This window comes from Croceivirga thetidis (genome assembly GCF_012272815.1).
Classification (GTDB): domain Bacteria; phylum Bacteroidota; class Bacteroidia; order Flavobacteriales; family Flavobacteriaceae; genus Croceivirga; species Croceivirga thetidis.
Genome location: NZ_JAAWWL010000001.1, coordinates 452929 through 510599, shown reverse-complemented (window position 1 = coordinate 510599; position 57671 = coordinate 452929). Strand labels below are relative to the sequence as shown.

The following is a 57671-nucleotide window of genomic DNA, read 5'->3' as shown; positions in this document are numbered from 1 at the left end:
AGAGTAATCGTTCGAAGTCTCAAAAACGAACCATCTTTCACATAAAAATCGGAAACCTCACCAAGTGTGGCACTTTCATTGACATTGCCAAGAACATTGATAATGCCATTGTTTAAGTAGGAAGCAGGTCTATTAGAAAATGCAAAGTCATTTCTAACCGTTGCGTCAAAGATGTCGTTTCCTTGCGATCCATAGAAGAACGTACTGAAATCGAAACCTTTGTAGTTGGCCCCAAAATTAAATCCATATGTAAAGTCGGGTAGTGGATTACCAATGATTTGGCGATCGTCAGCATTAATGGTTCCGTCACCGTTGAGATCCTCAAAAATTAACTCGCCATCTGAATCAACTCCGTTTGATTTAAATCCAAAAAAGCTAGCTATCGACTCTCCTTCAGATGTTGCTGAGACAGGGCTTGCAAAGACCAAGGTAGTTCCAGAAGTTAAAGCACTTAACCCACCCAAATCTTTTACTTCATTGTCATTGAATGCAATGTTGAAATTTGCATTCCAGCCGAATCCGCTGCCGTACTTTTTGCGGTAAGAAATCAAAGCTTCAAAACCAGAGTTTTTTACCTCACCCACATTTTGGGCGGCTAGGGGAATACCAATTGCTGTCGACCCTCCAACATTTAGCAAAATGTCATTTGTGGTGTTGGTATAATAATCAAGGGTTATACCCAGGGAGTTGTTCAAAAGGTTTGCGTCCAAACCAATATTGGCCTGGGTAGTTTCTTCCCATTTAATGTCTTGATTTGGAAGCACATTTTGGTTAAGGCCAACAATGAACTGGTTGCTGATGACACTACCGGAATTGGCAGAAAAAGTGGCCCTATATTGGTCATCAGCAATATTATCGACACCACTAATACCCCAACTTCCCCTAATCTTGAATAAATCGAATAGGTTATTTCCGAACCAATCTTCTTCAGATAAAACCCAACCAGCAGACAACGAAGGAAAATATCCTGTGCGATTACCTGGACCAAATTTGCTTGATGCATCTGCCCTGAGTGAAGCAGAAAAAAGATATTTTTCTTTGTAATTGTATAATGCTCTTCCGAAATAAGCAATCAACCTTTCTTTGGTGCTGAAATCTGGAAAAGGCGTGATGATGTTAGTTTGGTCACCAACTTGTGCGAAGTTGGCGTCACCGAAATTGTTGACCAATAGCCCTTGCGCTTGTCGAGAAAAAGTTTCGAATTTTCTTTCGTAAAAAGATGTGCCAACAATCATCTCTAAATTGTGGGCATCTGGCAAACCATCGAATTTATGGGTAAGGGTCGCATCAATTTGAGACCAACGACTATTTGATTGGGTTTCGTCTAACTGATTTGTCCCAGTTCCTAAAGAAGCAACGCCATTAGGAACTGTATCTCCTCTAAAATCAAATGCCTCTTGAAAACTCTTGGTATTTGTCAAGTTTTCAAAATAACTGGCCCCAAGATTAAACGTTAGGTCGCTCATGATGTTCCATGAGGCTCCAATATTGAAAAGTTTAATATCTGAAATATCCTCTATTGTTGAATATTCAATCGGGATTATGGGATTAAATGGGCCATTAATTTTTGGTATTGCAATACCATTCACATCAGCTGGTCCATTTTGAGCACTGACATCAAATGGATTACCGGCATCATCAAGAACCGGAAAAAGCGGTAACAGTGATGCAAGTTGGTTGAATGGATTACCGGCTCCCACAGTATCATCATTCTCTCCTGGCAACCTTTGTCTTGTATTCCTGATTAAGTTCGCCCCGATATTTAGATTGACATTTTTGACAACTTCCGTACCGAAGTTTAGGTTTAGTGTTTTTCGTTCAAATCCGGATTTGCCAGCATCACCCCCAATAAGACCTTGTTGGTCGAAAATACTTCCGGATACCAAAAAGTTGGATTTTTCCCCACCGCCTTGAACGGAAGCATTTAAGAATGATTTTGGTGAACTGTTATCGTACAGCACATCATACCAATTGGTGTTTGGTAACCTTGGAATGTCAGCTGCTGCTATTGTATTTCCCCCAACTCGGGTTTGGTATTGGTTGTAATACTCAACATATTGCGAGGTATTCATTAAATCGGGGGTATTCACGCGATCTTGAAAACCTGTATAACCATCAATTGATACCGTTATTTTATCAGTATTTCTTCTTCCTTTTTTAGTTTCCACCAAAACAACTCCATTGGCAGCTCTTGCTCCGTAAATGGCTGAAGCAGCAGCATCTTTAAGTGTTGATATGGATTGAATATCCGATGGATTTACAAAATCAATATTGGGTACCTGAATTCCGTCAACTAGAAATAGCGGTTGTGAATTTCCCGGTGTGGCGGTTCCTCTTAATCGAATAGTCAAAGGAGAGCCTGGGGCCCCTGAATTTTGAACAACGACAATACCTGGTGCGGTTCCTTGTAGCGCGGATTCTGGCCTTGCCACTGGTAAGGCTGCAATCCGATTAGATGAAATTGTATTGACCGCCTGTGAAACGGTTCTTTTGTTTTGGGTTTGACCATAACCAATGATCACAACTTCATCAAGGCTTTGTGAATCAGTCTCCAGAATTATATTGAATTGCGTATTACCGTTAAGTGTAATTTCTTGAGAAGAATAACCAATGTAGCTAACCACTAGGGTAGCATTGGAATTAGATAGGTCCAATACAAAATTTCCGTCAAAATCGGTTTGAGTTCCATTCGTAGTGCCTTTTTCAACAATACTAGCACCAGGTAAGGGTCCAGTATCATCTGAAACCTTACCTGAAATCGTTTGAGCGACTGAATTAGCGGATATGAAAAACGCTAGAATCACCCCACATCTTTTAAGAAAATGTGACATCATAAGATTAGTTTTTACAGTTAATTTTTTAAGTTCAGTTGTGTGCTAAATCGTACGTTAAAAGCTGTTTAAAGGTATTTTCGTAATTCAGTGAAAAACCAATTTTTAACAGTGGATAGGAGGAAGATTCAAAGAATGACTTTAACGTAAAAGTATTAGTTAATAAATTTTTAAGTAATTGATATACAGTTAAATAATAATAAATTGTACTTTATTTAAAGGTTTCCCGAAAACGTTTTCGTAAAAAGTTTCGTAAAACAGTAAAGTAATGGGGTCCTGTTGTGTTTTTTTGACTATTTCTTTATGGTTCTGAAGAAACTATTACCCCAAAAAAAATCCCTTTTTCAAGGGTTCATAAAAGTGTATCTTTAATAAAACATAAGACTTTTCGTATGGATTTAGTAGTCGGCATTGATATAGGAGGTACCAAGACTAAAATTGGTTTGGTCGACGGCCATGGAAACTGTTTGGACCAGACTTTTTTCAGAACTCGTGAATATCCTGATTTAGGTGAATATCAGGATCAAATTAAAACCAATGTAGATGAATTGTTGTCAAAATTGGATTTTACTCCAACTATCCTTGGTTGCGGTATTGGTGCCCCCAACGCCTCTAGTAAAAGAGGGACGATAGAAAACGCCGCTAATCTTGCTTGGAAAGGTACTGTTCCTTTTTTAGAAAAGTTTAAAGAAAAATGGAATGTTCCAATGCGCATAATGAACGATGCCAGCGCTGCGGCCTTAGGGGAATTATTATTTGGGCGTGGTAAGGAAATGACGGACTTTATTGCAATTACCCTAGGTACCGGGTTTGGAGCGGGTATTGTTGCCAATGGTCATTTGATTGACGGTTACGACGGTTTTGCCGGAGAACTGGGGCATGTAGATATGACGATTGGAGATGGACGATTAACCGGACTTGGAATAGCAGGTGGCTTGGAGGCTTATGTATCTGCAACAGGCTTGAAGAGAACAATTTTATACATGCAGAGCCAATATTTAGATGAGAGTCGTTTTCGCTCAATTGCCTACAATGATCTACATGGTGAAGAAATTACCCAAGCTGCGGAAGAAGGAGATGAAATAGCAATTAAGGCCTTTGACTATACGGCAAAGATTATGGCGCAAGCCCTGGCAAATTTTACCGCTTTCACCCAGCCCGAAGCTTTTATTCTAATGGGAGGACTTGTAAATAGTGGCAAGTGGATTTTGGATCCCCTTGAAAGATATCTAAATCAATTCTTACTTAAGGTCTATCGCGGAAAAGTAAAAATTTTAGAGTCAGGGATGGAAGGAAAAACAGCGGCCATTTGTGGAGCAGCTGCCCTAATTTGGGAAGAACATCGTTGAATATAATTCTTTATTTATCTTTGCAACGTTGTGTTGGATTCCGAAAATGTTCGGAATCGTGTTACACCGAAAGGTGATAACCAATGAAAGGCTTTCCAATATGGGAGGCTTTTTTTCATTTAGGGCATTATGCGATGGATAATGTGATGAACCAATGAAGCAGCCAACTTTGCAGTTTGATGGTCACTATCGTAAACAGGATTCATTTCGGCAATATCCACACTGATTAACTTTTCTGAACTTATAATGGTATCCAAGCACTCCAAAACGATATCAGGAGCAAAACCCATTGGAGATGCGGCGCTGCTGCCTGGAGCATAAGCAGAAGAAAAGCCGTCCATATCAATGGTGACATACACATGATTAACCTTTTTCAAGAAAGCTTTTATCCAAGTTTTGATTTCATTCATGAACTCTATTCGAAAGGTGTTTTGCATAACATAAGTTACATCTAATGATGCTGCGGTTTCAAATAGCTTTTTATCGTTTGCATCCTTTCGAATGCCCAGGCAGAGGTAATGAAATGGTTCATTTTCATTGGCTATTTGATAAAATGGTGTGCCGGAATTACTTCCGAAACTGTCATCCCTTAAATCAAAGTGTGCATCAAAATTTATAATGCCAATACTTGGTAATTTATTTGAAGATAGCAGGTGTTGCTTTATTCCATTGTAGTGCCCGTATGCTACATCATGGCCTCCTCCCAAAACAATAGGGAAAGTGCCTTTGTCCAGTAAACTACCTATTGTTTTTGAGAGAAGCTCTTGGCAAGCTTCCATATTACCATCGTCACATTGAATGTCGCCAAAATCATAAACCTTTTGTGATTCAGACAGATGATTTGGCATTTTGCCCAGCATTTTTCTTATGCTATTAGGACCATTTGCGGCCCCGACCCGTCCTTGATTTCTGCGCACACCCTCATCACAGGCGTAACCCAGAATTGAAAAATGCCTTCCTGCTGGAGTTTGTTCAGGAGTTAAAAGCTCAATTTTTTCATGAAGGTACAATTGGTCTCCCGATGTCCTTCCAATCCAATTCTCAGATGTTGCTTTTAGGTAGTTTGCCATTGATTAATTAATATGCTGCAAGATGGAATCTTGAACAATGTTGGGTAGGGTTACACGAAGGTTAGGACTTCTTTTCATTTCCCTTTTGATTGCAAAGATGGCTTCTTCGTTGCGGGCCCAACCTCTTCGGGCAATGCCATTGTTAACATCATAAAACAACATGTTTTCCAATTTCTTCGAAGCTTCATCCGAACCGTCCAATACCATTCCAAAACCACCATTGATGACTTCCCCCCATCCTACGCCACCGCCGTTATGAATGGAAACCCAAGTGGCACCTCTAAAACTATCACCAATAACATTTTGAATAGCCATGTCTGACGTAAACTTACTTCCGTCATAAATATTGCTCGTTTCTCGATAAGGTGAATCAGTTCCGCTGACATCGTGATGATCACGACCTAAAACTATCGGGGCGCTTAGCACTCCTCTTGCAATTGCTTTATTGAACTCCTGGGCGATTTTTATTCGGCCTTCGGAATCTGCATAGAGAATTCTTGCTTGTGAGCCTACGACTAAATTGTTGTTATCTGCCTCTTCAATCCAAGTAATATTATCTTGCATTTGTTGCTGAATTTCGGCAGGTGCATTTGCTTTTATTTCTTTCAGAACTTTTAAAGCGATGGCATCTGTTTTTTGTAAATCCTCTTTTTTGCCAGAGGTGCAGACCCAACGAAATGGGCCAAAACCGTAATCAAAACACATCGGCCCCAATATGTCTTGAACATATGAGGGATACTTAAAGTCAATTTTATTTTCGGCCATGACATTCGCGCCGGCCCTCGAAGATTCCAATAAGAAGGCGTTCCCGTAATCGAAAAAATAGGTTCCCTTAGAAGTATGCTTATTGATTGCGTTTATTTGACGGCGTAATGATTCTTCTACTTTTGATTTAAACAAATCCGGATTTTGAACCATCATTTCATTGGACTCATCATAACTTAAACCAACGGGATAATACCCACCGGCCCATGGATTGTGCAGTGAAGTCTGATCCGATCCCAAATGCACAAAAATGTTTTCTTCTAAAAAGCGTTCCCAGACTTCAACGATATTTCCCAAATAAGCAATTGAAACGACCTCTTTGTTGGTTACAGCGGTTCCTACCCGAACGACAAGACCATCTAACTCTTCGATTAACTCATCTACCCAGCCCTGTTCATGGCGTTTTCTGGCGGCACTTGGATTTACCTCGGCACACACGGTAATACATTTGGCAATATTTCCTGCTTTTGGTTGGGCTCCGCTCATTCCCCCGAGTCCTGCCGTCAAGAAGATTTTTCCATGTGTCGACTCATGGGGTTTTAAGACCTTTCTAAAGGCATTCATTACAGTGATGGTAGTACCGTGAACAATGCCTTGAGGTCCTATGTACATGTAGGAGCCGGCAGTCATTTGACCATATTGGGTTACCCCTAAGGCATTGAACCTCTCCCAATCGTCTGGTTTGGAATAATTGGGAATCATCATCCCATTGGTAACAACTACCCTAGGCGCTTCTATTGTCGAAGGGAATAATCCCATTGGATGCCCTGAATATAAGTGCAATGTCTGTTCTTCAGACATTTCTGAAAGGTATTTCATGGTCAACAGGTACTGGGCCCAATTTTGAAAAACGGCCCCGTTACCGCCATATGTAATTAGCTCATTAGGATGTTGTGCAACGGCGGGATCGAGGTTGTTTTGTATCATCAGCATGATTGCCGCAGCTGCTTTGGTCTTGGCGGGATATTCGGAAATAGGTCTGGCATACATTCTATATTCCGGTTTAAATCGATACATGTAGATGCGTCCGAATTCATTAAGCTCCTGATAAAATTCCTCAGCTAATATTCCATGCCAATCTGAAGGAAAATAGCGCAACGCATTTCTTAAAGCCAATTTTTTTTCTTCCAAGGTTAAAATGTCCTTCCGCTTTGGAGCTGGATTTCCGCTTCGATGAAAGGACTTTGGCTCAGGTAGATTGGCAGGAATACCCTGAGTAATTTGCAGTTTAAAATCCATAGATGTAGCTATTGACATATCAAAATACTTTTTTACCGTTTTTGTAAACCATACTGGGCAATAGTTGCCCTTGGTGATAGGTGATTTCTTGGTAGTTGTTCGTTGGGAAAAGACAGAAATCGGCGAGTTTCCGTTTCGATAATTCACCGCGGTCATTCATATTAAGGGCTTTGGCAGCACGTGCGGTAATTCCAGCTAAAACTTCAGCGTTGCTCAACTTTTGGAATGTTCCTAAAAGTGAAGCTTGCGTAATTAAATTTCCCATTGGAGCTGAACCTGGATTATGATCACTGGCAATAGCCAAACAAGCACCAGAATCCAATAACTTTCTAGCAGGGCTAAACTCACAGCCCAAACCAATAGAAGCTCCAGGAAGCGCCACTGCCACCGTATTGCTTTTCGCAAGAAGTTCAATTTCCAAATCTCCACTTGCTTCGAGATGGTCGGCACTGACCGCGCCAAAATCTACAGCAACTTGACTTCCTCCTGTAGAAAACTGATCTGCGTGAACTGTTATGTCTAGACCCAAGGCTTTGCCCGCTTTAAAATAAGGCTCGATTTGATATGCTGTAAAGGCACTTTCTTCAATAAAGGCATCAATCCGGTTCGTCAATTTCTCGGAAAGGAGAATGGGAAAAAGGTTTTCGGTGATTTCACTTAAGTACTCTTGTGGTTTGCCAGACCAGTCTTTTGGTATCATATGTGCTGCCAAGCATGTTGCAATTAGATCTTGTGGGGTGGTGTTATTGGCCTTTTTTATGGCCCGCAACATTTTGAGTTCTTCAGCTACAGTTAAACCATAACCACTTTTTACTTCAATCGTCGTTGTTCCCTGACTTAAATGGGTCTTGGCCCTTTCAACAATCCCATCAACTAAAGAATTATCCGTTTCCTTGCGTGTTTTGGTTACGGTATCCCATATTCCACCGCCGGCTTTGGCAATATCTAAATAGGATTTTCCGGCATTGCGCATGGCATAATCATTGGCTCTTGAGCCTCCAAAACAAATATGGGTATGTGCATCGATAAAGCCAGGTAGACAAACAGTTTCTTCTTCAACCCTTTCTATCCTATATGCCACTTTTTTAAGTTCTGAAAATTTTCCAATTTCAGAAATGCGTCCATTTGAAATGAGAAGCCCCCCTTGTTCGATTACTAGCAATTTTTCATCGGATATTGCTCCTTTCAGAGGTAATCCAGACAAAGGTAAAAGTTGGGTAAATGGACCAATGAGAAGTTTTTCTTCCATATTAAAGGGTATCAAATTCGTTGCGAAAAGGTGTACTCCAAGCTATGTTTTTTTCTTGCATAACACCATCAATTAATTGAGGAATAGTACCCGACCTGATAATCCCAATAGCGATTTCAATATCGTCTGCAAAAACTCGGTCAGATTCGGCAAATGTGACTTTTGTTCTCAGGTATTTATGTACTTCATCCAATAAAACCCCAGACTTTAAAGGCCTTCTGAACTCGAAAGCCTGGGCAGCGGTCAATAGTTCAATGGCCAAAATCTTTTCTAGATTCCCAACTATTTGCAATGCCTTTCGTCCGCTGATTGATCCCATGCTCACATGGTCTTCCTGGCCCATCGAAGTTGGTATACTGTCAGCACTAGCAGGAAAACACAAGCTCTTATTTTCACTGGCCAGCGCGGCAGATGTATATTGTAGAATCATGTAACCTGAGTTTATACCAGTGTCTTGCATTAAGAGTTGAGGTAAACCATGACCGCCTTCAAGAGCAAGATAAATTCTACGATCTGAAATATTGCCCAATTCTGATGTAGCTAAAGCGGCGTAGTCTAGTGCCATGGCCAGAGGCTGACCATGAAAATTACCGCCACTAATGGCGTTGTTTTCATCTAAAATAATGGGATTGTCAGTAACCGAATTCAGTTCTATTTCAACAAGTTCCTTAAGATGCAACCAAGTGTTTCTAGAGGCTCCATGTACTTGTGGAATACATCGTAACGAATACGGGTCTTGAACCCTGTCACAATCAATATGGTCCTCTAAAATCTCTGACCCCTTCAATAAGGTTCGAATGCGTCCTGCAACGTGCTGGTTTCCCTTGAACGGACGTAAGAGATGTAGTTTTTCATGAAATGGACTCAATGATCCCTGTAGTCCTTCAAGCATCATTGCCCCAATAATATCCGCTTGTTTCAAGCAGTTTTGTAGTCTGTCCAATACCAAAATACTGTGAGCCAAAATAAACTGTGTGCCGTTGATAAGTGCCAGCCCTTCTTTAGGCCCTAAGTCAAGAGAACGTACTCCTAGCTCTTGAAACAGTTCGCTTGTAGCAACTATTTTTCCTTTAAACTGAACTTTACCGAGTCCTATTAATGGCAAAAAGAGGTGTGACAGCGGCGCCAAATCACCAGAGGCCCCGACGGAACCCTGGGAGGGTACTACCGGAATAATGTCTTGGTTGATATGCCAGATTATTCGTTCCAAAGTTTCAATTCTCACTCCGGAATGCCCCTTGGCCAGCGCATGAACTTTGGTAATCAACATTAGCTTGGCAATTTGGGTATTGATGGGTTCGCCAACTCCAACACTATGACTTTGTAAAATGTTCCGCTGTAGTATTTTGGTTTCGTCAGCAGAAATTGAAGTAGTGCAGAGTGGACCAAAGCCCGTATTAATGCCGTATACCGGTTCGCCGCGTTCGACCATTCGGTGAACATGGGTTGCACTCTCCTTTACTTTATCTATTGTTTTTTTTGAAAGTTTGGCCTTAAGCGTCTTGTTTGAAATTGCAAGAGCCTTTGCAGCAGTCAATGTTTCTTCTCCGTATAAAAAATCGTTCATGACCAGGATTTATCCTATTCATAAAATTATGAGGTACATTTGATAGTTGCCAATACTTATTTATTAAGATATGATAAGTCAAGATTATCAAATTGAATTACGGCATTATCGTTATTTTCTTGCTGTAGCCGAAGAACTTCACTTTAGAAAGGCTGCTGAAAAATTATTTATTTCACAACCTGGCTTAAGTACCCAGATTAAACAAATGGAAGAACTTTTGGGTGTTGAACTTTTTACTCGGAACAAAAAGAAAGTTCAGCTTACAGCAGCTGGAGAATATTTAAAAGAGGAAGCTGAGTTCATTTTAAATCACTTGCAACAGACCCGAAAACAGACTATGTTAATCGGTTCTGGCGCCCTTGGAGAAATTCGTATAGGTTTTTTGGGATCTGCCATGCAAAATGTGGTTCCTGATTTGTTGGTTCGATTGCAGCAAAAGTACCCTGACATTCATACTAGTTTGGAAGAATTGTCAAATCAGGCACAGTTAAATTTATTACTAAAAGATAAGTTGGATTTGGCATTTGTAAGGGTTGGAAGAATGCCTACTGGCTTGGAAAGAAGAACAGTGGTTGAAGACACATTCTCCCTTGTTTTACCTGAAGACTATCCTTTGGAAGCCCAAAATTTCAAAAGAATGTCCCGGGTACAAGATGAAAATTTCATTCTATTTTCTAAAGAATACAGTCCAGAATACTTTAATACCGTAATGGGTATCTGTGAAGATGCAGGATTTACTCCAAAAGTGAACCATAAATCTGTTCATGCGCTGACCATTTTCAGATTGGTTGAAAAGGGGATGGGTTTGGCCATAATACCAACTTCCTTGACACACGGATTTGATATGAAGGTAAAGTTCATTGAACTTAAAAAAATTGAACAACGAGCTTTACTTTCAGTAGCTTGGAAAAAAGATAATAGAAATCCAGTTTTACAACATTGTTTAAATCTTCTTTTGAAGGAATAAATTTTTGAGTTCAATTTATCTTTGAAAAAAAGTTAGTTATGGTTTTTGAATTAATCGAAAAACGAAGAAGCATTTTTCCCGCTCAGTATATCAATAAGCCAATCGAAAAAGAAGTTCTGGAGAAGATTCTTGAGGCTGCTAATTGGGCTCCAAACCATAAAAAGACAGAGCCATGGCGGTTCAAAGTATTGCAAGGAAATTCAAAAGAAGCCTTAGGTACTTTTCTTGCAACCAAGTATCAAGAGGTTGAGGAGCGACCAAAAAAAATTAAGATTAAAAAGTTGTTGGAAAACCCTTCGCGAGCAGGGGCTATTATAGCCATATGCATGCAACGTGATTTACAGGAAAGTTTACCAGAATGGGAAGAGTTGGCAGCAACGGCAATGGCAGTTCAAAATATGTGGTTGGCCTGTACCGAACTAAATATTGGATGTTATTGGAGTTCACCTGGATTAATCAAATACATGGATGAATTTTTTGATTTTGCAGAAGGGGAAAAGTGTCTGGGCTTTTTCTATATGGGGTATTATGAAGGTGAAGTTGTAGAAGGAAATCGAACGCCCATCGAAGACAAAGTTATTTGGATGGACTAGGAAAAAGTAAAAATCTCCCCACTATACTCAATCGCCTTCCAAAGAAAAAGACCAAAATAAATTAGTGCGATAAGGAACTTTAAGAACGTGCCGGTCAAAAAACCAATAAAGGACCCAAACGCGGCTTTCCAAGCTCGTTTTTGGTCTTGATTTTGAGAAAGTTCACCTACTAAAGCACCCACAAAGGGCCAGATAATAATACCAAAAGGGCCAAGAACGGGAAAGAAAATGGCAACTAAAAGCCCAATAATACTGCCCCACATTCCTGCTTTACTTCCTCCAAATTTTTTGGTTCCAGCAGCTGGTATAACATAGTCCAAAACTGTTGCCGTCAGCGCAATAACCAAAGTTATACCTAAGAACCACCAATCTTCAGGTACTGCTTTTGTCAAGTAGAGGAGTAAAAGTCCAACCCAACTTAGTGGAGGGCCGGGTAAAACAGGTAGAAAACTACCTATAATGCCAACTAGCGTAAATAAAAATCCAATGATGACCAGTGCTATATCCACAGCATTTAATTTTAACTGTTAGACAAATTTAGGCCGATTTTGTTACATCTGTTTAAATCATGGAGTACCGTTCAATCAATTTTTAACTAAGAAATTAGTTTAAACTAAAAAATTAGTTATATTTGTTTGTATTTCAACTAAACATTTAGTTAAATGAAACAACTAACAAAAGCTGAAGAAGAGGTAATGCAATTACTTTGGAAAGTAGGCAAAGCAAACGTAGCTGCCCTACTTGAGGAATTAGCCGAGCCTAAACCAGCATACAATACGGTTTCGACAATTATTAGAATTTTAGAGGACAAGGGTTTTGTAGATCATGAAAAAGTGGGCAAGGGCCATGTTTATTTTCCAATTGTGAAAAAATCAGATTACAGTAACCAAAGTCTGAACAAGTTGGTCGACGGGTACTTTCAAGGTTCATTTCAAAGTATGGTGTCCTTTTTTGTCAAGAAAAACGACATCAGTTTAAATGAACTGGAATCCATATTGGATAAAATCAAAGAAGAGGGGGAATCTTAAAAATATTCAGATGTTACAATATCTTTTAGAAACATTAGCATTTCAACTGGCGTTTTTGTTAATCTATGACCTTTTCCTAAAAAAGGAGACTTTTTTTCAATTGAACCGTGCGTATTTGTTGCTAACATTTTTGCTTTCCTTGGTGTTGCCAAAGGTTCATTTTGAGGCCTTGGAATCAACGGTTTCCGTAGATGCTGTTTACTATCCTGAGTTTTTGATTGGTATTGATGCGGTCGAGCTAGCACCTGCAGAAGTGGAACCGGGTTTTATTGAGGTGCTTACGATTTACGAATGGATTTTTCTATTAGGTGCTGTTGCTATGACTATTATGTTGCTAGTTAAACTTTATCGAATTCAAAAATTAAGGCAACAAGGTGTCATTACGTTCTACCCCAAATTCACAAAAATAACCCTACCAAAAAGTAATCTCGCATTTTCTTTTTTTAAGCAAGTTTTTCTTGGTGATGCCATACCCACTGAAAAAGAACCACAAATTTTAGCCCATGAATTGGTTCATATCAAACAGTGGCATTCTTTGGACTTGCTATTTTTTGAACTTGTGCGAATAGGTTTATGGTTTAACCCCTTGGTGTATGTCTATCAAAGTAGACTCGCCGAGCTCCATGAGTTCATTGCAGATGCCAAAGTCGCCAAGCAGAATAAAAAAGAGCAGTACCAATTACTCCTATCTGAAGCTTTTCAGACCCAAAATTTAAGTTTTGTCAATCAATTTTTTAGAAAATCATTAATCAAAAAACGAATCGTCATGTTAACTAAAAAGAAATCAAAGACCATTTTACAGTTAAAATATTTAGTACTGTTACCCTTGGTCATGGGGATGTTATTTTATTCCTCTTGCGAGCAAGAGTATGAGAATGAAGAGGTCAATCAATCTGTTGAAAATAGTTCAGAAAGTGATGCAGCCTTAATAGATCAAATTCAAAGGGAAATTGACGCATTGGATGGAGAACTATCAATATTCGAAAAGAGTCGTGAACTAATGGAAAAGTCCCGTTCTTCCGATGCTATTCTTGACAAAGAAGATTTCTTTAGGATGGACCTTTATATGCGTGTTTTATTTACAAAAATGAAGCAAGACAACCCTGCTTCACCAATATCATATGACTTCATTTTATCCAAACCTTTGCCAAGTTCTGAAGGTTATGTTGATTATGTAAATAGAAAAAAGGTTTTCCAAATTTTAGATTCGGATTTAATGACCTTGACTTCAAATTTTTCCTATAAGATTCGGCAGGTGGTTAAGAATGATAAAAATTTAGGACCTGGTGAGTTCATTACGATTAAGGATGTCGCTGATTTATCTGAAGGTGAAATTCAACGCGTTTTGGATGCAATGAACTTTGTTTCTGAAACACAAAAATTTGTTCATTTAGGTGACGGAAACCATGGTTTTTTGATTACTGCTGTAGATTCCAAACCTTCATTCGGTTTTGAAACCAAATGGAATGCTTCAATTGAAACCCAAACCCAAAGCGTGCCTTTTGCTGTTATAGATAGGGTGCCAGTATTTCCTGGCTGTGAAAATGTTCTGGATTCCAAAGCTTGCTTTCAAGAGAAAATACAAGAGCATATCCGCAAGCACTTCAATTATCCTAAAATCGCTCAAGAATTGAATATTCAAGGTCGTGTTAGTGTAATGTTTACAATTGCCCAAAATGGAACCATCGAAAATATTAGAAAACGTGGCCCCCATAAACTTTTGGAAGATGAAGTAGAACGAATAATAAAACGCCTACCAAAAATGAAACCCGGTATTCACAAAGGTCAGTTGGTAAAAGTTCCATTTTCGATTCCTGTAACTTTTAAACTAAGTGATGACATTAATGGTTTCGGTTTGATAACGTCTGATGTTTTTGATAAGCAGAGTGGTGAAGTTCAAAAGACCGTTGCGCGCTACAATAAATTGGTTACCGAGCGCAGTAGATTGCTTAGGCATGCAAATGAGAATAATCCCGTAATTGAAAATCTCGATAAACAACTAACTTTAATGAAAGCTGAACTTCAAAAAAAGCTTAACGTTTTATCCAGTTAATATTGAAAAGTTTTGTTCTCGTTCTTATTTTAATTCCATTTGCAAGTAGCATAGCGCAAAACAATTCTTCGGTGCTTGCTGACAACTATTTTGCCCTAGGTAATTACTCAAAGGCCATTAATGAATATTCTAAACTTGGAGACCTTAAATCCCTTCATCAAATTGCTCGGTCATACGAAGCCATAGGCAACCATGAAAAAGCAATTCTTCAGTACCAGGCTGTTGTCAAAAAAGACAGCACAAATATTTTGGCCCAATTTGAGCTAGGGAAGATTTTCGATAAGACCAAAAAGTATGAAGACGCTGAAAACTTGTTCGGAATATTGATTTTAAAAAGTCCTGATAATCCCGAATTTCAATATTTCTTAGGCAAGGCATTTCGCTACAATTCAGACTTCGATAGGGGCAAAGAGTCACTAAAAAAAGCGGTGCAATTGGACAGTACCCATCTGCGAAGTATTTATCTATTGGGCAAGTTGTATCTAGCTGTGGATGAACCTTCAAATGCCTTGGACATCACCAATACCGGATTAAGAACGGCTCCAGAAGATGTGGCGTTAATCAATCTAAAGGCACTGGCCCTTTTTACCTTGGGAAAATTTGAGGAGGCTATACCTCTATTTGAAAAGTTGGTAGAAGTGGGCGAAGGAAAGCCCTTCGTTTTAAAGAAACTTGGTGAGGCCAGTGCACAACGTTGGCAGTACGAAAAGGCAAAAAAAGCCTATAATAGATTGGGTGATATTGAGAATTACGAAGCGGACGCTTACAAGGGCCTAGCTGAGGTTTATATGAAGGAAGATGTCTTGGATAGTGCGGCTATTTATTACAAGAAATCGATAAAGGAAAGGCGGTATAATTTTCAAGAAGAATACGCCAGCTTAGGACGAATTTTCAGAATTCAGAAAGACACCAAAAAAGCCTTGGACTATTACACGCTGGCGTGGGAAGAAAATCCCGCTAATCAATTTGCGTATTGGCAAGTTTGTGTTATGGCCGATGAATACTACAAGGATCCTGAACTCAAGTTGAAGTACTACGAGAAATTATTGGCCGATTTCAAAGATCTTATGCCTTTTTTAAAAGAAAGAGCCCAAAAACGGGTAAACGAGTTGAAAGAAGAACTGCATTTCGCAAAAGAATAATTGCTAATTATCGTATTTTCCACCAAAATCTGGGGTTGCTCATGCGTAGGTTTTGGATGTTTCTTATTTGCCTTTCTCTAACATCTTGCCAGTATTTCTTGTCGAATCAAGAACGTACCGATAGGTTGGTTGAAGAGAAGATGGAGGAAATCGATATGAATTCTGTTGAGCAATACCCATTATTCGCTGATTGTGATGAAACAGCCACAAAAATGGAACAAGAAAGGTGCTTTCAAAATCAACTGCTTAATCAATTGAATCAGACATTTAAAGACCTTAGTATCCAATCGGAAATAGATTTGAGCGATACCTTGTGGTTAGATTTAAAAATTGACGAAAATGGATATACTTCAGTTGCCCATATATTTCAAAACACCAAAATCGAAACCTCGATTCGGGGGTTAAAAGAAAAAATTACGAGGAGACTAAATGATTCCATTAAAATAGAACCAGCCTTAAAACGTGGAATACCAGTTGGAATCAAAGTTCGATTGCCCATTGTAATAGAAACAACGAATTAGCTTGGGAGAAGAAAGAATCATATTGGGAATTGATCCTGGCACGCAGATTATGGGTTTTGGACTCATAAAAGTGGTCAATAAAAAGATGCAGTTTGTTCAAATGAACGAATTGATGCTCAAAAAGTACAATGACCCTTATCTTAAGCTTAAACTAATTTTTGAGCGAACTTTAGAGCTTATTGATACCTATCATCCTGATGAAATCGCCATAGAAGCTCCTTTTTATGCTAAAAACGTTCAATCTATGCTCAAGTTGGGTAGAGCCCAAGGTGTTGCCATGGCCGCGGGTCTTTCTCGGCAAATCCCCATCACTGAATATTTGCCTAAGAAAATCAAAATGGCAATTACAGGTAATGGGAATGCCAGTAAAGAACAGGTTGCTAAGATGTTACAAGGTATGTTGGCCTTGAAAACCCTACCAAAGAATTTAGATAGTACGGATGGTTTGGCCGCAGCGGTATGCCATTTTTACAATTCAGGTCGTGTGGATGCGGGAGTTAAATACTCGGGTTGGGCTTCGTTTATAAAAAACAATCCTGATAAGCTAGGGTAGTGGCCGGAATTTATATTCATATTCCATTTTGTAAGCAAGCCTGTCATTATTGTGACTTTCATTTTTCGACAAACTTGAAGAAGAAAGCATTACTCTTAAATGCCCTTCAAAAAGAATTAAGGCTTAGAATTAGTGAGCTTGGTAATGAACGGGTGGAAACCATATATTTTGGAGGAGGAACACCCTCAATTTTGTCCCTAGATGAAATCAATCAAATTCTAAATTCGGTATATGCGAATTTTGAGGTAATTGAAAACCCGGAAATAACCTTAGAAGCGAATCCTGATGATTTGACGGAAAAATGGATTTCAACCTTATCAAAGAGTTTGGTGAACCGTTTAAGTATTGGAGTTCAATCTTTCTTTGATGAGGATTTGACTTTGATGAATAGGGCCCATAATTCACAAGAGGCTGAAAATTCAATTTTGTACGTAAAAGAATATTTTGAAAACATTTCTATTGATTTGATTTATGGTATTCAGGGGGCTGATGACGCTAGGTGGAAAGCCAATATTGATAAAGCACTTGATTTTGGATTGCCACATATTTCGAGTTATGCCTTAACTGTTGAACCAAAGACTGCCCTTGCGAAATATGTTCAAAAAGGTTTGATATCAAATGTTGATGATGAACAGGCCCAACGGCAATTTTTGATGTTGGTTGAACTACTGGAAAATGAGGGTTATGTCAACTATGAAATTTCAAATTTTGGAAAGCCCGATTTTTTTTCCAGAAATAATACCGCCTATTGGCAAGGCAAATCATATCTCGGTATCGGTCCATCCGCACATAGTTTTAATGGTTCAAAACGCGGTTGGAACGTTCGTAATAACACCAAATACATACAAGAGTTGGAGAATGACAATATTCCAATAGAATATGAGCAGCTATCCACCTTAGACGCCTACAACGAATATGTGATGACCGGTTTAAGAACAATATGGGGTGTTTCACTCAAAAAAGTTGGTACCGTATACGGAGCGAATTATCGAAAGTATCTTGAAATTCAGGCCCAGAAGTATATAGATGAGCATCTATTGTTCTTGGATGATGATAAATTGCTGGCAACCAAAAAGGGAAAATTTTTAGTTGATGGTATTGCTGCCGATTTGTTTATGGTTAAATTGGATAAATGATAGCTACCATTAAATACAATTCTAAGAACCTTAAAATCAATCTTTCAAATCCTTTGGATATTTCTATTGCTTTGACTGGCAATAAAGAAAATGTCAATGCCTGGTATGTTGGACCTCCGAAAATATCCCCGCATGTTGAAGAAGGTTTTATTGGTAGTGTAAAAGATGGTGCAGTAATTAACTTTAATGATATCTATTTCAACCCGCATTCCCATGTGACGCATACCGAATGTGTGGGTCATATTACTGAAGAGGTGCATTCGGTGAATGAAAACTTAAAGCAGTACTTTTTTCTTGCTGAATTGGTATCGGTTGCCCCCGAAAAGAAAGATGATGATTTTGTGATTTCTGCGCGACAATTGAAATATGTTCTGGGAAATAAGAAGAGGGAAGCAATTGTCATACGAACGTTGCCCAATACCAATAGCAAAACTGCAAGGCAATATTCGCATTCCAATCCTCCATATCTATTAGAAGAGGCCATAGTTTATTTACGGGATAAAGGAATAAAACACTTATTGGTGGATTTGCCCTCGGTAGATCGCGAAAAGGATGAGGGTAAGTTACTAGGACATAATGCCTGGTGGAACACAAATGGAGAACTACGAATGGATGCCACAATAACCGAATTTGTGTACGTAGCTAATTCGATTGACGACGGCACCTATTTTTTAAATCTTCAGGTGGCGCCTTTTGAGAACGATGCTAGTCCGAGTAGGCCGGTGTTGTATAAAATTATGAGTTGATGAAGGAACAATTGAAATTAGAAGAATTCGGCCTGTTCATTTTAGGATGCTATTTGTTCAGTCAATTGGAAATATCTTGGTGGTGGTTCTTCGGTCTTTTGTTGACCCCTGATATCGGAATGTTGGGTTATTTATTCGGAAACAAAGTTGGAGCATACACCTATAATTTTTTTCATCATAGGGGTGTTGCAATTTTGTTTTATTTAGTTGGTACGCTGATATTGCAAAGTCCGGTTTTAGAATTGGTTGGAATCATTTTATTCAGCCATACGGCCATGGATAGAATAGTTGGTTATGGGCTTAAATATGAAAAGGGGTTTAAGTATACCCATTTAGGGGAAATTGGAAGTTAATTATGGATAGTCTAGTTGAGGCTTTATTAGGATTAGTTCTTGGCGCTATACTTATGTATTGGATTTTTTCCTTGACTCGTAAAAAACGAAGACGGGAACTGATTGAACACCAAAGCACGATTATTCTTGATCGGATAAAAAGGGTATGTAAGTTGGTATCGGTAGAGGGTGATTTTGCTGAAATCTACAACTATGAAAATATCAAAGAAGGCTTTCTTAATATTACCAGTAAAAAGAAGGCACTATTAATTATTAATGCGAAAGCACAAGTTGGTTATGACCTAAAGAAGATAAAACTATCAGCAGATAACGATAATAAACGAATTATTCTGAAGGAGTTTCCAGAACCGGAAATATTGTCGATTGAACCGGATATTCAATTTTACGATATTAAAAACGGTCTTTTTAATTCGTTTGATTCAGAAGACTTGACCAAATTAAATCAGGAAGCAAAGTCCCATATTAGGGATAAGATTCCGGAGAGTAGACTTATCGATAGCGCTAAAAAGGAAGCCTTGCAAGCGGTATTGTTAATTGAAAAAATGGTCGAGACCATAGGCTGGAAATTAGATTATACCTCCTTACATTTATCCCAGAACGAAATAGAACTTTTAGAAGAATGAAAAAAACTATCATCATACTTGCCCTAGTATTGGGTTCGAACCTATTAGCACAAGAAAAAGAAACCATGCATTCATTTGATTCAAATTTTGCCCATGTAGTTTATTTTTGGTTCAATGAGCCAGAGAACGAAAACCATCACAAACAATTTGAAGCTTCGCTTACCAAATTTTTGAATAATTCGAAATATGCCAAGACCAATTTCATGGGTAAACCTCCGAAAGCTGTTAGGGATGTGGTGGACGATTCCTTTACTTATAATTTGATTGTTTCATTTGAATCTGCCGAGGCGCAAGAGAAATACCAAGAAGAAGAGGCACATTTAATCTTCATTGAAGAATGCAAAGACTTATGGCAGAGGGTAATTGTGTATGATGCAATTGGGGTAGCACAATGAATGTAGAAGAATTTCGAGCTTACTGTCTTTTAAAAAAGTGGGTTACCGAAGAATTTCCGTTTGACGAACATACCTTAGTTTTTAAAGTTGCAGGAAAAATGTTTGCACTTTACCCTTTAGAGCGTCAACCTCCACAGGCCAATCTTAAATGCGATCCTGACCGGGCAATCGATTTACGGGAGCAATTTGATGGTGTTATATTCCCAGGGTATCACATGAGTAAGAAACATTGGAATACCATTTTACTGGGTTTGCTCCCAAGACCTATGGTTGAAGAATTAATTGACCATTCTTATGATTTGGTTTGGAGTAAAATTCCCAAAAAGGTAAAATCGAGCTTGGATAACTAATTTATTCGGACTATATTCTTCGTAGGAAAATTTAAGTTAAAAAAATCTTAAAATTACAATATCTCTGTTAATTGAGTAGTTATTTTGAGCGGAGGAATAATACAATTCATCTATAGAAAATAACATTTCACCGCCCCCCGACACGTGAATAAGATAGAGATTCTGAATTTTGGATAAAACTACAAACACAGTCATGAAAGTCCTTTTTATAGAAGATGATATGATCGAAACCATGAAATTGCATCGGGCAATTTCTAATTTTGAATCGAAGCACCAGATAATTGAAGCTAAAAACGGCGAGGAGGCCTTAGAAATCCTGAATGGAGGAGACTTACCAGATATTATCCTTCTAGATTTGAATATGCCGAGAATGAGCGGCATTGAATTTTTAGGGATTCTAAAACAAGACGAAAAGCTAAAATACCTACCGACAATAATTCTGACCACATCTGAAAATAGGGCCGATTTACTTACCTGTTTTGAAATAGGAATCGCAGGCTACATCATAAAGCCTTTAAAATATGAAGATTACGAAGCCAAAATCAAAAAAGTCTTTGACTATTGGCAGGTTAGTGAATTGATTAAAGGCTAACAAAAACGCCCATTTCACAACATTTTTTTTACTTCAAGAAAGGCAATTCCTACATTTAATTTATAATACTAGAAATATGAAAGGAATTGTATTCGATGAATTTCTTCAAATGGTTGAAGCTAACTACGGTTTGATAACTGTAGATTCAATTATTACAAAATCCGATTTACCATCCGGTGGAGTTTATACAACTGTGGGTACTTATGATTTCAACGAAATGGTAGCCTTGGTTACAGAACTAAGTCAAGAGATTGATGTGCCTGTTCCTGACCTATTACACCATTTTGGTCATTATCTTTTTGATAGTTTGGTAAAAACCCATCCAGAAGTTGTCTCAAGCTATAGCTCACCTCTTTCTTTGATAGCTTCTATTGAAGACCATATACATGTACATGTTAAGAAGTTGTATCCTGATGCCGAGCTGCCAACTTTTAAAATACTTGAACAAACAGACACCCAATTGCGATTGGTTTACACCTCTTCAAGAGGCCTCTACATGTTAGCAAAAGGCCTAATGGAAAAAACCTTTGAGCATTTTGGTCAAAAGGTCAATGTCGATTTTAAGCTATTACGTGAAGACGGTAAAGAAGTGGAATTTACGCTAAAACAGGTTGGATAAAGAGACTACATATATTTTAGAAAGGGCACTCCAACGAGAACGTAAGGCTAGAAAAGAGGCAGAACGACTTTTAGAAAATAAGTCAAAAGAACTCTATGATGCCATGCTTCATCTTAAAGAGGCTAACGGACGACTGGAATCACTGCTCAGTGAAGAAGGGAAAAGCCTTGAAGGGGCCTTTGTAAATTTGGTTGATCCATATGTAGTCATGGACTTAACCACCAAGGTGCTGAGTATGAACTCCAGTGCCAAGGAGTTTTTAGGGTATGACAATGAAAAGGAAGATTTAATCCTTTCAGATTTGGTGCATAAGGATTATTTGGAATATACCGCAGAGTCATTTCAGAGATTATTACAGGTTGGTATTTTAAAGAATTACAATGCCCAAATCTTCACAAAAAAATACGGTCTTAAATACGTTAATATCAATGCCAGTCTCATATACAATAAGAATGGCAATCCGGTTGCCGCGCAAGGTGTAATAAGGGACATCACTGCTGATATGGAGGTCAAAAAGCTTATGGAAAGCCAAAAGCAACAATTGGACCTCATTTTTGAAAATTCTTCATTAGGTATCATCCTAATTGTAAAGGGCAAAATAATTAAGGCCAATCGAGCATTTTGCGATATGCTCAATTATCAAGAGTTTGAGTTGAAGAATATGTCGCTTGAAGATATTTCAACCATCGAAGACATTTCGCAGTATCAAGCGTTGTTGGATATGGAGGAATCCTCTTCGGATAAAATCACGATAACCCGAATATTCCATCAAAAAAATGGAGATTCTTTGTACGGTAAGACTTCACTGACCAACGTCTATAACAATCTTGGTCAAGTGGAATATAATGTGGTTATGGTCGATGATATAACCAGTGAGAAAGAAGCTACCGACATGTTGGCTGCCTCTGAATCTCGAATGACCACAATGATTGGCAACCTTCAATCAGGTGTCTTGTTGGAAGACGTTAATCGTAAATTGCTAAAGACTAATCAAAAATTCAAAGATTTATTTGGAATACCACCCGAATTAGGTGCATTAAAAGGATTGGATTGTAAATCAACCTTGCACCAATGGAAGGAAAAATTCAAAGATCCAGAACAATTTATCTTGGGTATTGATAGAGCTATTCATGAAAGAAGGGTGGTCATTGCCGATGAATTAGAGTTAAATGACGGCAGGGTTTTTTCCCGTGATTACATTCCCCTCTTTAATGATGATGAACCGATAGGGCATCTTTGGACCTATAGCGATATTACCATTCAAAAGAATTATAGAAGGAATATTGAGCAGCAAAAGGAAAAGTACAGCAATATTATTGCGAACATGAATCTTGGCTTGGTAGAAGTGGATAACGATGGCAAGATTTTACTGGTTAACAATCGCTATTGTCAAATGATCGGTCTTAATGAATCCGAACTAATTGGCAAAGATGTTCTGGAGCTAATGAACATGGATGATGAAAATTTGAGTCTGGTGCAATCCCAACTAGAGCGTCGAAAGAAGTCTGAGTCCGATTCGTACCAAATACAAATTACAAATCAGAATAACGAAAAGAAATATTGGTTGATTAGTGGTGGACCAACCTATGATGATTTAGGTAAAGTTATCGGTTCAGTCGGCGTTCATTTAGATGTAACGCGCCAAAGAGAATTAGAACTCCAGAAAGAATCTTTGGTAAAAGAGCTGGAAGAGAGCAATAAAGGACTACAAGAATATGCCCATATCGTCTCCCACGATTTAAAATCACCATTAAGAAGTGTTAGTGCCCTTGTCGATTGGTTATGTCAAGACTATAAGGATAAGTTAGATGAAAATGGCATGTACAATCTTAAAATGATACAAGATAAGATTGAAGGCATGGATAATCTTATAGGGGGAATCTTAAAATATTCAACGGTCAATAGTAACAGTTTGGAAAATGTTGATGTTGATGTAAATGAGATAATCTCAGGTATAAGTGATATCATTTATATTCCTGATCATGTAACCATTAAAACAAAGGAAACACTCCCCACCATAAAAGCAGACCCAACAATGATGCATCAATTGTTCCAGAATTTCTTGAGCAATGCGGTGGTTCACATAGATAAAGAAGAAGGCGTTGTTGAGGTGGGCTGTAAAGATTTAGGAACCCATTGGCAATTCAGTATTGCTGATAATGGTGTTGGCATTCCTAAAGAATACCACGAAAAAATATTTAAAATATTTCAATCCATTGGCAATAAAGAACGATCGACCGGTATAGGTTTATCCATTGTCAAAAAAATAATCGAACGATACAAAGGTAAAGTCTGGCTCGAAAGTGAAATTGGTCAAGGAACCACCTTTCACTTTACAATCATCAAAAAAGTCGAATAAATAAAGAAAAAAATGAAGATTGAGCAGCTTAAAAGAACGGAGGAAGGCTCTTGGGAGTACTTAAAAGTCAATGCACTAAAAAAGCCTTTGGTACTGGTATTCGGAGATAGACATCTTCTGGAATCAGAAAACATTTATGAAGAAATCAAAAACTTCTATCCTGACGGAGAATTGGTATTTGGATCTACCTCAGGTGAAATCTTGGGAATCAATGTATTTGAAAAATCAATTACAGTAACGGCTATTGAGTTTGAGCATACCACATTTGAGGTCCTAAGTGAAAATATCAATGACTTTGAAAATGTTGAAGAGCTGGGTGCTAAGATTTCTGAAAATTTGGAAAAGGAAAATTTAAGACATCTTTTCGTGGTGTCTGATGGAAGCCTTATCAACGGAAGTGAACTTATTGAAGGTTTGGAATCCGATGTAGAATTCAAATTTTCTATTACCGGAGGGTTATGCGGAGACGGTGCGCGATTTGAAAAAACATTGGCCTCCTATAACGATAATCCAAAACAAGGTGAGGTAATAGCTATTGGCCTCTATGGGGATTCATTAGAAGTTACCTATGGCTACGATGGTGGCTGGACCCCTTTTGGACCAGAAAGAACAATTACCAAATCTGACGGCAATGTGCTTTATGAAATTGATGGATTGCCTGCACTGGATCTTTATAAAAAATATTTGGGTGAAAAAGCAAAAGACTTACCTGAAGCTGCCCTTCTTTACCCTTTAAGTGTGCAAGAAAATGAAAATGCAGAACCTTTGGTTCGAACTATTTTGAATATTGATGAGGAGACAAATTCCATGATTTTAGCAGGCGATGTTCCATTGAATTCAACAGTGCAATTAATGATGTCAACCACAAATGATATTGCAGAAGGAGCTCAAAACGCAGCGTTAAAAGCAATGGAATTGCGAACTAAAAAGCCAGAATTGGCGTTATTGATAAGCTGTGTGGGTAGAAGGTTGGTTTTAGATCAGCGTACCGAAGAAGAAATTGAAGAGGTAATGGATACAGTTGGGGAACAAGCCAGTATTGCAGGATTTTATTCCTATGGTGAAATGGCTCCCTTTACAGGCCGTAATTCTTGTCAATTGCACAATCAAACAATGACATTGACCCTTTTAAGTGAATAGATGCACCCACTGCTAAAAAGACAGTTGCGAAAATTCTTGCCCGAGCATTTACAAAATGAACCCGGGCTTCAAGAATTATGGGATGCCATAGGTCATTCCTACGAAAATCTTGAAGAAAAAGTCAAGATGATTCAACGTGCGACCACATTAAGTTCAAAAGAACTTTTTGAGGCGAACAAGCGATTGAATAAAGAAACTGTGCAACAAAGGGAAATTCTAGGTGCTTTGAGCAATGCTTTGTATTCTTTTAGAACCGACAAATGTGAGGGCGAAGAGGAGAACGGGGCATTCGATCAAAACGAGTTGGTTGAAGGAATTAAGCACCAGACCAATAAAATCATCGAAATAACCTCTGAAAAGGACAAACTATTGCGGAATTTAGAACAACGCAATGAATCACTAAACAATTATGCGCATATGGTTTCGCATGATTTAAAGTCACCTATACGCAACGTACATTCATTGGTTAGCTGGGTATTCGAGGATTCGAATGATGAATTTAAAAATAAGAGCAAGGAAAATGTTGAACTCATTTTTGAAAATTTGGGTAAAATGGACCGTTTGATAGATGGGATTTTAAAACATGCTACAATCGATAATGTTGAAGATAAAAACGAAGAGTTGGATTTCAATAAGGTGGTTGAAAGTATCGTATCACGAAAGTCCATTCCAAAACACATCAAGGTCAAAATACGTTCAAAATTGCCGACTTTATTCATCAATAAATTTAGAATAGAGCAATTGTTCGATAATCTAATTTCCAACGCACTTAGAGCTGTTGAGGATACAGAAATGGGTATTGTTGAAATTGATTTTAAAGAAAAGGAGGATGAACTATTGTTCAGTGTTAGTGACAACGGAATAGGAATCCCACAACACCATCAAGAGAGTATTTTTGATATGTTTAAACGATTAAGGCAGGACTCCAGTGCAACAGGTATTGGGTTGGCACTCGTTAAAAAAATAATCAATTATTATCAAGGGGATATTTGGATATCTTCTAAAGAAAATAAAGGAACCACAGTGTTCTTTACAATAAACATGAAGTAATGATGGAAACACCAAACACAAGCTACATCGACTCCGTCGCCGGGAATGACGAAACCTTCCGTTTAAAATTTATAGAGATCTTAAAAAAGGAATACCCAGGCGAATTTCAACATTATATCAACAAATACGAGGAGAGGGATTTTCCTCAGACTGCTAGCATTGTTCACAAACTAAAGCATAAGCTAAATGTTTGCGGCATGCAAGAAGGTTACAAGTTAGCCGTTAAATATGAAGAAGAGTTGAAAGTGGAATCAGACCGATTTCACGAACAATTTTTAGAAGTACTAAAAGAAGTTGACCAATTTATTAAAGATCTGTAAAATGAACTGTATTGTTATTGACGACGAATTGGCCTCAAGAATGATAACGGAACAACTATGTTCCCAGACTTCAAATTTAGAAATGACATCTAGTTTTGATAATTGTGTGGATGCTCTAAAATATTTGAATGATAATGAGGTCGACGTAATATTTCTAGATCTACATATGGAAAGCTTTTCAGGTTTTGATCTTCTAAAAACCTTAAAAGAGGATCAGAAAGTAGTACTGACCACTTCTGACAAAAAGTTTGCCTCTGAATCATACGATTACGATAACATAGTTGATTATCTGGTGAAACCCGTTACTCCAGAGCGATTTGATAAGGCCGTTCAACGTGTGAGAAAGCAGTTTGTACTAGATCAGATTTCTGTAGACTCAAACGAAGGTGAATCTCAATCAAATAGGGTCAACAGCCTTTACATCAATATTGATAGAAGACTGATACATCTTCAATTTGACGAGATAGATTATGTTGAAGCTGATGGAGATTATATTAACGTATACACTGCTACAGAGAATTATCACGTTCATACGACGTTAAAACGCATAAGGGAGAGGCTTCCAGAACCTGTTTTTATGCAAATCCATAGAAGTTATATTATCAATTTCAATAAGATAATAGACATTCAGGATAACAGTGTGTTGATTGGTAGAAAAGTAATTCCAATTAGCCGTAGTAATCGTCCAATGCTAATGGAACGCTTAAATCTACTTTAGGGATAAAACAAAATCGTCATTTGGGTATAATTTTCTTTTTCCTAGAATAAAGGAAACCCTTCCAAAATATAGTTTACATAGTCTTACTTTCCAATGAGAATTGCCATCCTTCCTAAAACAACATTGAAGTAGGTACTGGCAGGAGAAATCGATACCTAAAAATTCTATAAGTACTTAACTAAACAGTACCTGTCAAATTCCTTACCTAATTGACTGTTTACTTTTCATTCTTCAAATCTTCACTATCCTTCCATTAACCACTCGTTTCAGCTCTTGAGGGTAGTCATTTATTTAAAAATGTTGTAAAATACTACAAAACTGTGGTGTATAAACTTATTATGTTTTAAGAAACATCCTAATCATTCTAATTTTGCGTTCTTATTTAAGGAATGCGGATAAAGACAAACAAATACTTGGTCATTGCCCTTATTTTGGCTTTGATATTTCATGGTTCGGGCGTATTCTTTACGATTGAAAAAACCTATGATGCCCTGATACATCTTTTTTTTGCGGATCATTATGCCAACAGTTGGTGGAATCCGTGGGAACCTCGATGGTATACTGGTTTTTCGGTGATGACCTACCCACCATTGGTACACCAACTTATTGGACTTTTCTCATATATCGGTGGTTTAAAGTTCGGACTTTTTGTCTGTTGTTTTGTAGCCATTACGCTTTTTACCACAGGAGCATATCGTTACGGTAAAATGATGACCGGCAACCGAGATATTGCCGGTTTTACAGCGCTTATAGCGGTGTTCTCTTCTTCATTCATTGAAACATTACATGTATTTGGGCAGCTACCGAGTCTATTTGGGGTATCAATGCTCATGCATGCTATGCCTGAAGTTTATAAGTATATAAAGACGGGTAAACTAAAGTTTTACATAGCATGTATGTCTATGATGGCTTTTACGATTACCTCTCATCATGTGACCCCACTATTTGGAATGGTGTTTTTTATAGCACCTCTAATGGGTACCGTGGTTATGGATCATGCTTCTGAGATAGCGGGTAGTTTCAAAGCTGTTCGTCTAAAGCATTTTATGGAAGCGCTTAAACCGTGTTTGCCAAGAATCGTAATCTTTGGCCTTTCTGTGGTATTGTGTCTAGTCGGGTTAATATTACCATACTGGATTACAACAATGAACGAGCCTATTACCCAGGTTCCAATCCCTCATGGCTCTCGAGATAGTTTTCTGGAAGTTACTTCATCAGGTCTAGCTTTCTTTATTATTCCATGGGGCTTTCTGATGTTTATTTTTCCGTATTTGTTTTATCGTTTTTTCTCAAAACGATTTATCTTTTTCGGTTTGTCTTTTGCGATGTTGTCTCTGTTGGGAACCGGGGGAACAACACCATTACCCGAAATGATTTTAGGTTCGAATGCTTTCAATATCCTCACCTTGGACCGATTCACACTTTGGGGCTCAATTATGGCATTGCCGATATATGGAGAATTTTTATATCGATTTGCCCATACAGACCTTAAAAAGTTCATTCAAGATAAATTAGGTAATGTCGTGCATAGGGCTATGGGCGGTACTGTTGCTTTCCTCATAATTTTTAATGCGATTTCAATTATAAACCTCGGCTATTTTAAACCCTTACAGCCTCAGAAAATAAACATGCTCCCAATTATTAATTTCTTGGCGGCAGATGAACATTACAAATGGCGTTACCTAACCTTGGGTTTTGGGGACCAGATGGCCTGGCTTTCCGCAAACACCCATGCGCTTCAGATAGATGGAAATTATCATTCCGCACGTAGGCTTCCCGAATTGACAACAAGGGCAGTCGAGCGTCTGGAAAACGCCAAATTTCTTGGTGTGGAGGGGCTTGGTTCGTTACAGCAATTTTTAACTGTTCCGAACAAATACAATATCAAGTTTATTTTTTCAAATGATAAGTTTTATGACCCCATACTTTATTTCACTGGTTGGGAACGAATAAAACCATTGGCGAATGGGATCGCAGTTTGGCAACGATTGGGTATTAAGCCCATTCCTGATATTAAACCCTACAAAGACTATCCGCGTTGGCAGCGAATTATGTGGGGTTCAATACCCGTATCAACAGTTTTGATTGCCCTTTTCGTCAATATCAGGATTATTGTCATTTCAGCTTTCAAATTGAAGACAATAGAACCAAATCCATATGATAAGTTCAAGGTAGTCACTTCTGGGTTCCGACCACTGTTGGCAAAGATTATGGCAGGATGGTTCTTATTTACCCTTGGTATGATATTTTATGGGATTTACCTCTTTTTCATTCAAAGCCAAGAACAGATTTCTCCCGAAAACGTTATTCTGGCCTATCACGATGATCTTGATTTTAAGCGTTTTGGTAAAGCCCATTCGTATTATGATCCAGACTATGGTAAGACCTTTGATCAATTTATGCTCGAAACTTCGGTTAGTGATGGTTTATTAAATTCTTATGGCAAATTGAATGGCGTCGAAGTTGACATTTTTGACCAAACTGAAAATCACGCAAAAGCTCGGGTCTACACGGAGTATATTACCCCTTTGACCTATGTAAAGGATACCACAGTTTACGAATTGAACAAGAGAAAAGACAACAAATGGTATATCGTACCCGAGGTCTTTGATGTTGATATTCCCAATGATCAATTGTTCAGTATAGGTGAACCAAAATACAAGAATCATGGGCGTCGAAGGGTAACCACACAACAAACCTTTCATGAAGACATTGTACCGCAGCCAGTAGTTGAAATTCTGGAAGCGAAAATGATTGAAAACGATAATCAGTTTTACATCATTGGACGCGTGCAGAATATTGATAATATGCCCGCTGATTTAGATATCAAATCAACTGTTTATACGGCAGATTTTAAAGAGATAGGGGTTTACAATGCACAAAACACCATTAAGCACAAACTTCTGCCGAAAGAAGTAAGTGCTTTTAAAATTCATTTTGAAGCAGTTGCATGGCAAAAAATTAAAGACAGTATGCCACCGGTATTTGACCCCGACACATTCACCCCTATGGTATGGGAAGATGTTCCTGCTGTTTTCGATCTCCAAGCTTCGGCCAACCAAACAAGTCAGGATTTGTATCGAGAACTCTCGCTTAACGATTTACAGATTGAAGGTGATAAGGTTACCGGATATTTATACAATTACGGTATTTCTGATGTTACTATTCCGCAGTTGATCGTATCCTATTACAATGATGATAACGAATTGGTGTGGGTTGAAGATTCAATCGTGATGTTGGCGACACGACCACAACGTAAGAGTCCTTTCGAATTTACGCTTAGAAAATTTGATTGTCATTTTACCTATCCTCAAGAGAAGGAGAATTTCTTTGTAAATGGCTTACCCAACGATGATATAAAGCAAAAATACTTGGATTATCGCCGTGATGGCCTTTTGTATTCAGATTTGATTCCGGTAGAAGGTGACATTTATTCCAAGATTAAAATCGAAGTCAACAATTACATAGGTTCCCCAGATTAATGCAATTACCTGAATCCATAAATAATGGCATAAGATGGCTAAATCGTATTCGAAAAGAGATTCGAATACGAAGAAAACGGACCTACCGAAAGGCATGGTTAATGTGGCCCTTTAAATTTTTATGGGTCAATTGGCTTGTTATTCGACGTTTATTGCTCTTTCCATTCAAGGACTATGGAAAGTTAAGTCCTTTTGCAAGGGTTGTTGGTCCATTGTCTACATTGTTCCTAGGGCTATTCCTTTTCATCGTAATCAAAAAATCAAACGAAACCGATAAGGTAATTTATACGCAAAGAGTATATGAAAAGTTTGAATGTGAGCTAGTTTCGAATTCTCAAAAAACTGTTCAGGTCGGTCATTCTCATCAAGTTGAGTACAGCTTACCCTGCTATGAAAATGTTCCCATAAATATTTTGTATTCATCAGGCTATGGTTCAATTGTTATTCGAGAGACAGTTAGAAATGGAATAATCGAATACAATACTCCGGAGCTGATTACTGAGAAAATAGGTGATTATGAAATCAATCTCATGTATGGGGAGGAAAGTATTCTTAAAGATAGCTTGAAGGTGATTACAGAACCTAAGGATATTGATTACATCGAATCCTATTTTGGTCCCAGAATAATATTAGCAGGGGGTAATGATTTTAGTATGCTTACGGTCATACCTGTCGATGACTATGATAACCCGATGCCAGACGAGACCCGTATTGAAGTTCATGAAAATTTTAAGGAAACACAGAAAGTCCACGAACAGTACACTTTTGATTTTGTATCGTTTAGAAGGTTTTATTCCTACAATCAAACTGGGAAAATTACAGTTTCGATGAACACCGATAACGGAATCACTACTAAGGAGAAAACTTCGGATATCTATCCATACTCTCCCAAAGATTTTACAATTGAACAAAGTAAGGAACACAATTTTGCCGATGGTAATGAGGTGGTAAGCATCAAAACTTCAATAATTGAAGATATATACGGTAATATAATCCAAAATGGAACCATGGTCCATTACCAAATTGTCACTAAGAGCGGTAAGCAATTAGCGGCTTTTGCTAAGACCGTTAAGGGTATTGCAACGGCAAAAATCCAACATCCGTATACCGAAGATTCATGGACAATTCAAGCCTTTATTCCAGGGCTGGCGGAAAGTAATAGTCTAGAAATCGATTTTGAGCAGATTGCATATGATTTTCCTCTTACTTTTTTCAAAGAGAATCGAGAAATACAGGTTGGGCCGATAAAAAGTTATATGGGCCAATTGTTGCCCAACGGAACAGCTGTGACCCTAACCTTGCAGCATAATGGTAAGACCTCTGAAATAACGCAGTACACCGTTGGTGCCATGACCACATTTGTACTTCGGGACTTTTATTTCCCTTCTGGGGAATATAAAATGACATTGGAAACCCTTGGTTTGACCAAGCAATTTGAAAAAACACTAAGCGATGAAAAGGAGTAGATTGTTTTATCGTGCTGTTATCCTTGGGGTTTTCGTAATAGCGAACTTCTTTATTCTAAGAGGTATTGGAAGTTTACTTGCATTTGTAAAATCAGGCGCTGATCGTGAACAAATGATGGCCAAGGTCTTAAAGGTCAATGATTACTATAAACCTGTTTTTAACTGGAAAAATTTAGAAAATCCTGGTCGTGACTTTATTGAAAAGAATCAGGGCGAAGTGCAGCGGGATTATACCGATTCTTGGTATGTGAAAAATTTAAATCAGTCGGTGAACACCACAAAAGGAATTGCTGATTTTTATACCGATAGTTCAAGGGTCAATTTATTTCGAACAATCGAGTTCAATAAAAAGAACGATATTAAAATTCATGGCACCACCTTGAGCCATAATATTGACATTAATTTCTTCTCGGCCGACGGTAAACTCGTTGCTTTTGATGATAAAAATGTGCATGAAGTCTATCGTATTTTTCAAAACGATTCATTGGTAAGACAGCAAGAGGTATTTTCAGATTATAAAATTGTCATGCTTCTTGAAGATGGCTTCTGGCGCATACGCCACATGGTTCGAAGCAATTCGAAAGATTCAGCTATCACAATTAGTGAGGAACCCAAAGATGGTTTTGTTCAAAGACGGGGAAAGCAACTTTTATTGAATGACGAACCGTTTTACATAAGAGGGGTTAATTATTACCCCAAAGAGAGTCCTTGGGCCATGTTCGGAAATAAGTTTAATGATACCATAATCAACCAAGACTTTAGAAAAATAGATAGTTTGGGCTTCAATACTGCTCGAATATTTGTGAACTACAATGAATTCGGAAAAGAAGAAGTTAAGGTAAAAATGGTTGAACAACTTAAGCGAACCCTTGACCTTGCTGAAAAGAACAATTTAAAACTAATCGTTACCTTATTTGATTTCTTCGGTAAATACGATATCATTAATTGGACCCTAACAGAGCAACACCTTAAAGGGGTCGTTAAACCCCTAAATAAGCATAGAGCCATTTTGGCCTGGGATATAAAGAATGAAGCGGATTTAGACATGCAGGTTCACTCAGAAGGTCAGGTTACCTCATGGTTGGACTTTGCATTGCGAAGGCTGAAATATTATGCTCCAAATCATTTAAGCACTATAGGGTGGTTGCATCCGCATCCCCATTTCGCGAAAAAAAGTGGTACCGATATATTCACTTTTCACTTTTATGAAGCTTTGGACGGTTTTGAGAAAGCTTATGATAATTGGGCTGAACAAACTGATAAACCACTTGTTGTTGGTGAGTTCGGAATTCATAGTTGGGGTAAGGCTTTCATGGGTAATTCACCAGAAGAGCAAAAAGAACATTATCAATTAATAATGGATAAAATTGAAAAGGGTGAAAAGCATTTTATAGCGTGGACACTTTATGATTTTCCAGATATTCCAAAAGAGATTTTTGGCATTTTTCCATGGCGAACATTACCTCAGAAGAATATGGGTCTATTGGATGTTGATGGTAATCCTAAAATGGTTATGGAGGTATTTAAAGATTTAGGAATATCACCGAATCAACATTTTGTACCCTTCGAGGATCATGAATTCGAGAATGGACTATTGGAAAATAATGAAACCTTGGAAAATGTTGCGCCGGTTACTTCCAATCCAGAGCGTAAGGAAAAAGAGGTAGATACCATTGTGGTCGCTCTTGAAACGGAGAAAAATAGTGTTCAGACTAAATTGGCACCTGAAACCAAAAATGAAGAATGTAACCAAGGCTGGGCTTCAGGTAATTATTTAGTTTCCGGGGCTTTTGGCGTTCAAAATAATGCTAAAAAACAAATAGCACATTTTCGCTCGCTGAACTTAAATGCCAATTGCTATTTTGATTGGCGAAAAAATTTGTACTACGTCGTATTCGGTCCTTACCGCACTGAAGCAGATGCGAAAGAAAATTTAGTGCTACTTAAAAATTCCGGAGTGGATGATGCCTGGTTACTAAGAAAGTAAAGGCATTCAATGTTTGGGATTTCCAAAGAAATCAGTTTTGTAAATGAGTATGAATGTCGAACCTCGGTTTTGTAAAGTATAAAGTACTTTAAATCAAGATTGATTAAGCATCATTCTTCTTCGTCAGTTGTTTCTAAAAGACTCATTTCTTCACTGAACATACTCTTAAAGAATAAAGGTTGTTTAGTGATGTTCCAATTTAGTTTTAATCCGAATTCAGTAAATTGAAATCCGGCGCCTATAGCTGACGCAATATTGCTGTACTTTCCGTAAACATCCAATTTTAGACGTTTTGAGAATTCATGTGTCAGACCAGTTTCCGCTCTATAAATAAGGGTTTCATCGTCGTCTTCAACTTTTTGTAAACCTCCGGCAGCACTAACAAATCCTTTTGTTTTTGAAGAGAAATTACCTCGAAGGTCAAAGAAGAATTCCGCATTTCGGTAAATAGACGGACTAAAATATATGGTCGGAACCTGTTCTGCAAAGGTGATGTATGAGAAGTTCAGACCAATTTTAAAAGCTGGTTTTCTGGCAAGATTATAGTACAAAGAGGTGAATAATAAGTTTCGGGTATTACCATCGGTTTGCGGGGTATAAATCAATTGAGTGTACCAACCAAGATTGAAATTGGTTCCTAAATTGTAAGTCAGGCCATAGTTGTTCATTACGATTTCCCGTTTTATCAACTCAGCATTGAAGGCCTGCATTTCACGAATGTAATATAGGTCCAAGCTATTGAGCCGAAATGGTTTGGTTTGTAATTTTAAGTTGAGCGTAGGTTGCAAATAGGTAGTGTCCAAAAATTGAGCTGAAAACACTCCCCCCTCAGCTTGTAGATAGACCTTGGGCCTTATTTTAAAGGTCATGGCCCCTGAAAAGGTATGCGAATTTGCCTGATTTACGGTTACCTCATTTTCAGATGTTCTATATTGATATTTAAACGTAGACTTTAAACTTGGCGAAAAAGGCACATTAATTGTTGTTGTTGCTGCGTAAGCAATGTTGTCACCATTGTCGAAGGTGTATTGAAACCACTGTTCTGCAGAAGGGGAATTTTGAATATTCAATCGTTCAATGAATCCGATGGCGTCTCGTTGTTGTCCGAAAATGCGCAAGGTTTGGAACGCACCTTCATATGCCGGAATTAATTCATCAGAGGCAAACAAGGCATTTGCTTTTCCTAAGTTGCCATCAAAAGATGTGCTGTCATTGGCCAAGATTGAATTGTAGTTTTTGATGCTTGTTTTAAAGTCTGCGGTATACATGCCCAGAGTTGACCTAAGTGATAGCACCCAATTGCTATTCGGGTGCTTGATTTCCAAGCTATCGATTTTCTTTTTGGCGGGTACGTATTTATGGTTCCAAATAAGTGCCTGTACGTATCTATTATAGGTATCATTGGTCATTTCATGACCAGGTTGGGTATCAACTTTAGCTTTTGCCAATTCAGCAAAGTGGAGTGCTTTTTTGCTTTTACCGTCAAGGTGGTGTGCAAGTGCAATGCCGTTTAATGCAACTATAGAATCTTTAAATGAGGTTGCCATGCGTTCGTAGGCATCAATTTTTTTATCAAATTCTTTGGTCATTAAATAGATATTCGCCAAAATTTGAAGAACGTTTTTATCTTCTGGAAAATCATTGAAAATTTGTTTAAGGAGATTTTCTGCGGTCTTATATTCTTCTTTCTTCACAAATTCATTGGCATACCCCATTTTGATGTATTTCCTGGAAATTTTTGCACCCTCATTATCAGGTTCTAAAGCAATAGCTTGGTTTACCCACTTTAAGGCATCTACATATTCCTGCAGGTTTGAAAGTGTATTTGCGAACCCTAATAAGGCACCAAACTTATCCGGGAACTTTTCTACAAGTGTAATATAATGTGGCTTAGCCCCTTTAAAATTTTTGGCCCATAAAAAGGACTCGGCATGATTGGACAATATTTCATAGTCATCCGAGTATTCCACAAGCATTTTTTCAAAATGTTCAGTTGCTTTTTCGGGTTCACCACTGAGTCCAAGGGCACGACCAAAACAAAGCTGTGCTGTTTTATTTGGAGGATTGGTGGCTAAATAATTCTCAAAAAAGGTTTTTGCTTCTTTAAACTCACCTTTTTCTAGGTGATTGAAACCTTTGTCCATTGGGGCTTGGGCTGTAAGTAGGCTAAAACTTAAAATAATCAGCGGGGTAATTATTCTGATCATGGGTACGTTGTAAGATTAAATAAGAACGAAAAATCCTACATTTTATTAAGATAAGTCAAGTATTAGTTGTGAAGCTTGCGGATTATGTTGTCACCTAAGTATGAAACGACAATTCATCGAAAGTAAGAAAATAATTACAATATATTTAGGATAATACGTTTTGTACAAAATAGACCTACAAAAAATTAACCCAAATCTTAAACATTATGGCACTGCACATAACCGAAAGGAATAACATAATTCACCTTAAAGGAAATTTGACCACAAGTAATATTAGAAGTCTAAGTAGTTATCTGATGCATTTATATGAAACTCGAGCTAAGGTTTCGATTGATTTGAATCGTGTAGATGAAATTTCAAAAGAAGTCGCAAGAGAGCTTTTTAGACTAAAGAAGAACGCAGAAGCAGTCAATCGAAAGTTGGTCTTTTTCTATAACGAAACCAGCGAACTGGTCGAAGACCAATTGATTGTAAACAGTTAATTCATGGAAACATTACGCGTTTTACAAAAGCGCTTATCGCCAGAACAGGTTTTTATGCTCAGTGTTATCGTCGTAAATGGCGGTAATTACCTTTACAATCTTTTGTTAGGTAGAATTTTGGGGCCAGAAGCCTTTGCTGAAGCCGCCCTATTAATTACCCTATTATTGGTATTGTCTTTTTTGGGCATGACGTTTCAGTTGACCGCTGCAAAATTTGCGGTGATTTTCTCTGGAGAAAAATGGCAGGCTTTTAAAAACAACACCCTGAGACTTTCGCTTTTATTTGGAATCTCAGTTGGTATTCTGATGTTGGTTTTTTCCAAACAGCTTCAGCAGATTTTTCACACGGAAAGCAATTTGATGTTTGTTGTTTTTGCTTTTGGAGTACCCCTGTATTTCTTTATGAGTTTAAACCGGGGAATTTATCAAGGCAGACAAGAATTTAAAAGTCTTTCTGTAACATATCAAACCGAAATGTGGAGCAGGTTGCTAATTACTTTGGCAATCTTATTCATACTGCCTTGGCAGCCAGGAGTTTTGGTGGCAATAGGTATTTTGGTCTCTTTCTTTTTTGGTCTCTATCCTTCAGAAATTAAAAGCTTGAAGATTGATAAGACCTTGAAACTTGAAAAATACGATCAAAACCGTATGGTAAAGTTTATGGTTTTGACAGCTTGTTATGAGCTCACCCAAATCATAATAAATAACAGTGATATTTTATTGGTAAAGCATTTTTTCGAGGCTAAACCTGCTGGTCTTTATGCTTCTTTGGCACTGATAGGTAGGGTGGTGTATTTCGCAGCGTGGATGTTCGTTATGCTTCTTTTACCCACTGTTGTAAAAAATCATAAGGAAGGTAAACCTACTGCACCTGTGCTATTTAAGTATGTTGCCTACATCGGTGCATTGGCCTTAATGATTGTGGCCGTTTGTTATCTATTTCCCGATTTTGTGGTGAATATAATGTTCGGAAGCGAATATCTAGAAGTCTCACATCTTCTATGGAAATACGCGTTGGCCACATCCTTATTCGCACTTTCAAACATATTTGCGTATTACTTTTTGTCACTGGACCAATATGTGCCTGTTATTCTATCCGGTTTATTGGGCATGTCTCAAATAGGCCTTATTGTGCTATATCATGATAGTTTGAATACGGTAATCATTATGCAAATAATGGCCATGTCCATTCTTCTGCTCGTCCAAATTCTATATTTCTTGAAGAAGGAAGTTCTAAAAACAAAAATCTCAAATCAATAATAACATAACCATGAAAATTGCTTTAGTTACCGCCTACCCACCAAGTAAAGTCACACTCACTGAGTACGCTTATTATCTCGTTAAAAGTTTTCGATTGCAAGGTCGAGTTGACGAGCTGATTTTACTTTGTGATAAGACAGAAGGTGAAAAAGACCTGAATTTTGAAGAAGAAGGATGTAAGATAACAGTAGAGGAATGTTGGAAATTCAACAGTTACACCAATCTTATCTCGGTTTCAAAAGCCGTAAGAAAGACTAAACCTGATGCCTTATTGTACAATCTACAATTTATGAAGTTTGGTGATAAGAAGGTGCCTGCAGCTCTCGGCCTAATGCTCCCTTTTGTTACTAAAAAGATGGGGGTTCCTACCGTGTCACTTTTGCATAATATTATGGAGACGGTTGATTTGAAGGATGCCGGATTTACATCCAATCCAATATTGGCCAATATTTATAATTTTATTGGAACAACCTTGACCCGTTTTGTTTTAGCCTCTGACGCCGTTTCTGTTACCATAAGCAAATATGTGACAACGCTTAAAGCGAAATACAAAAAGGACAACATTGAATTGATTCCACACGGAACTTTTGAGCTTCCGCCATTACCGGATTTTAAATTACCAACTGGACCAAAACAAGTAATGGCATTTGGCAAGTTTGGTACTTATAAAAAGGTGGAAGTAATGATTGAAGCTGTTGAGCAAATACGTCAGCGTACAGACCTTGATATTGAGATTGTTATTGCTGGAACCGATAGCCCAAATACTCCAGGTTATTTGGCAGATGTTGCTGAAAAATACAAACATGTACAACAATTGCGCTTTACAGGATACGTTCCGGAGGAGGATGTTGAACGCATTTTCGATGAAAGTGCCGTATGTGTTTTTCCGTATACTTCGACCACTGGTAGCTCGGGTGTATTACACCAAGCCGGAAGCTATGGAAAGGCTGTTGTGCTTCCAGACTTAGGTGATTTGGGTATTCTGATACGTGAAGAAGGCTACATGGGCGAATTTTTCACCGCCGACAGTGCCGATTCTTTGGGGTATGCAATTCAAAAGATTTTGATTGATGATGCCTATCGTATTGAATTAGGTCAGACCAATTATAATGCTGCCACTTCATTGCCGATGTCAAAAATCACTGAAATGTATTTGGATTTATTTGAAGAAATTCAGCGTAAAAGGGGAATTAAAGTTTCAAAATCCTACAGTCAAGAAGAAATCAAGGAAATGTTTGTGCATCAATAGTTCCTTTGAAATTAATTATTCGACAGGCCTAAGTTGTGGTTCAAATAACGATAGGCCTTTTTTTTGTTCCTATTCACTCCTATAATTCCGAAACGCATTTGTTTTTTCTGATGTCGTGTTTTTTTTCCAACAACTTGGTCTGGAATTTCTTCGAAATCGTAAAGGGTCCAAAATAAATGGGGTATTGAATGCTCTTTTAGAATTTCTGAGGCTTTTTTGAAATAGTTTGCTTGTTTTTTTTCCGAACTGGAGAAAAAATTCAGAAAGCCCGAAAATGATGAAAAACCAAATTCCTGCAGGACCATAGGCTTGTTACTCCGATTAGACAGAGTCATATAGTCTTGAGGTAAATTTTTCAAATCGCGGTAATAGTGAAAACTAACGAAATCTACTTGATTCAATAGGTTTATTGCAGATTCTGGGTTAGACCATCCAATGGTTATCGGATGGCGTTTATCCAATTTTCTAAGATGTTCGATAATTAACTTTAGCCATCTTATGACTGTTTCTTTTCCTTGCGAATTAAAATCGAGATCGGGCTCATTTTTTATGTCCCATGCAAGAAGGTTGGCGTGGTTCTTTAAACTTTCAACTACCCTAAATAAGTACTTTTTATTTTCAGTTAGGCTGGCTTTATCATAACTCCCGTAAAAATCAAAAAGGGTGACCATTACCTGAAGGCCTTCCTTAGAAGCAATTTTCATCACCGTATTTAAACGATTGATTTTTTCTTCAATATTGGTTTCATCATTAAAATCTTCATACTGGATAAAAATTCGGATGGTATTGAGCCCCATGTTACGAATTAGGGCAAAATCTTCATGAAAAATGTTCGCATCGAAGGATTCTCCAAAGGTATCCCAAGGGCTCAGCTGCGGATAGTAATTTACACCTCTAATTTTCAAAACTCTTACAAAGTCCTTGTATTCATTGGTTTGAGCCCAAGAATTGATAGAAAAAATGAGTAGAAGTATTAAAAATCTCATTGGAGACAGCATTAGGCCTAGCTCTAAAACAGAATTACATAATATTAAGTATAATACTTCGTTATAATACAGAAAAAACCTACAAAATAAATAAACCCAAATATTTTACATAAACAACCCCACAGGTGGGCTTAAACACACCACATGAAAATTTTAACTATTGACGACCAAATCCTTATTCTATTATCGCTTCAAAAGAGATTGAATGAAATAGGTTATGATGTTGAAGTTGCCGACTCCGGTCAAAAAGGCATTGAACTAGTAGAATCGTTTCAACCCGATTTGGTTATTGTTGACATTAATATGCCAGACATGTCTGGTTTAGAAGTTGTTCAAAAAATTAGAGAAATTGAAGAAAGGCATATTCCGATAATGGTGATGTCTGGCAATACAGACGAAGATGTCATAATGCAAGGCTTTGAACTCGGTATTGATGATTATATGAAGAAGCCTGTTAGCTTAAATGAAGTTGAGGCTCGTGTAAAACGAATTTTAGGAACACCAAAAGTTGAAAATGTTCAAAAGTCCGCTCAGGCGCAAATGATACAAGAATATTGCGTGGGGGTGGTAATTCCTTGCTATAATGAAGCGGACCGTCTTTCTGGTAAGGATTTTATGGATTTTTCATTCCAGAACCTTGGTTACCAACTTTGCTTTGTTAACGATGGCAGTACCGATAATACATTAGAAATTCTTAACGATTTAAGAAAAGGTAACGAAGACCATATAACAGTTTATGACTGCGAGAAAAATGGAGGTAAAGCTGAAGCTGTTCGGCAAGGAATGTTACACATGGCAAAAAATCCACAATTGGATTATGTCGGCTTTTTAGATGCTGACCTTTCTACTGATTTTAGGGACTTTGACGATTTGGTAAAAACCCTTAGAAACTCAGAATATAAAATTGTTAGTGGATCGCGAATGGCGCGAATGGGTGCAGACATCACCAAAGAATCTGCACGCGCCATTATTAGTAAAACAATTAATCTTTTGATTCGTAAGATTCTTCATATGCCTTTTAATGATACCCAATGTGGGGCGAAGGTTATGGATAAAGACATTGTTAAACTAGCTTTTAGTAAACGATTTTTGACCAAATGGCTCTTTGATGTAGAGGTCTTTAAACGAATCAGTAATCATTATGGGAGGGAGAAGGCCCTAGAAGTTATCTGTGAGCAACCATTAAAAAGATGGATTCATGCAGATGGCTCAAAACTTTCTTTTAAAGATTCGGCTAAAATCGGTTTGCAATTATTTAGAATTGCTGTTCATTATAGGGTTAAAAAGAAAAAGGCCCGTCAATATGCTGCGAAAGAAACTGCAGAAATGGTTAGTGCATAACCAAAAAGCAAATTATAATTACAAGCCTTAGCTTTGCTAAAAAGTTAAGGCTTTGTCTTTTAAAAAAGTTTTGGTAACTGGGGCCAACGGCCAACTTGGCAAGTGCCTAAAAGAATTGGCTAAAGACCAATCAAATAATCACTACCATTTCATATTCAAATCTTTTCAAGAATTGGATATTTCGGATTCTAAAAAGGTTACCACCTTATTCCAGAAAGAACAGTTTGATTGCTGTATTAATTGTGCTGCCTACACTAATGTCGATAATGCTGAAAAGGAACCCGACGAAGCTGAAAAAGTCAATGTTTTTGGTGTTAGAAACCTAGCAATGGCTTGTAAAAATTCAGGTGCAACATTGGTGCATATTTCAACTGATTTTGTTTTTGATGGTGAATCCAATCTTCCATACTCAGAAATGGATACCACCAATCCTCTCGGAGTTTATGGTAAAACAAAACTAGAGGGCGAAAAAGGGATTGCCGAAATTCTTGAATCACATATTATTATTCGAACCTCATGGCTTTATTCGGAATATGGTTCTAATTTTATGAAGACCATGTTGCATTTGGCAAATGCAAATGACGAAATCTCAATTGTCAATGATCAATTAGGTTCACCGACCTACGCTGCTGATCTGGCAAATGTGGTCCTCCAGATATTGAAAGAACCAAATCCTACCTATGGTCTATATCATTTCAGCAATAGTGGCATTACTTCTTGGTTTGAATTTGCACAAAAAATTTATGAACTCTCCGATATAAAAATTAAAACATTTCCCATTTCTACAGAAGAATATCCAACTCTTGCGAAGCGCCCAAAATTCAGCGCATTGGATTCAACTAAAATCAAATCTGTTTTTGGGGTTCATCTAAAACCATGGCAAGAAAGTTTGCATACTGCCCTTTTTCAATTAAAAAAATCAAATAATTGATTGCTTACCGGCAGCAGTCATCGGCCAACTCAAATACTTAAAGTCTTCAATTTTGATGGTATTTGATATCTTTAACCAGTAGTATACCAATGCAAGATCTTCTCGATTTTTATTCCAAAACGATTAAAGGTTATTCCAAAAAATGCGAACGACTTAAGCAAAAATTAAGGTTGCTGAGTTTGGCGCGGTTGGTTGCCTTTATAGGCGTTTTTCTGCTACCGTATGTTTTTTGGAACACTACATTTGGACTGATTTCAACGGCTATTTGCGTTATTGGGTTTTTGTATTTGGTGCGACTATACGAAGACGTAAAAAAACTATACAGATTCAATTATCATTTGGTTCAGATTAACAAAAAAGAATTGAAAGCTTTACATCAAGAATTGGAAGGTTTCAATGATGGTAAGGAGTATCTTCAAACAAAACATCATTTCAGTAATGATTTGGATTTGTTCGGTACATCTTCTTTTTTTCAATACGTGAACAGATGTATTCTCAAAGGAGGTAAGGATGCGTTTTCACAACTATTGTTATCCAATAATATTGACACTATTGAATTGAAGCAGCAGGCAATTCAAGAGCTTTCAGAAAAGATAAAATGGCGTCAGGAGCTGACAGCAAATGCGATGTTCGTTAAAGAACACACCTCGATTTCAAGTATAGTAAAATGGTTGCACAGCTATCAAAATTTCACACCGAAAGCGATACGGTATCTGTCATGGGCATTCTTATCCGTTTTTATGCTGGTTATTTTACTATCATTTAAGAATATTGGATTGCTGAATTTAGCAATACCCTTACTTATTCTGGGTTTGGCAATAACTGGTATGTACTTTGGACGCATTAAGAAACTAGCTGCAAAGGCTGATATAGCCAAATCTACTTTCAAAGAATATGCAAAATTGCTAGAGGTTATTGAAGATGAACAATTTGAGTCCGATTTTTTACGCCAACAACAAGACCTCCTAAAAAATGAAAATAAGAAAGCATCGAAAGCTATCGCAAAGTTCTCCAGATTGCTCGATGTTATGGACTATAACAATAACGTATTCTATGCTATTTTCGGGAATGGTTGTTTTTTGGGTGCTTTACGGACTGCCTATCTAATAGAAAACTGGATAAAATCTAACAAGGATGAGGTTGAGCGATGGTTTGAGATTGTTGCCTTCTTTGAAGCATATAGCAGTTTCGGAAATTTTAGATTCAATCATTCCGCCTTCACATTTCCAGAAATCAGTAGAACAGGCCCCATCCTTGAAGTTAAGGATTTGGGCCATCCATTAATTCCTGATGATAAAAATGTAAAAAACGATTTTTCAATAGCCGACAAATCCTTTCACATAATTACGGGATCGAATATGGCCGGTAAAAGTACTTTTTTACGAAGTGTCGGTCTTGCAATTGTAATGGCAAATGTTGGTTTGCCAATATGTGCAAAATCCTGTAAATATTCCCCCTTAAAATTAATAACAAGTATGCGCAGTGCCGATTCATTGCATAAGGGTGATTCGTATTTCTTAGCCGAACTGAAAAGACTTAAAATAGTAGTGGACTTGGTTCAAGAAGAACCGTATTTTGTGCTATTGGATGAAATTCTTAGGGGCACCAATAGTAATGACAAGGCCAAGGGTTCCAAACAAATTTTGGCACGTCTACTTAAAGAGGGAGCCACAGGTTTGATTGCCACACATGATTTAAGTCTATGTGATGCAGCTGATGACCATACCAATGTGCAGAACTATCATCTAGATGCCACTATTGAAAACGACGAACTTAGTTTTGACTATAAATTAAAAAATGGGGTCAGTAAAACGATGAACGCCTCTTTTATGCTCAAGAAAATGGATTTGATTTAAAGTCCTTTGGTCTGGGTTTTGTAAAATGAATCCGCCTGCAACCGAAGTACTTCGCCAGCTTTTTTCTTCTTGTAATTGTACAATTCTTCTTCTGACTTTAAATCCTCATAAATACCTTGGTTCATTTCTGCATCGGTGGACATCAAGAGTTTGCGTTGCGCCACTTTTTGGTTAACCCAAACCGCAACCACACTTTCAGCTTCTTCAGTTTTGTAATCGTACTCTCCTTTTGGTGCCAAAAGCTTTGCGATTATAGGTGCAGTTTCAATTGCCAGGAACAAAAGAAAAATAAAGAAAGAAGGCAACCAAGGGAGCTTGTCCAAGGCGTTGATGCGCGCCATGAGGCCATCAAAGCCGTCAATAACGGGTTGTGTATCACCCACCTTTGTGTTGTAATCCGCGTTCAAGGTTGCAATTTGATCTTCTAAGGCTGCAATCTTTTGTCCGTTGTTCTCTTTTAGCAACTTCAATTCTGCTAAGTATGCATCGTGCTTTTCTCGTTTTTCTTTATAAACAGGCCCTTTACCTAACAGACCTGTTCCTGCCGTTCCTTCTGCCTCCGAAATATAAGTGTCATAGAGCGCATTGGTTTCTGCCTCTTTAGAAGCGATATCCGCTTTTAGCGATTTGATTTCTTGGTTAAGACTTTCAATTTTCGGACTGTATTGCAGTGCCAATTGTTCTTTGTTGGCCAGTGTCATTTGGTTCTTTTCTTCCAATAGAACCTGGTCGATTTCCTTTTGGAATATCTTCAATTCCAGTGGCTTGGAAATTACGATTGCAATGATTAGTGCCAAGATTATTCTAGGTGTGGCTTGTGCTATCTCACTCCATTTATTATCCCTTTTTTTGATTGTGGAAACGATGTAACGGTCAAGGTTGAATATTAAAAGTCCCCATATAAATCCAAAGAAAATCGCTGTGTATACGTTATCAAATACCGTATAAAGCGCATAGCCTGATGCAATAAATGCCATTACTGCAGTAAAGAAAACTGTGGCTCCTATACCGGCGTATTTGTTCTGCTCTCCTTTACTACAAGTATCTAATATATCGGAATCTGCTCCTGAGCAGAAAATGAAGAATTTCTGTAACATGATAGTGTTCGTTTTGGTTTGACTAGGTTATTAGAACGGAGTTTGGAATGATTTCTTACAATAAAAGCCTTCATTTAGAAGGCTTTAACAGATTTGTAAGGAAGTTGTTTCAGGACTTGGACAAAATTTTGACCTCTGGTTTTTTATTTATCCATGGGTAGGTTTCTACTTTTTCAAAATCTCGATTTTGAATAATATATAAAGCAAGTTCAGCCTCAATTATTTCCCCATGCAAGTAAAATAAAGCACCTTTCTCATTAAGTTCTCTCGAATACTTATAAATGTTAGTTTCCTTTTCTGAACTAAGACCAACTTTTATAGGAGCTTTTGAAATGCGTACAACAGGATTGTTACTGTTATTTGAACGAGAATCAATATTTAGACTCTTGTTCTTTTTTAGTAATTCAATAGCCTTATCCGATGATATTTTCTTGCCTTCATAATAAAAGTCTGCTCCTTTTTTTGCCATTTCTATAACATGGTCTAAAGGTGAAGGCGGGGTAGGAGGTGGGGGAGGAGGAGGTAAATCATTTCCATTTCCTATAGTCTTGGGTGGCTCAGGATTGCCAGGAGTCTGGGGTGGTGGAGGTGGTTCAGGCAATTCAGGAAAAGGTTCTGCATCTGCTCTTTGTTTTTCTGACATGAGATTATAGATATATTTCATGCGCTCTACTTCCTTCATTTTAATATGCATGTTGTCCTTTGACATTTCATTATATTTTTTGGCCAATGCATTGTATATCGCCATTTGTTCCCTAGAGGCACCTTTTTGAATATTATCGGGCAGATAGTCAGGGAAAGGTTGCGCCCGCTCTTTTTGTGTTAAGGTCATTTGCCTATAGTTAACTTCGAGGGCTTTTAAAGCATACGAAGGAATAATTCTATTTTCTATTGGAATGCTATTATACTTTTTGGCAAGCTTATTATAAATGTTAACTTGTTTTTGAGGTAGCTCTTTTCTATTCTTAAGGTTTGAACCAGTTGGGAAACCGAAGCGTTCTACAGATGCTAATTTTTCTTCCTTTGTCATTTTTTGGTAAAGTCGTTGCATTGTCTCAATTTCACTAACCAAAATTCTTGACTGTCCATATTTATTGTTTTTAAGTTTTGTGGCTAACCTATTGTACTCTTCAAGCTCTTCAGTAGACAGACTTGAATTTTCGTCTTGGTTAAATAAAACTTCATTGGTGTCAGGAAGAACTTCTTTAGAATATGTCATTCCTTTTGAATCTATTAAATCACCGTTTTCAATTTTAAATGACCAATTTTCATGGCCATAGGTAAAAAAGAAACCATCCTCATCCCTTTTTGGATAGAACTTATTGGTTTGCCCATCTTTTGTTATGGCCCAAATAAAACCATCTGTATAATTTTCAACTTTTAGGGTTATATCCCCTTCTATACTTTTCCAGTTTCCTTCAAATTGATTTCGAAGACTATTCTCCTTGAGAACATAGTTTCGGCCTGAAAATGAAAGCAAACCTGTCTCGCTTTCCAATGAAATTGGTAAATCGGCATATTCAGTGGTGACGTAATATTCTTGCCCAAACTTTTCAATTGGATGATTATAGTTTAGTCCATTGAAATGAAGTTGATTTCCATTTGAAAGAATCGAGAACGCATAGGTTTCGGTATTTGCATCTAACCATACCCCTTCAATTGAGTTTTGACTTGAAACTTTTTGGACAACTTTTGTCTCACTAAATCCAAAGACTAGTAGCAATGTCAATGGCAGCAAAAGCAAGGTCCTTAAAAAAATTGACTTCTTTGTTGTTGTTTTTTTCATGACTGTAAAACGATTTTTGATGGATGAATAATTAATGGCATTGGCCATTTTCGACTGATAATTGTTATAGCTATTGTTAGATAAATAGGATAGCAATGTATTTTGATAGGTAGGTTGGTCTATTTCTTTTTTTAGTACTGCTTGATCTGCCAAAAATTCATGATTCAATTTGATGGCTTTTTTAAATAGAATAATCAAAGGATTGAACCAAAAAACAACCTGAACCAACTCAATAAAAACGATATCATAGCTATGTCTTTGTTTAGCATGGGTTTCTTCGTGAAGCAGCACTTCTATTGGAATTTGATTCGCTTCCGATTTATTCTTATTCAAAAAAATGTATTTGAAAAAAGTGTGTGGTGGAAAATTCTCTTTCAGTAAGACATGTATAAAACCAGTAGCTTTCTTTTTGGGGTTTCTTATAATTCGTCTAATAATTTGATTCAAATTTCTGATGAATCTAAAACTGAAATAGATTAGCCCTAAAAAATAAACAAACCCAAAAACTGGACTAAAATCCGTTACATTATCTTTTATGGCCTTTGGTTCTGCGATGAAATTATAGTCATTTACTTGAGGTTCTGTTGATACCGGTAAGGAAACAGGATTTACAACTACGTATTCCATAAAAACAATAGTAGGTATTAAAAGGGAAGCTATAACCGATACTAACAAATAAAATCGTTTAAAAACATGCATGTTTTCCTTTTCAAGGAGTAATTTGTAAAAGACTAAGAAAACAGCCATACAGGCTATGGATTTTAGTATATAAATTGCCATGTCAGCTTTTTTTAATTTGTTGGTCAATCATATCCCTAAGATTTTGCAGTTCTTCTTTTGATAGGTTAGCCGATTCTGTAAAGAACGAGGCAAATTGCGACGGGCTATCGTTAAAGAAGTTTTTAATCAATCCATTTACATGATTAGAGAAATAGGCTTTCTTTTTTACTAACGGATAATACTCTCTGGAACGTCCAATACTTTCGTACGCCACAAAACCTTTATCAATCATTCGCTTTAATAATGTGGCTACTGTAGTTGTAGCTGGCTTTGGTTCTGGATATGATTCCAGTAAATCTTTCATGAAAGCTTTTTTAAGCTTCCATAGAATATTCATGAGTTCTTCTTCACTTTTGGATAATTGCATAACAAGTTTAATTGCTCTACAAATGTAGAATAATATTTATATTCTACAAACGTAGAATCAAAATTTTTTCAATTCTAAATTTTAAAGGGTTGAAGACGTGCTTTAAATCGATCATTGTGTGCACTTAGTGGAATACCAAAATTTGGATTTTTTGAATATTCAAAGTACCAGTCTATACTAAAATACCATTCGTCGATACTCAAGCCCTTTTGATTTTTGTTCAGAACACCACCCTGAGCATCCGAGGTAAATTTGGAGTGTAACAAAAAAGGAAATAAAATCTTTTAAAAATATAACCTCATGAAAAAGCAAGTTAAACAAGACAAGTTCACAGGAATGATAATCTTAAACGAGAACAAAAAAGTATTTAGAATGTGTGATGTAGAAGTCAACGAAGGTGAACTTCTGATCAACATGTACAGTCCAATAAGCTGCTAAACACGGCAGCATCCCTCCCCAAACCTTACTGAACTAAACTGTAGGACCGATTGTTAGGAGCCAAACTTCCCCCGAGGCTCTTAACTTTCGGTCCTTTTTTTATACTGTAGTCGAAAGCTCTGTATAGTATTTATAAAAATATGGAATGGTTTCTATGCCTTTTAAATAATTCCATACCCCAAAATGTTCATTCGGTGAATGTATAGCATCACTATCCAAGCCAAATCCCATTAATATGGTTTTGCTATTGAGTACCTGCTCAAATAGTGCTACAATAGGAATACTACCTCCTGTACGCTCGGGTATCGGTGTTTTTCCAAAAGTCGCTTCGTAGGCTTTCGACGCAGCTTTGTAACCAATGGTATCTGTTGGGGTGACATAAGGTTGTCCACCATGATGAGGTGTTACTTTTACTTTGACACCGGCGGGAGCTATGGATTTAAAATGATTGGAGAAGAGTTCCGTGATTTCATCAGGATCTTGGTCTGGAACCAAACGCATAGAAATTTTTGCAAATGCTTTGCTGGCAATAACCGTTTTAGCACCTTCTCCTGTATATCCACCCCAAATACCGTTCACATCCAATGTTGGACGTATTGAATACCTTTCTGGTGTTGAATATCCTTTTTCGCCATAAACGTCTCCAATATCCAAGGCTTTTTTGTAGTCTTCAATATCAAAGGGGGCTTCAGCCATATGATTCCTTTCTTCGGCTGATAATTCTGCTACTTTTTCGTAAAAACCAGGAATGGTAATGTGGTTGTTTTCATCATGCAAGGAGGCAATCATTTTGCTCAGTACATTGATTGGGTTTGGCACAGCACCCCCATAAATACCTGAATGTAGATCGCGATTAGGCCCGGTTACCTCAACTTCAACATAACTCAAGCCGCGAAGACCTGTAGTTATGGATGGAATATCGTTGGCCATCATTCCCGTATCGGAAATTAAAATAATGTCATTGGCCAATTTCTCCTTGTTTGCCTCTAAAAAATCAGCAAGGCTATCGCTGCCTACTTCCTCTTCACCTTCAATCATGAATTTCACATTACAGGGCAGGGTGTCATTTTTAATCATGAATTCCACTGCTTTTACATGCATGTACATTTGCCCTTTATCATCACAGGCTCCCCTTGCAAAAATTGCCCCTTGAGGATGAAGTTCCGTTTTTTTCATAACTGGTTCAAAAGGGGGAGAGGTCCATAAATCCAATGGGTCGGGTGGTTGTACATCATAATGACCATAAACCATTACCGTTGGTAAAGTTTTATCAATAATTTTTTCACCGTAAACCACGGGATACCCCTTGGTCTTACAAATTTCAACGGCTTCGCAGCCTGCGGAAATCAGAGCGTTTTTTACAGATTCGGCCGTATCCAATACACTTTTTGAGTAGGCGGGGTCTGCACTTATTGAAGGTAGTTTAAGTAATTCTACCAATTCGTTAATAAAACGATCTCGATGTTCGGCTATATAGGTTTTGATTTGTTCCATACACGTTTATAAAGCAGGCTAAAATTACGAAATAGAACTTTCTGAAAATTGGGGTTTTACCAACAAAATTTTAAAGTATATTTGCACTCCCTAAGCGGATGTGGTGGAATTGGTAGACACGCTAGACTTAGGATCTAGTGCCGTGAGGCGTGGGGGTTCGACTCCCTTCATCCGCACAAAAAAGCCGAGAAATACTTCTCGGCTTTTTTTATTTGCTTAAACTATTTTACTGAACTATTATAAACTCTGAGCGTCTATTTTCTTCATGTTTTTCTTTTGAACACTCAACACCATTAGCGCACTCATTGACCAATTGCGTCTCACCAAAACCTTCTGCGGTCAGACGTTCTTCGGCTATTCCGTTGGCTACTAAATAATCCATTGAAGATTTTGCACGTCTATCGGATAAACTAAGATTGTATGAATCACGACCTTGACTATCGGTATGTGCCCTGATTGATACCTTTACTTCTGGGAATTTAGACATGTATTCAATTACTTTGTCCAATTCAATCTCCGCTTCAGGCCTTATATCTGATTTATTTTTATCAAAATAAATGGGTTGCAATTCCAATACCTCAGCCAAGTCGGTTCCTACTTCAGCTGGTTTTTCATCAGGTTTCAGCCCAATTTCGATTTCATTAACATCAAATGAACCAATAAAACTAATTTCAACGTTACCTTCTCCAAAGCCTTCTTTTTTACCAATAATCAAGAAATCTTGAGTTTCTGCACAATCCAATGAAATCGAAAATTCACCAGTATTATTTGTTATGGTGCTACCTACAACCTGTCCTTGCCTATTGATAACTTCAATATTGGCCTTGGCAACCAATGAACCATCTACTTCATTAATAACGAATCCACTGGCCGTAGCCGTGCACCCAAATGTTATTGGAACAGTTGCAACGAAAGCATAGATGTCATCATCACCTTTTCCTCCGGAACGGTTAGAGGCAAAATAACCTGAATTCGTTTTAGGATTTATGATAAAAGAAAAATCATCACTCGGACTATTAACAGGTTTGCCTAAATTTTGAACCTCAGCATTGGCACCTTTAATATTTGCTACAAAAACGTCTAGACCTCCTAAACCTGGCCTACCATCAGACGAAAAATACAGTAAACCATTCGCATCGATAAACGGAAAAGTTTCCCTTCCCTCAGTATTGACCTTTGGGCCAAGGTTTTCAGGGTCACCAAAACTACCATCGGAATTAATGGCTACTTTAAATATATCTGATTGCCCAATCGTACCGGGCATATCTGAAACAAAATAAAGCGTTTTTTCATCTGGGCTTAAAGCTGGGTTGGCCGTTGAAAAACCATCTTCATTGAACGGAAGAACGAATTCATTCTGCCATACACCATCTATATAATCGGCCCGCATTAATTTTAAACGGCTGACACCTTTTTTATCTCTCTTAAACTGATTTTTCTCGGCATTATTTCTAGTAAAATAGACGGTATTGCCACTTTTGGTGAATACGGTAGAGGATTCGTGTGCAAAACTGTTTACTTCTGCCGAAAACTCCATAACTACTCCGTCACCACTCTCATTTTCATCTACTTTATAGAGGTTGAGAAATGGCTGTTTCGTCCATGCATGATTTTTTTTGATAACCAACCCGGTATCTCTAGCACTCGTGAAAACCAGGGTGTCTTGATAAAATGAAGGTGCAAAATCAGAGAGCTTTGAATTGAAATTAACCTTTATTAATTCGAAACGACCAGATTTTTCACTTATCTCATTCAAATATTCTTGATTCTTTGCAAATTCCAGAGCTCTTTGGTCTTCTGTACTTACTTCGGCAAATCGTTTCATGAGAAAATCGGAGGTCTCATATTGACCAAGGCTTTTCATTGATTGTGCATAACGGTAGAGATATCCGGCATCAATGGCCAAACTGTCTAGAGACATGAGGTTGGAATACCATTCAGCTGCCTTCTTATAATTTCCCGTAACATAATTGGCATCACCCAAACGTTTTAAGATATCGGCATTGTACATGCCTTTTTCAACCAATTTCTCGTGCGATTCAATAGCATCAATAAATTCGTAATTGTCAAATTCTTTTTTGGCCTTATCTTCTTTTGAGAGCTGTCCAACCAAGGGAACACTCAGCGTCAAAAAAAGATATACTATGTATTGACGTAGTTTCATTTTAGAAGAATCTTGGGGTTACCACTTTTTTAAATTGCGTCAGGAATTCGAACCTTAGGAAGACTTCGAATGAACCGTTGTTGAAAGAACTATTACCGAGTTCCGTAGTTTCTCTGTCATAGGCCAAGCCTAGCATGAATTGATCACTTATTTGGTATCCGAAAAGCGCACTCCAAGCCGCACTCCATCTATAAGCGGCCCCAAATGTGAAGGTCTCCTTATACATAAAATTGGCAGATAAATCCGCTTGCAGGGGAGCTCCTTGCACTGCTTTAAGAAGAATGGTCGGTTTAAACTTCCAATCGGGTCTAAAATCATAAACGACCCCCGAAATGAAATAAAAGTTCATCCGTTCTTGCGCCAAGAAACTGCTTGACCCCGAATTTTGAAAGTGCTCGGTTTCGAGAAAATTTGGTACCGAAAGGCCAGCATAGAAGGTTGGTGAATAATAATAAACCCCAGCGCCAAAATTGGGTGAAAACCTGTTGTCGATATTACTTTCTTGGGTAACATTAGCACTAGGATTAAATTCTTGTAAACGATTAAAATCAATATTCAATAAATGTCCTCCTGCTTTAAGACCAAATGAAACCCTACTATTGTATGAGGTTGAAATGGTATAAGAAAATACCGCGTCAAAATAAGTGTCTTGATTGGTGCCGTTCCCAATCTCGTCGTTTACAATAGAAAGACCGGCACCCATTTTTTCTGAAATTGGGGCATGTAGATTAAAAGTTTGTGTAGAGGGGGCCCCATCCAAACCAATCCATTGTGAACGATGGAGTCCGGCCACACTTAATACACCCCTTGACCCTGCATAAGCAGGATTTATCGCGAGGGTATTATACATGTATTGGGTATACTGAGCATCTTGCTGGGCAAAAAGTTCACCGGCAAAAAGCAAGAGTAAAATCGGCAGAATTCTTTTCATTGTTTGGGTTTAAATGGTTACCTATTTACATAGAGATAACCGTTTAAGGTTCTCACTGTTCCGTTATCGTTATAATCAATGATGTAAAAGTATACCCCGACAGGGAGCTCTTCATCAACACTAAGCGTGGCCCTTCCATTAGAGATGCCCTTAAAGGATCTTCCATTATTGTCATAGCCTTCAATTTCATAAACCAGTACCCCCCAACGGTTATAAATTCGCACCTTATTATCTGGGAAGTTTTCTATGTTCAATACCCTAAAACTTTCATCTGGAGTTCCTGAACCAGGCACTACGTATTCACTGACGATACCAACGTTACACGCTGCATTTGAAGGAGGCGTACCATTAATATTATCGCAGGGGTTCAGAGGGTCCGTTCCATCTTGAATTTCTTGGCCATCAGAGATTTGGTCGTTGTCGGTATCCTGGTCGTTCGGGTCCGTTCCAAGACTATTTTCTTCACTGGTTGACAACCCATCATTATCACAATCACTTGTTTCAAGAGGTGTTCCGCCGATAGAATCACAATCATCCAAAGGATTGGTGCTATCGTTGAATTCTTGTCCATCATTAATACCGTCTCCGTCGGTATCGATATTATCTGGATCAGTGCCAAGAGTAGCCTCATCATCGTTGGTAAGACCGTCTCCATCACAGTCAGATGAACCAAGAGGGGTGCCACCAATTGAATCGCAATCATCCAATGGGTCCGTACCATCCATATTTTCTATGATGTCGTTAATTCCGTCACCATCGGTATCACCGCCTTCTAGGTCAATGCTAATAATTGCGGTAGTGCAGACCAATGAACCACTTTCATCATTACAAACTTCATATTCTATGGTAACCGTTTGCCCTCCTTCTGAAGAGTCAGGGAGGTAGCTTATTTCACCGGTATTGGCGTCAAAGGTGACTACACCAATTGCGGTTCCGTTGCCGGTATTTGTAATCGTTGTTGTTCCTAGATTGTTACTATCGTTGTTTGTTAGGTAATCGTCATTGATCAAAATATTTAAGATGATAGGATTACCATCAATTACTCCGGAAATAGAATCGTCGGCCGCTGTGGGTAGCGTAGGATTTGGATCAGCAGAATCAATATTACCATCACCATCGGTATCTGGATCTTCAGGATCAGTAATGTTTCCATTAGGATTCGCACCTGTATCCACATCATCAACTCCTGTAGTTTCTTCCAGGGTATTTAGGCCATCTCCGTCACAGTCTGAAGTACCCATGGGAGTACCGCCTATAGATTCGCAATCATTCAAGGGGTCTGTTCCATCGGTATTGACTTCTTGCCCGTCTGTTATTCCATCACCATCAGTATCTGGACTTGTTGGATCTGTTCCAAGGGCTGTTTCTTCGTCAAAAGTCAATCCATCTACATCACAATCTGACAGTCCAGTTGGTGTTCCGCCGATGGAACTACAATCGTTTAATGGGTCTGTATTATCAACGTTTACTTCTTGGCCATCATTAATTCCGTCTCCATCCGTATCTGGATTGTTACCATTTGTACCTAAGCTCGATTCTTCATCGTTTGTTAATCCATCAGAATCACAATCACCGGAGCCTACAGGAATGCCTCCAACCGAATCGCAAGTGTCTAGGGGATCTGTGCCATCAACATTCACTTCTTGACCATCATTGATACCATCACCATCTGAATCTGGATTGTCAGGATCTGTTCCTGCGGTAGCTTCATCTGCATTTACCAATCCATCTCCATCACAATCAGAAGTACCCAAAGGTATTCCTCCGATGGAGTCACAATCATCTAAGGGGTCGGTTGCATCAATATTCACCTCTTGACCATCTGGGATACCGTCTCCGTCTGTATCCGGATTGTCGGGATCAGTGCCAACGGCTGTTTCTTGATCCGTATTCAATCCATCCGAGTCGCAATCGGTTGTACCCATCGGTGTACCACCTAAAGAGTTACAATCGTCCAGTGGGTCTGTACCATCAGTATTGACTTCTTGCCCGTCTGTAATACCATCGCCATCAGAATCTGGATTGTCTGGATCGGTTCCGTTTGTGGTTTCTTCTGCAAATGTTAGCCCATCTGCATCACAATCTGATGTCGAAGTTGGAGTACCCCCTATAGAACTACAATCATTTAAAGGGTCAGTACCATCTATAGCCTCTTGACCATCATTAATGGTGTCTCCATCTGTATCTGGATTGTTAGGATCGGTAATATTTCCGTTGGGGTCTGCGGGCGTTGCACCATCATCAACTCCTGTCGTCTCTTCGTCGTTAGTTAATCCATCTCCATCACAGTCAGTGGTTCCCAATGGGGTTCCCCCTACAGAATCACAATCGTCTAAAGGATCTGTGCCATCTGTATTAACTTCTTGACCATCCAAGACACCATCACCGTCAGTATCTGGATTATCAGGATTTGTACCTGCTGCAGTCTCTTGGTCTGTAGTTAGTCCATCAGAATCGCAATCTGATGTTCCCAGGGGAGTTCCTCCTATAGAATCACAATCATCATTTGGGTCAGTACCATCCAAGGCTTCTTGCCCATCTAAAACACCATCATCATCTGAGTCGTTATCATTAGGGTCGGTTATGTTGCCATTTGGATCTGCGGGTGTAGCTCCATCATCAATTCCCGTAGTCTCTTCATCGTTGGTTAATCCGTCACCATCACAATCGGAGGTTCCTAGAGGTGTACCTCCTACAGAATCACAATCATCTAAGGGGTCGGTGCCATCGGTGTTGACTTCTTGTCCATCAAGAACTCCATCGCCATCGGTATCAGGGTCATCAGGATTTGTACCAGCTGCAGTTTCTTGATCTGTAGTTAGGCCATCTGAATCACAGTCAGAAGTACCCAAGGGTGTTCCTCCGACGGAATCACAATCATCAAGTGGATCTGTTGAATCAGTATTAACTTCTTGCCCATCTAGAATAGTATCACCATCAGTATCAGGATTGTTAGGATCAGTGCCAGCCGTAGCTTCTTCGTTATTGGTTAGCCCATCATTATCTGAGTCGCAAATGCCTACACCAGTATTTGGGTCACAGGGGTCTAGAGGGTCACTAGGGCCCAATGGGAATAATGCTGTGGCAGGGTCATTTACGGCATTTACTTCTTCGTTATCCGTTAGTCCATCTGAATCGGTATCCGTATTAAAAATATCAGTGCCCGCAATAATTTCATCAGAATTGATTAGACCATCGCCATCACAATCGGATGTTCCAAGGGGAGTGCCCCCTACGGAATCGCAATCATCGAGTGGGTCTGTTCCATCGGTATTTACCTCGGTATCGTTGTCGATTCCATCGCCATCGCAATCTGCAGTTCCCCATGCGGCTGAAGGTGCGACACTTTGATTTGCCAGAACGAAATCACACTGATCATCAGGGTCGGTACCATCGGTGGCTTCTTGGGCATTGGTCACCCCATCGCCATCACAATCAGAGGTTCCTAGGGGAGTACCCCCAACGGAATCACAATCATTAAGTGGGTCGGTGCTATCCGTATTTACCTCGGTATCGTTATCAATTCCATCGCCATCACAATCAGCAGTTCCCCATGCGGCTGAAGGTGTAACGCTCTGGTTCGCCAGAACGAAATCACATTGGTCATCAGGGTCGGTACCATCGGTGGCTTCTTGGGCATTGGTCACCCCATCGCCATCACAATCAGAGATTCCAAGGGGAGTACCCCCAACGGAATCACAATCATTAAGTGGGTCTGTTCCATCGGTATTTACCTCGGTATCGTTATCAATTCCATCGCCATCACAATCTGCAGTACCCCATGCGGCGGAAGGTGCGACACTTTGATTTGCCAGAACGAAATCACACTGATCATCAGGGTCGGTACCATCGGTGGCTTCTTGGGCATTGGTCACCCCATCGCCATCACAGTCGGAGGTTCCCAGGGGAGTACCCCCAACGGAATCACAATCATTAAGTGGGTCGGTGCTATCCGTATTTACCTCGGTATCGTTATCAATTCCATCGCCATCACAATCAGCAGTTCCCCATGCGGCTGAAGGTGTAACGCTCTGGTTCG

The 57671-nt window shown here is 38.3% G+C and carries 46 protein-coding genes and 1 tRNA gene (1 of these 47 running past the window's edge); 32 read left to right on the top strand and 15 right to left on the bottom strand.

Features of this window, described 5'->3' with window-relative positions; translation table 11 throughout:
* A protein-coding gene (locus HCU67_RS02235) for a SusC/RagA family TonB-linked outer membrane protein (RefSeq protein ID WP_168550980.1) crosses the window boundary here: on the bottom strand, positions 1 to 2834 show its 5' portion. 217 nt of this gene lie to the left of the window's left edge; only the first 2834 of its 3051 coding nucleotides appear in the window; the start codon lies at positions 2832 to 2834; its stop codon lies off the left edge, out of view.
* Positions 2835 to 3223: 389 nt separating this feature from the next.
* On the opposite strand from HCU67_RS02235, the gene HCU67_RS02230 reads away from it, so the two are divergent.
* Positions 3224 to 4180, top strand: coding sequence for an ROK family protein (locus HCU67_RS02230; RefSeq protein WP_168550979.1), 957 nt, complete (start codon positions 3224 to 3226; stop codon positions 4178 to 4180).
* Between the two features lie 119 nt (positions 4181 to 4299).
* On the opposite strand, the gene hutG is transcribed toward HCU67_RS02230, so the two are convergent.
* From hutG to hutH, 4 genes are read right to left on the bottom strand one after another with little or no spacing between them, the layout of a single operon-like run.
* Positions 4300 to 5250 (bottom strand): formimidoylglutamase, encoded by a 951-nt coding sequence (gene hutG, locus HCU67_RS02225; protein WP_168550978.1) that lies wholly within the window; start codon positions 5248 to 5250, stop codon positions 4300 to 4302.
* Between the two features lie 3 nt (positions 5251 to 5253).
* A complete protein-coding gene (gene hutU, locus HCU67_RS02220; RefSeq protein ID WP_168552027.1) occupies positions 5254 to 7254 on the bottom strand; it encodes a urocanate hydratase in 2001 nt (666 codons plus the stop codon).
* A 19-nt stretch (positions 7255 to 7273) separates the two neighbouring features.
* Positions 7274 to 8503, bottom strand: coding sequence for an imidazolonepropionase (gene hutI / locus HCU67_RS02215; protein ID WP_168550977.1), 1230 nt, complete (start codon positions 8501 to 8503; stop codon positions 7274 to 7276).
* Between the two features lies 1 nt (position 8504).
* Entirely contained in the window at positions 8505 to 10070 is a 1566-nt protein-coding gene (gene hutH, locus HCU67_RS02210; RefSeq protein WP_168550976.1) for a histidine ammonia-lyase, read from the bottom strand.
* Positions 10071 to 10140: 70 nt separating this feature from the next.
* Between hutH and HCU67_RS02205 the strand changes: the two genes are divergently transcribed.
* Both HCU67_RS02205 and HCU67_RS02200 read left to right on the top strand, forming a co-directional pair.
* Positions 10141 to 11037 carry a LysR family transcriptional regulator gene (locus tag HCU67_RS02205; protein ID WP_168550975.1) on the top strand — a complete coding sequence of 299 codons (897 nt, stop codon included), beginning with the start codon at positions 10141 to 10143 and terminating at the stop codon, positions 11035 to 11037.
* A 38-nt stretch (positions 11038 to 11075) separates the two neighbouring features.
* Positions 11076 to 11630: a nitroreductase family protein gene (locus HCU67_RS02200; RefSeq protein WP_168550974.1), complete on the top strand. Its 555-nt coding sequence runs from the start codon at positions 11076 to 11078 to the stop codon at positions 11628 to 11630.
* Here HCU67_RS02200 and HCU67_RS02195 read toward each other — a convergent pair.
* The gene (locus HCU67_RS02195; protein WP_168550973.1) at positions 11627 to 12139 is read right to left on the bottom strand and encodes a DUF456 family protein; all 513 of its coding nucleotides are present in this window, start codon (positions 12137 to 12139) and stop codon (positions 11627 to 11629) included. The two genes, HCU67_RS02200 and HCU67_RS02195, sit on opposite strands and share 4 nt — an antisense overlap.
* Before the next feature lie 153 nt (positions 12140 to 12292).
* On the opposite strand from HCU67_RS02195, the gene HCU67_RS02190 reads away from it, so the two are divergent.
* From HCU67_RS02190 to HCU67_RS02090, 21 genes are all read left to right on the top strand, one after another.
* Positions 12293 to 12658: a BlaI/MecI/CopY family transcriptional regulator gene (locus HCU67_RS02190; protein WP_168550972.1), complete on the top strand. Its 366-nt coding sequence runs from the start codon at positions 12293 to 12295 to the stop codon at positions 12656 to 12658.
* A gap of 10 nt (positions 12659 to 12668) precedes the next feature.
* Positions 12669 to 14711 (top strand): M56 family metallopeptidase, encoded by a 2043-nt coding sequence (locus tag HCU67_RS16585; protein WP_246865685.1) that lies wholly within the window; start codon positions 12669 to 12671, stop codon positions 14709 to 14711.
* A gap of 2 nt (positions 14712 to 14713) precedes the next feature.
* Positions 14714 to 15853, top strand: coding sequence for a tetratricopeptide repeat protein (locus HCU67_RS02180; protein WP_168550971.1), 1140 nt, complete (start codon positions 14714 to 14716; stop codon positions 15851 to 15853).
* Between the two features lie 98 nt (positions 15854 to 15951).
* Positions 15952 to 16374 carry a hypothetical protein gene (locus tag HCU67_RS02175; protein WP_168550970.1) on the top strand — a complete coding sequence of 141 codons (423 nt, stop codon included), beginning with the start codon at positions 15952 to 15954 and terminating at the stop codon, positions 16372 to 16374.
* Position 16375: 1 nt separating this feature from the next.
* On the top strand, positions 16376 to 16927 hold the full coding sequence (gene ruvC / locus HCU67_RS02170; RefSeq protein WP_168550969.1) for a crossover junction endodeoxyribonuclease RuvC: 552 nt from the start codon (positions 16376 to 16378) through the stop codon (positions 16925 to 16927).
* Positions 16927 to 18063 carry a radical SAM family heme chaperone HemW gene (hemW, locus tag HCU67_RS02165; RefSeq protein ID WP_168550968.1) on the top strand — a complete coding sequence of 379 codons (1137 nt, stop codon included), beginning with the start codon at positions 16927 to 16929 and terminating at the stop codon, positions 18061 to 18063. Before ruvC ends, hemW begins: the two co-directional genes overlap by 1 nt.
* A complete protein-coding gene (locus HCU67_RS02160) occupies positions 18060 to 18809 on the top strand; it encodes a cyclase family protein (protein ID WP_168550967.1) in 750 nt (249 codons plus the stop codon). The genes hemW and HCU67_RS02160 overlap by 4 nt, the downstream gene beginning before the upstream one ends.
* Positions 18809 to 19162: a DUF4260 domain-containing protein gene (locus HCU67_RS02155; RefSeq protein ID WP_168550966.1), complete on the top strand. Its 354-nt coding sequence runs from the start codon at positions 18809 to 18811 to the stop codon at positions 19160 to 19162. Before HCU67_RS02160 ends, HCU67_RS02155 begins: the two co-directional genes overlap by 1 nt.
* Before the next feature lie 2 nt (positions 19163 to 19164).
* Positions 19165 to 19785, top strand: a complete 621-nt coding sequence (locus HCU67_RS02150; protein ID WP_168550965.1) for a DUF4230 domain-containing protein — start codon at positions 19165 to 19167, stop codon at positions 19783 to 19785.
* Positions 19782 to 20180 (top strand): Dabb family protein, encoded by a 399-nt coding sequence (locus HCU67_RS02145; RefSeq protein WP_168550964.1) that lies wholly within the window; start codon positions 19782 to 19784, stop codon positions 20178 to 20180. The genes HCU67_RS02150 and HCU67_RS02145 overlap by 4 nt, the downstream gene beginning before the upstream one ends.
* A complete protein-coding gene (locus HCU67_RS02140; protein ID WP_168550963.1) occupies positions 20177 to 20530 on the top strand; it encodes an MmcQ/YjbR family DNA-binding protein in 354 nt (117 codons plus the stop codon). Before HCU67_RS02145 ends, HCU67_RS02140 begins: the two co-directional genes overlap by 4 nt.
* 193 nt (positions 20531 to 20723) lie before the next feature.
* Positions 20724 to 21122, top strand: a complete 399-nt coding sequence (locus HCU67_RS02135) for a response regulator (protein ID WP_168550962.1) — start codon at positions 20724 to 20726, stop codon at positions 21120 to 21122.
* A gap of 76 nt (positions 21123 to 21198) precedes the next feature.
* Positions 21199 to 21741 carry a heme NO-binding domain-containing protein gene (locus HCU67_RS02130; protein ID WP_168550961.1) on the top strand — a complete coding sequence of 181 codons (543 nt, stop codon included), beginning with the start codon at positions 21199 to 21201 and terminating at the stop codon, positions 21739 to 21741.
* Entirely contained in the window at positions 21734 to 24100 is a 2367-nt protein-coding gene (locus HCU67_RS02125) for a PAS domain-containing sensor histidine kinase (protein WP_246865684.1), read from the top strand. The genes HCU67_RS02130 and HCU67_RS02125 overlap by 8 nt, the downstream gene beginning before the upstream one ends.
* Before the next feature lie 12 nt (positions 24101 to 24112).
* On the top strand, positions 24113 to 25240 hold the full coding sequence (locus tag HCU67_RS02120; RefSeq protein ID WP_168550960.1) for an FIST signal transduction protein: 1128 nt from the start codon (positions 24113 to 24115) through the stop codon (positions 25238 to 25240).
* Entirely contained in the window at positions 25241 to 26290 is a 1050-nt protein-coding gene (locus HCU67_RS02115) for a sensor histidine kinase (RefSeq protein WP_168550959.1), read from the top strand.
* Complete coding sequence (locus tag HCU67_RS02110) at positions 26290 to 26610, top strand: Hpt domain-containing protein (protein WP_168550958.1); 321 nt, start codon at positions 26290 to 26292, stop codon at positions 26608 to 26610. The genes HCU67_RS02115 and HCU67_RS02110 overlap by 1 nt, the downstream gene beginning before the upstream one ends.
* A gap of 1 nt (position 26611) precedes the next feature.
* Entirely contained in the window at positions 26612 to 27328 is a 717-nt protein-coding gene (locus HCU67_RS02105; protein ID WP_168550957.1) for a LytR/AlgR family response regulator transcription factor, read from the top strand.
* Between the two features lie 389 nt (positions 27329 to 27717).
* Entirely contained in the window at positions 27718 to 30810 is a 3093-nt protein-coding gene (locus HCU67_RS02100) for a hypothetical protein (RefSeq protein WP_168550956.1), read from the top strand.
* Positions 30810 to 32276 (top strand): hypothetical protein, encoded by a 1467-nt coding sequence (locus HCU67_RS02095; protein WP_168550955.1) that lies wholly within the window; start codon positions 30810 to 30812, stop codon positions 32274 to 32276. Before HCU67_RS02100 ends, HCU67_RS02095 begins: the two co-directional genes overlap by 1 nt.
* Positions 32263 to 34263: a cellulase family glycosylhydrolase gene (locus tag HCU67_RS02090; RefSeq protein ID WP_168550954.1), complete on the top strand. Its 2001-nt coding sequence runs from the start codon at positions 32263 to 32265 to the stop codon at positions 34261 to 34263. Before HCU67_RS02095 ends, HCU67_RS02090 begins: the two co-directional genes overlap by 14 nt.
* A 110-nt stretch (positions 34264 to 34373) precedes the next feature.
* On the opposite strand, the gene HCU67_RS02085 is transcribed toward HCU67_RS02090, so the two are convergent.
* A complete protein-coding gene (locus HCU67_RS02085; protein WP_168550953.1) occupies positions 34374 to 36470 on the bottom strand; it encodes a tetratricopeptide repeat protein in 2097 nt (698 codons plus the stop codon).
* Positions 36471 to 36676: 206 nt separating this feature from the next.
* Between HCU67_RS02085 and HCU67_RS02080 the strand changes: the two genes are divergently transcribed.
* From HCU67_RS02080 to HCU67_RS02070, 3 genes are read left to right on the top strand one after another with little or no spacing between them, the layout of a single operon-like run.
* Entirely contained in the window at positions 36677 to 36952 is a 276-nt protein-coding gene (locus HCU67_RS02080) for an STAS domain-containing protein (protein WP_168550952.1), read from the top strand.
* A gap of 3 nt (positions 36953 to 36955) precedes the next feature.
* Positions 36956 to 38212: an oligosaccharide flippase family protein gene (locus HCU67_RS02075; protein ID WP_168550951.1), complete on the top strand. Its 1257-nt coding sequence runs from the start codon at positions 36956 to 36958 to the stop codon at positions 38210 to 38212.
* Between the two features lie 10 nt (positions 38213 to 38222).
* The gene (locus tag HCU67_RS02070) at positions 38223 to 39461 is read left to right on the top strand and encodes a glycosyltransferase (protein WP_168550950.1); all 1239 of its coding nucleotides are present in this window, start codon (positions 38223 to 38225) and stop codon (positions 39459 to 39461) included.
* 11 nt (positions 39462 to 39472) lie between these two features.
* On the opposite strand, the gene HCU67_RS02065 is transcribed toward HCU67_RS02070, so the two are convergent.
* Positions 39473 to 40447: a cellulase family glycosylhydrolase gene (locus tag HCU67_RS02065; RefSeq protein WP_168550949.1), complete on the bottom strand. Its 975-nt coding sequence runs from the start codon at positions 40445 to 40447 to the stop codon at positions 39473 to 39475.
* A 144-nt stretch (positions 40448 to 40591) separates the two neighbouring features.
* Here HCU67_RS02065 and HCU67_RS02060 point away from each other — a divergent pair, with 144 nt between their 5' ends.
* From HCU67_RS02060 to HCU67_RS02050, 3 genes are all read left to right on the top strand, one after another.
* Positions 40592 to 41788, top strand: a complete 1197-nt coding sequence (locus HCU67_RS02060; RefSeq protein WP_168550948.1) for a response regulator — start codon at positions 40592 to 40594, stop codon at positions 41786 to 41788.
* A gap of 52 nt (positions 41789 to 41840) precedes the next feature.
* A complete protein-coding gene (gene rfbD, locus HCU67_RS02055; protein ID WP_168550947.1) occupies positions 41841 to 42719 on the top strand; it encodes a dTDP-4-dehydrorhamnose reductase in 879 nt (292 codons plus the stop codon).
* A gap of 89 nt (positions 42720 to 42808) precedes the next feature.
* A complete protein-coding gene (locus tag HCU67_RS02050; RefSeq protein WP_168550946.1) occupies positions 42809 to 44575 on the top strand; it encodes a MutS-related protein in 1767 nt (588 codons plus the stop codon).
* On the opposite strand, the gene HCU67_RS02045 is transcribed toward HCU67_RS02050, so the two are convergent.
* The 3 genes from HCU67_RS02045 to HCU67_RS02035 form a co-directional block, all read right to left on the bottom strand.
* On the bottom strand, positions 44572 to 45672 hold the full coding sequence (locus tag HCU67_RS02045) for a DUF4407 domain-containing protein (protein ID WP_168550945.1): 1101 nt from the start codon (positions 45670 to 45672) through the stop codon (positions 44572 to 44574). The genes HCU67_RS02050 and HCU67_RS02045 overlap by 4 nt on opposite strands.
* 109 nt (positions 45673 to 45781) lie before the next feature.
* Positions 45782 to 48238 (bottom strand): M56 family metallopeptidase, encoded by a 2457-nt coding sequence (locus tag HCU67_RS16700; protein WP_168550944.1) that lies wholly within the window; start codon positions 48236 to 48238, stop codon positions 45782 to 45784.
* Between the two features lies 1 nt (position 48239).
* Positions 48240 to 48605, bottom strand: a complete 366-nt coding sequence (locus HCU67_RS02035) for a BlaI/MecI/CopY family transcriptional regulator (protein ID WP_168550943.1) — start codon at positions 48603 to 48605, stop codon at positions 48240 to 48242.
* A 300-nt stretch (positions 48606 to 48905) separates the two neighbouring features.
* Between HCU67_RS02035 and HCU67_RS02030 the strand changes: the two genes are divergently transcribed.
* Positions 48906 to 49043 (top strand): hypothetical protein, encoded by a 138-nt coding sequence (locus HCU67_RS02030; protein WP_168550942.1) that lies wholly within the window; start codon positions 48906 to 48908, stop codon positions 49041 to 49043.
* Between the two features lie 99 nt (positions 49044 to 49142).
* On the opposite strand, the gene HCU67_RS02025 is transcribed toward HCU67_RS02030, so the two are convergent.
* The gene (locus HCU67_RS02025; RefSeq protein WP_168550941.1) at positions 49143 to 50537 is read right to left on the bottom strand and encodes a dipeptidase; all 1395 of its coding nucleotides are present in this window, start codon (positions 50535 to 50537) and stop codon (positions 49143 to 49145) included.
* Positions 50538 to 50631: 94 nt separating this feature from the next.
* Between HCU67_RS02025 and HCU67_RS02020 the strand changes: the two genes are divergently transcribed.
* Positions 50632 to 50713 (top strand) — tRNA-Leu (locus HCU67_RS02020).
* Positions 50714 to 50763: 50 nt separating this feature from the next.
* On the opposite strand, the gene HCU67_RS02015 is transcribed toward HCU67_RS02020, so the two are convergent.
* The 3 genes from HCU67_RS02015 to HCU67_RS02005 form a co-directional block, all read right to left on the bottom strand.
* Positions 50764 to 52701, bottom strand: a complete 1938-nt coding sequence (locus HCU67_RS02015; RefSeq protein ID WP_168550940.1) for an OmpA family protein — start codon at positions 52699 to 52701, stop codon at positions 50764 to 50766.
* Position 52702: 1 nt separating this feature from the next.
* Complete coding sequence (locus HCU67_RS02010) at positions 52703 to 53632, bottom strand: PorP/SprF family type IX secretion system membrane protein (protein ID WP_168550939.1); 930 nt, start codon at positions 53630 to 53632, stop codon at positions 52703 to 52705.
* 17 nt (positions 53633 to 53649) lie between these two features.
* On the bottom strand, positions 53650 to 57671 hold a 4022-nt coding region (locus HCU67_RS02005; RefSeq protein ID WP_210423600.1), incomplete at its 5' end, for a T9SS type B sorting domain-containing protein.

What these genes read in the sequence shown, in the direction of transcription:
- HCU67_RS02230 (WP_168550979.1), top strand. Translation starts at nt 3,224, where the DNA reads ATGGATTTAGTAGTCGGCATTGATATAGGAGGTACCAAGACTAAAATT.
- hutG (WP_168550978.1), bottom strand. Translation starts at nt 5,250, where the DNA reads ATGGCAAACTACCTAAAAGCAACATCTGAGAATTGGATTGGAAGGACA.
- hutU (WP_168552027.1), bottom strand. Translation starts at nt 7,254, where the DNA reads ATGGATTTTAAACTGCAAATTACTCAGGGTATTCCTGCCAATCTACCT.
- hutI (WP_168550977.1), bottom strand. Translation starts at nt 8,503, where the DNA reads ATGGAAGAAAAACTTCTCATTGGTCCATTTACCCAACTTTTACCTTTG.
- hutH (WP_168550976.1), bottom strand. Translation starts at nt 10,070, where the DNA reads ATGAACGATTTTTTATACGGAGAAGAAACATTGACTGCTGCAAAGGCT.
- HCU67_RS02205 (WP_168550975.1), top strand. Translation starts at nt 10,141, where the DNA reads ATGATAAGTCAAGATTATCAAATTGAATTACGGCATTATCGTTATTTT.
- HCU67_RS02200 (WP_168550974.1), top strand. Translation starts at nt 11,076, where the DNA reads ATGGTTTTTGAATTAATCGAAAAACGAAGAAGCATTTTTCCCGCTCAG.
- HCU67_RS02190 (WP_168550972.1), top strand. Translation starts at nt 12,293, where the DNA reads ATGAAACAACTAACAAAAGCTGAAGAAGAGGTAATGCAATTACTTTGG.
- HCU67_RS16585 (WP_246865685.1), top strand. Translation starts at nt 12,669, where the DNA reads ATGTTACAATATCTTTTAGAAACATTAGCATTTCAACTGGCGTTTTTG.
- HCU67_RS02160 (WP_168550967.1), top strand. Translation starts at nt 18,060, where the DNA reads ATGATAGCTACCATTAAATACAATTCTAAGAACCTTAAAATCAATCTT.
- HCU67_RS02155 (WP_168550966.1), top strand. Translation starts at nt 18,809, where the DNA reads ATGAAGGAACAATTGAAATTAGAAGAATTCGGCCTGTTCATTTTAGGA.
- HCU67_RS02150 (WP_168550965.1), top strand. Translation starts at nt 19,165, where the DNA reads ATGGATAGTCTAGTTGAGGCTTTATTAGGATTAGTTCTTGGCGCTATA.
- HCU67_RS02145 (WP_168550964.1), top strand. Translation starts at nt 19,782, where the DNA reads ATGAAAAAAACTATCATCATACTTGCCCTAGTATTGGGTTCGAACCTA.
- HCU67_RS02140 (WP_168550963.1), top strand. Translation starts at nt 20,177, where the DNA reads ATGAATGTAGAAGAATTTCGAGCTTACTGTCTTTTAAAAAAGTGGGTT.
- HCU67_RS02135 (WP_168550962.1), top strand. Translation starts at nt 20,724, where the DNA reads ATGAAAGTCCTTTTTATAGAAGATGATATGATCGAAACCATGAAATTG.
- HCU67_RS02130 (WP_168550961.1), top strand. Translation starts at nt 21,199, where the DNA reads ATGAAAGGAATTGTATTCGATGAATTTCTTCAAATGGTTGAAGCTAAC.
- HCU67_RS02120 (WP_168550960.1), top strand. Translation starts at nt 24,113, where the DNA reads ATGAAGATTGAGCAGCTTAAAAGAACGGAGGAAGGCTCTTGGGAGTAC.
- HCU67_RS02115 (WP_168550959.1), top strand. Translation starts at nt 25,241, where the DNA reads ATGCACCCACTGCTAAAAAGACAGTTGCGAAAATTCTTGCCCGAGCAT.
- HCU67_RS02110 (WP_168550958.1), top strand. Translation starts at nt 26,290, where the DNA reads ATGATGGAAACACCAAACACAAGCTACATCGACTCCGTCGCCGGGAAT.
- HCU67_RS02105 (WP_168550957.1), top strand. Translation starts at nt 26,612, where the DNA reads ATGAACTGTATTGTTATTGACGACGAATTGGCCTCAAGAATGATAACG.
- HCU67_RS02100 (WP_168550956.1), top strand. Translation starts at nt 27,718, where the DNA reads ATGCGGATAAAGACAAACAAATACTTGGTCATTGCCCTTATTTTGGCT.
- HCU67_RS02095 (WP_168550955.1), top strand. Translation starts at nt 30,810, where the DNA reads ATGCAATTACCTGAATCCATAAATAATGGCATAAGATGGCTAAATCGT.
- HCU67_RS02090 (WP_168550954.1), top strand. Translation starts at nt 32,263, where the DNA reads ATGAAAAGGAGTAGATTGTTTTATCGTGCTGTTATCCTTGGGGTTTTC.
- HCU67_RS02085 (WP_168550953.1), bottom strand. Translation starts at nt 36,470, where the DNA reads ATGATCAGAATAATTACCCCGCTGATTATTTTAAGTTTTAGCCTACTT.
- HCU67_RS02080 (WP_168550952.1), top strand. Translation starts at nt 36,677, where the DNA reads ATGGCACTGCACATAACCGAAAGGAATAACATAATTCACCTTAAAGGA.
- HCU67_RS02075 (WP_168550951.1), top strand. Translation starts at nt 36,956, where the DNA reads ATGGAAACATTACGCGTTTTACAAAAGCGCTTATCGCCAGAACAGGTT.
- HCU67_RS02070 (WP_168550950.1), top strand. Translation starts at nt 38,223, where the DNA reads ATGAAAATTGCTTTAGTTACCGCCTACCCACCAAGTAAAGTCACACTC.
- HCU67_RS02065 (WP_168550949.1), bottom strand. Translation starts at nt 40,447, where the DNA reads ATGAGATTTTTAATACTTCTACTCATTTTTTCTATCAATTCTTGGGCT.
- HCU67_RS02060 (WP_168550948.1), top strand. Translation starts at nt 40,592, where the DNA reads ATGAAAATTTTAACTATTGACGACCAAATCCTTATTCTATTATCGCTT.
- HCU67_RS02050 (WP_168550946.1), top strand. Translation starts at nt 42,809, where the DNA reads ATGCAAGATCTTCTCGATTTTTATTCCAAAACGATTAAAGGTTATTCC.
- HCU67_RS02045 (WP_168550945.1), bottom strand. Translation starts at nt 45,672, where the DNA reads ATGTTACAGAAATTCTTCATTTTCTGCTCAGGAGCAGATTCCGATATA.
- HCU67_RS16700 (WP_168550944.1), bottom strand. Translation starts at nt 48,238, where the DNA reads ATGGCAATTTATATACTAAAATCCATAGCCTGTATGGCTGTTTTCTTA.
- HCU67_RS02035 (WP_168550943.1), bottom strand. Translation starts at nt 48,605, where the DNA reads ATGCAATTATCCAAAAGTGAAGAAGAACTCATGAATATTCTATGGAAG.
- HCU67_RS02030 (WP_168550942.1), top strand. Translation starts at nt 48,906, where the DNA reads ATGAAAAAGCAAGTTAAACAAGACAAGTTCACAGGAATGATAATCTTA.
- HCU67_RS02025 (WP_168550941.1), bottom strand. Translation starts at nt 50,537, where the DNA reads ATGGAACAAATCAAAACCTATATAGCCGAACATCGAGATCGTTTTATT.
- HCU67_RS02015 (WP_168550940.1), bottom strand. Translation starts at nt 52,701, where the DNA reads ATGAAACTACGTCAATACATAGTATATCTTTTTTTGACGCTGAGTGTT.
- HCU67_RS02010 (WP_168550939.1), bottom strand. Translation starts at nt 53,632, where the DNA reads ATGAAAAGAATTCTGCCGATTTTACTCTTGCTTTTTGCCGGTGAACTT.